This window comes from Rhodococcus sp. H29-C3 (assembly GCF_030063405.1).
In the GTDB taxonomy this organism is placed as follows: Bacteria; Actinomycetota; Actinomycetes; order Mycobacteriales; family Mycobacteriaceae; genus Rhodococcoides.
Map to the genome: position 1 here is coordinate 1 of NZ_JASITC010000001.1, position 57,671 is coordinate 57,671.

General features: G+C 62.1%; 46 protein-coding genes (1 of these 46 running past the window's edge). 24 read left to right on the plus strand and 22 right to left on the minus strand.

Going from position 1 to position 57,671, the window contains the following annotated elements; translation table 11 throughout:
• Positions 1–390: 390 nt before the first annotated feature.
• The 6 genes from QMK32_RS00005 to QMK32_RS00030 all read right to left on the minus strand — a co-directional run bounded on the left by QMK32_RS00005 (position 391) and on the right by QMK32_RS00030 (position 9,962).
• Positions 391–1,809, minus strand: a complete 1,419-nt coding sequence (locus QMK32_RS00005) for a plasmid pRiA4b ORF-3 family protein (RefSeq protein ID WP_283472252.1) — start codon at positions 1,807–1,809, stop codon at positions 391–393.
• Between the two features lie 36 nt (positions 1,810–1,845).
• Positions 1,846–2,382, minus strand: a complete 537-nt coding sequence (locus tag QMK32_RS00010; protein WP_283472253.1) for an LpqN/LpqT family lipoprotein — start codon at positions 2,380–2,382, stop codon at positions 1,846–1,848.
• A gap of 123 nt (positions 2,383–2,505) precedes the next feature.
• Positions 2,506–3,327 (minus strand): Cof-type HAD-IIB family hydrolase, encoded by an 822-nt coding sequence (locus QMK32_RS00015; RefSeq protein ID WP_283472254.1) that lies wholly within the window; start codon positions 3,325–3,327, stop codon positions 2,506–2,508.
• Positions 3,324–4,523, minus strand: coding sequence for a metallophosphoesterase (locus QMK32_RS00020; protein ID WP_283472255.1), 1,200 nt, complete (start codon positions 4,521–4,523; stop codon positions 3,324–3,326). Before QMK32_RS00020 ends, QMK32_RS00015 begins: the two co-directional genes overlap by 4 nt.
• A 57-nt stretch (positions 4,524–4,580) precedes the next feature.
• Positions 4,581–5,228: an NAD(P)H-binding protein gene (locus tag QMK32_RS00025; protein WP_283472256.1), complete on the minus strand. Its 648-nt coding sequence runs from the start codon at positions 5,226–5,228 to the stop codon at positions 4,581–4,583.
• A 57-nt stretch (positions 5,229–5,285) separates the two neighbouring features.
• Positions 5,286–9,962 carry a PDDEXK-like endonuclease domain-containing protein gene (locus QMK32_RS00030; RefSeq protein ID WP_283473118.1) on the minus strand — a complete coding sequence of 1,559 codons (4,677 nt, stop codon included), beginning with the start codon at positions 9,960–9,962 and terminating at the stop codon, positions 5,286–5,288.
• 887 nt (positions 9,963–10,849) lie between these two features.
• On the opposite strand from QMK32_RS00030, the gene QMK32_RS00035 reads away from it, so the two are divergent.
• The gene (locus QMK32_RS00035; RefSeq protein ID WP_283473119.1) at positions 10,850–16,315 is read left to right on the plus strand and encodes an ATP-binding protein; all 5,466 of its coding nucleotides are present in this window, start codon (positions 10,850–10,852) and stop codon (positions 16,313–16,315) included.
• A gap of 89 nt (positions 16,316–16,404) precedes the next feature.
• Here the strand turns inward: QMK32_RS00035 and QMK32_RS00040 are convergent, their stop codons facing one another.
• Genes QMK32_RS00040 through QMK32_RS00050 form a run of 3 tightly spaced genes read right to left on the minus strand, consistent with a single transcriptional unit; the run spans position 16,405 to position 19,842 of the window.
• Positions 16,405–17,289 carry a pseudouridine synthase gene (locus tag QMK32_RS00040; RefSeq protein WP_502943491.1) on the minus strand — a complete coding sequence of 295 codons (885 nt, stop codon included), beginning with the start codon at positions 17,287–17,289 and terminating at the stop codon, positions 16,405–16,407.
• On the minus strand, positions 17,282–18,124 hold the full coding sequence (trhO, locus tag QMK32_RS00045; protein ID WP_283472257.1) for an oxygen-dependent tRNA uridine(34) hydroxylase TrhO: 843 nt from the start codon (positions 18,122–18,124) through the stop codon (positions 17,282–17,284). Before trhO ends, QMK32_RS00040 begins: the two co-directional genes overlap by 8 nt.
• A gap of 44 nt (positions 18,125–18,168) precedes the next feature.
• Complete coding sequence (locus tag QMK32_RS00050; protein WP_283472258.1) at positions 18,169–19,842, minus strand: alkaline phosphatase D family protein; 1,674 nt, start codon at positions 19,840–19,842, stop codon at positions 18,169–18,171.
• Between the two features lie 146 nt (positions 19,843–19,988).
• Here QMK32_RS00050 and QMK32_RS00055 point away from each other — a divergent pair, with 146 nt between their 5' ends.
• Genes QMK32_RS00055 through QMK32_RS00065 form a run of 3 tightly spaced genes read left to right on the plus strand, consistent with a single transcriptional unit; the run spans position 19,989 to position 22,840 of the window.
• Positions 19,989–21,473 (plus strand): cryptochrome/photolyase family protein, encoded by a 1,485-nt coding sequence (locus tag QMK32_RS00055; RefSeq protein ID WP_283472259.1) that lies wholly within the window; start codon positions 19,989–19,991, stop codon positions 21,471–21,473.
• A 51-nt stretch (positions 21,474–21,524) separates the two neighbouring features.
• Positions 21,525–22,349: an SDR family NAD(P)-dependent oxidoreductase gene (locus QMK32_RS00060; protein ID WP_283472260.1), complete on the plus strand. Its 825-nt coding sequence runs from the start codon at positions 21,525–21,527 to the stop codon at positions 22,347–22,349.
• Complete coding sequence (locus QMK32_RS00065) at positions 22,346–22,840, plus strand: SRPBCC family protein (protein ID WP_269305314.1); 495 nt, start codon at positions 22,346–22,348, stop codon at positions 22,838–22,840. Before QMK32_RS00060 ends, QMK32_RS00065 begins: the two co-directional genes overlap by 4 nt.
• A gap of 24 nt (positions 22,841–22,864) precedes the next feature.
• On the opposite strand, the gene QMK32_RS00070 is transcribed toward QMK32_RS00065, so the two are convergent.
• Entirely contained in the window at positions 22,865–23,371 is a 507-nt protein-coding gene (locus QMK32_RS00070; RefSeq protein ID WP_283472261.1) for a mycothiol transferase, read from the minus strand.
• Positions 23,372–23,510: 139 nt separating this feature from the next.
• Between QMK32_RS00070 and QMK32_RS00075 the strand changes: the two genes are divergently transcribed.
• From QMK32_RS00075 to QMK32_RS00090, 4 genes are all read left to right on the plus strand, one after another.
• Complete coding sequence (locus tag QMK32_RS00075; RefSeq protein ID WP_283472262.1) at positions 23,511–24,530, plus strand: NADPH:quinone reductase; 1,020 nt, start codon at positions 23,511–23,513, stop codon at positions 24,528–24,530.
• Between the two features lie 75 nt (positions 24,531–24,605).
• Entirely contained in the window at positions 24,606–25,229 is a 624-nt protein-coding gene (locus QMK32_RS00080; RefSeq protein ID WP_283472263.1) for a class I SAM-dependent methyltransferase, read from the plus strand.
• A 40-nt stretch (positions 25,230–25,269) separates the two neighbouring features.
• Positions 25,270–25,644 carry a VanZ family protein gene (locus QMK32_RS00085; RefSeq protein WP_283472264.1) on the plus strand — a complete coding sequence of 125 codons (375 nt, stop codon included), beginning with the start codon at positions 25,270–25,272 and terminating at the stop codon, positions 25,642–25,644.
• A gap of 228 nt (positions 25,645–25,872) precedes the next feature.
• Entirely contained in the window at positions 25,873–27,288 is a 1,416-nt protein-coding gene (locus QMK32_RS00090; protein ID WP_283473121.1) for a stealth family protein, read from the plus strand.
• Here QMK32_RS00090 and QMK32_RS00095 read toward each other — a convergent pair.
• The 3 genes from QMK32_RS00095 to QMK32_RS00105 all read right to left on the minus strand — a co-directional run bounded on the left by QMK32_RS00095 (position 27,285) and on the right by QMK32_RS00105 (position 30,662).
• On the minus strand, positions 27,285–28,193 hold the full coding sequence (locus QMK32_RS00095; protein ID WP_269305303.1) for a phosphodiesterase: 909 nt from the start codon (positions 28,191–28,193) through the stop codon (positions 27,285–27,287). The genes QMK32_RS00090 and QMK32_RS00095 overlap by 4 nt on opposite strands.
• Positions 28,194–28,378: 185 nt before the next feature.
• A complete protein-coding gene (locus tag QMK32_RS00100; RefSeq protein WP_283472265.1) occupies positions 28,379–29,476 on the minus strand; it encodes an acyl-CoA dehydrogenase family protein in 1,098 nt (365 codons plus the stop codon).
• Positions 29,477–29,486: 10 nt separating this feature from the next.
• Positions 29,487–30,662: an acyl-CoA dehydrogenase family protein gene (locus QMK32_RS00105; protein WP_283472266.1), complete on the minus strand. Its 1,176-nt coding sequence runs from the start codon at positions 30,660–30,662 to the stop codon at positions 29,487–29,489.
• A gap of 75 nt (positions 30,663–30,737) precedes the next feature.
• On the opposite strand from QMK32_RS00105, the gene QMK32_RS00110 reads away from it, so the two are divergent.
• The 4 genes from QMK32_RS00110 to QMK32_RS00125 are packed head-to-tail and all read left to right on the plus strand — an operon-like array spanning position 30,738 to position 34,060.
• Positions 30,738–31,304 (plus strand): histidine phosphatase family protein, encoded by a 567-nt coding sequence (locus QMK32_RS00110; RefSeq protein WP_283472267.1) that lies wholly within the window; start codon positions 30,738–30,740, stop codon positions 31,302–31,304.
• A gap of 1 nt (position 31,305) precedes the next feature.
• Positions 31,306–31,788: a RidA family protein gene (locus tag QMK32_RS00115; RefSeq protein WP_269305295.1), complete on the plus strand. Its 483-nt coding sequence runs from the start codon at positions 31,306–31,308 to the stop codon at positions 31,786–31,788.
• Between the two features lie 41 nt (positions 31,789–31,829).
• A complete protein-coding gene (locus tag QMK32_RS00120) occupies positions 31,830–33,317 on the plus strand; it encodes an ABC transporter substrate-binding protein/permease (RefSeq protein WP_283472268.1) in 1,488 nt (495 codons plus the stop codon).
• A complete protein-coding gene (locus QMK32_RS00125) occupies positions 33,314–34,060 on the plus strand; it encodes an amino acid ABC transporter ATP-binding protein (RefSeq protein ID WP_283472269.1) in 747 nt (248 codons plus the stop codon). The genes QMK32_RS00120 and QMK32_RS00125 overlap by 4 nt, the downstream gene beginning before the upstream one ends.
• Before the next feature lie 121 nt (positions 34,061–34,181).
• Here QMK32_RS00125 and QMK32_RS00130 read toward each other — a convergent pair whose 3' ends face one another.
• The gene (locus QMK32_RS00130; RefSeq protein WP_283472270.1) at positions 34,182–36,002 is read right to left on the minus strand and encodes a DEAD/DEAH box helicase; all 1,821 of its coding nucleotides are present in this window, start codon (positions 36,000–36,002) and stop codon (positions 34,182–34,184) included.
• Positions 36,003–36,303: 301 nt separating this feature from the next.
• On the opposite strand from QMK32_RS00130, the gene QMK32_RS00135 reads away from it, so the two are divergent.
• Positions 36,304–38,091 carry an AMP-dependent synthetase/ligase gene (locus QMK32_RS00135; protein ID WP_283472271.1) on the plus strand — a complete coding sequence of 596 codons (1,788 nt, stop codon included), beginning with the start codon at positions 36,304–36,306 and terminating at the stop codon, positions 38,089–38,091.
• A 56-nt stretch (positions 38,092–38,147) separates the two neighbouring features.
• On the opposite strand, the gene QMK32_RS00140 is transcribed toward QMK32_RS00135, so the two are convergent.
• Positions 38,148–38,795 carry an alpha/beta hydrolase gene (locus QMK32_RS00140; protein WP_283472272.1) on the minus strand — a complete coding sequence of 216 codons (648 nt, stop codon included), beginning with the start codon at positions 38,793–38,795 and terminating at the stop codon, positions 38,148–38,150.
• A 56-nt stretch (positions 38,796–38,851) separates the two neighbouring features.
• Between QMK32_RS00140 and QMK32_RS00145 the strand changes: the two genes are divergently transcribed.
• Positions 38,852–42,280 (plus strand): TM0106 family RecB-like putative nuclease, encoded by a 3,429-nt coding sequence (locus QMK32_RS00145; RefSeq protein ID WP_283472273.1) that lies wholly within the window; start codon positions 38,852–38,854, stop codon positions 42,278–42,280.
• 27 nt (positions 42,281–42,307) lie between these two features.
• Here QMK32_RS00145 and QMK32_RS00150 read toward each other — a convergent pair whose 3' ends face one another.
• Together QMK32_RS00150 and QMK32_RS00155 are read right to left on the minus strand one after the other, a co-directional pair.
• A complete protein-coding gene (locus QMK32_RS00150; protein WP_283473123.1) occupies positions 42,308–43,582 on the minus strand; it encodes a type III PLP-dependent enzyme domain-containing protein in 1,275 nt (424 codons plus the stop codon).
• 142 nt (positions 43,583–43,724) lie between these two features.
• Positions 43,725–44,366: a TetR/AcrR family transcriptional regulator gene (locus QMK32_RS00155; protein ID WP_283472274.1), complete on the minus strand. Its 642-nt coding sequence runs from the start codon at positions 44,364–44,366 to the stop codon at positions 43,725–43,727.
• Between the two features lie 77 nt (positions 44,367–44,443).
• Between QMK32_RS00155 and QMK32_RS00160 the strand changes: the two genes are divergently transcribed.
• Complete coding sequence (locus QMK32_RS00160; protein ID WP_283472275.1) at positions 44,444–45,760, plus strand: D-arabinono-1,4-lactone oxidase; 1,317 nt, start codon at positions 44,444–44,446, stop codon at positions 45,758–45,760.
• Positions 45,761–45,810: 50 nt separating this feature from the next.
• Positions 45,811–47,310 (plus strand): molybdopterin-dependent oxidoreductase, encoded by a 1,500-nt coding sequence (locus tag QMK32_RS00165; protein WP_283472277.1) that lies wholly within the window; start codon positions 45,811–45,813, stop codon positions 47,308–47,310.
• Here the strand turns inward: QMK32_RS00165 and QMK32_RS00170 are convergent.
• Positions 47,303–48,235, minus strand: a complete 933-nt coding sequence (locus QMK32_RS00170; RefSeq protein WP_283472278.1) for an adenosine deaminase — start codon at positions 48,233–48,235, stop codon at positions 47,303–47,305. The genes QMK32_RS00165 and QMK32_RS00170 overlap by 8 nt on opposite strands.
• Positions 48,236–48,245: 10 nt before the next feature.
• Complete coding sequence (locus tag QMK32_RS00175; protein ID WP_283472279.1) at positions 48,246–49,037, minus strand: enoyl-CoA hydratase/isomerase family protein; 792 nt, start codon at positions 49,035–49,037, stop codon at positions 48,246–48,248.
• A gap of 83 nt (positions 49,038–49,120) precedes the next feature.
• Here QMK32_RS00175 and QMK32_RS00180 point away from each other — a divergent pair, with 83 nt between their 5' ends.
• A complete protein-coding gene (locus QMK32_RS00180; protein WP_283472280.1) occupies positions 49,121–50,266 on the plus strand; it encodes an acyl-CoA dehydrogenase family protein in 1,146 nt (381 codons plus the stop codon).
• 174 nt (positions 50,267–50,440) lie between these two features.
• Here QMK32_RS00180 and QMK32_RS00185 read toward each other — a convergent pair whose 3' ends face one another.
• Complete coding sequence (locus tag QMK32_RS00185; protein ID WP_068369974.1) at positions 50,441–50,644, minus strand: cold-shock protein; 204 nt, start codon at positions 50,642–50,644, stop codon at positions 50,441–50,443.
• Between the two features lie 147 nt (positions 50,645–50,791).
• Here QMK32_RS00185 and QMK32_RS00190 point away from each other — a divergent pair, with 147 nt between their 5' ends.
• On the plus strand, positions 50,792–51,502 hold the full coding sequence (locus QMK32_RS00190; protein ID WP_283472286.1) for a GNAT family N-acetyltransferase: 711 nt from the start codon (positions 50,792–50,794) through the stop codon (positions 51,500–51,502).
• A gap of 10 nt (positions 51,503–51,512) precedes the next feature.
• On the plus strand, positions 51,513–52,520 hold the full coding sequence (locus QMK32_RS00195) for a glutathione S-transferase family protein (protein WP_283472287.1): 1,008 nt from the start codon (positions 51,513–51,515) through the stop codon (positions 52,518–52,520).
• On the opposite strand, the gene QMK32_RS00200 is transcribed toward QMK32_RS00195, so the two are convergent.
• Together QMK32_RS00200 and QMK32_RS00205 are read right to left on the minus strand one after the other, a co-directional pair.
• Positions 52,502–52,897 (minus strand): VOC family protein, encoded by a 396-nt coding sequence (locus QMK32_RS00200; RefSeq protein WP_283472288.1) that lies wholly within the window; start codon positions 52,895–52,897, stop codon positions 52,502–52,504. The genes QMK32_RS00195 and QMK32_RS00200 overlap by 19 nt on opposite strands.
• Positions 52,894–53,727 carry a helix-turn-helix domain-containing protein gene (locus QMK32_RS00205; RefSeq protein WP_502943517.1) on the minus strand — a complete coding sequence of 278 codons (834 nt, stop codon included), beginning with the start codon at positions 53,725–53,727 and terminating at the stop codon, positions 52,894–52,896. The genes QMK32_RS00200 and QMK32_RS00205 overlap by 4 nt, the downstream gene beginning before the upstream one ends.
• A 79-nt stretch (positions 53,728–53,806) precedes the next feature.
• Here QMK32_RS00205 and QMK32_RS00210 point away from each other — a divergent pair, with 79 nt between their 5' ends.
• From QMK32_RS00210 to QMK32_RS00230, 5 genes are all read left to right on the plus strand, one after another.
• Complete coding sequence (locus QMK32_RS00210; RefSeq protein WP_283472291.1) at positions 53,807–54,532, plus strand: hypothetical protein; 726 nt, start codon at positions 53,807–53,809, stop codon at positions 54,530–54,532.
• A 38-nt stretch (positions 54,533–54,570) separates the two neighbouring features.
• Entirely contained in the window at positions 54,571–55,419 is an 849-nt protein-coding gene (locus QMK32_RS00215; protein ID WP_502943492.1) for an LLM class F420-dependent oxidoreductase, read from the plus strand.
• A gap of 91 nt (positions 55,420–55,510) precedes the next feature.
• Positions 55,511–56,596 carry an ABC transporter ATP-binding protein gene (locus QMK32_RS00220; RefSeq protein WP_283472292.1) on the plus strand — a complete coding sequence of 362 codons (1,086 nt, stop codon included), beginning with the start codon at positions 55,511–55,513 and terminating at the stop codon, positions 56,594–56,596.
• Positions 56,593–57,354, plus strand: coding sequence for an ABC transporter permease (locus tag QMK32_RS00225; RefSeq protein ID WP_283472294.1), 762 nt, complete (start codon positions 56,593–56,595; stop codon positions 57,352–57,354). Before QMK32_RS00220 ends, QMK32_RS00225 begins: the two co-directional genes overlap by 4 nt.
• A gap of 36 nt (positions 57,355–57,390) precedes the next feature.
• Positions 57,391–57,671, plus strand: the 5' portion of a protein-coding gene (locus tag QMK32_RS00230) for an ABC transporter ATP-binding protein (protein ID WP_283472295.1). Its footprint extends 3,532 nt past the window's final position; the window shows 281 of its 3,813 coding nt (coding positions 1–281); its start codon is at positions 57,391–57,393; its stop codon lies beyond the right edge, outside the window.

Here is a 57,671-nt window from a genome sequence, read left to right on the forward strand (position 1 = left end):
AAACAACACCCAACCATAACCACCACAAGCGGATGATCATCGACATCGGATGCTTTCACCAAATACAAAATTCGGCACTGACATTCATCGACACACTGTTGAGTTCTCAAAGAACACGCACACACCACACACCCACGAAAACCATGTCCTCGCAGCGCCTGGGGCAACCGTTCCAGCCTAGCTAGCCCAAGCGACCGAGTCAATAACCCCGTCACATCGAACCACCCTCACACGGCAACATGATCTTGCCGAAACAGGATTTTCAGTGCAAACCCCGTACAACCTCGTGTCCCGTACCTCTCGGTCCGGGTCGGTGTCCGTGTCGCTCTGACTCGACAAAAGTTACGCGACTCTGACGCCATCTCCAAATCGCCTGGTCAACGGCCTACATCAACTTCGCAAGGCGTCGCGAGCGAATCGTCTCGACCAACTGGGCGCGTCGAACACCTCGCTTCGGAAGTACAGCGACGGCCCGTGTGCGCCGATCAGGTCCAAGAAGTCGACCGTCGGTTGTGCCGCGGTGTGGGCGTCGACCAATTTATTGGTCCCCCACCCCAACGCTTGCATCGTCTCCACGATCATCGCGTTCCGTTGGGTTGCGGATGCCGACGACGCTAGCGCGACGAGAAACAGCGTTCCGCCGTCGATCTCATGAGCTTCCTTGCCCAAAGGGATTCGCGACGCACAATGCCTCCAGAGACCGATGGGGTCGTCGGCATATCGAGTTCCCGCTTTCGTGCGTACCAAGGCGCCTTTGAGGACTCGCACCAGACCGAGACGTTTGGCGGCATTGCGCAGATCGGCGACCTGGTGATTGTCGACCTCACGGAGGCTGGATCCGATCCACCCCAGTCCCCATTCGAGATCGACGCGCATGGCTTCGACAGCTGCCGGCGGAAAATAGCCTCCGGGCGCCAACTGCAATCCGGTGTCACCTACGAGCTCGAGCAACCACGAAAGTTTTTTCATCGCCACAGTTGCAACCGGTAAATCGACAGAGCTTTCGATAGTGAGCTCACATCGCGGTAGCAGCGCCAACAGAGCGGGCATGTGTTCCGGCTGGACGGCCCCGAGGAGCCGTGCGATCAAATGCGACGCGACAGTGGCCTCGACCTCGGCCGATCGTACGGGAGCGCCGGCCCGGAACCCTTCGTTGACACGAGCCACCTCGAGACGCTCGGGGTCGAACGGTCCAACCGATTCCCGCAGACTTTCGTATTCCGCGTGGCCAGGGTCTCCGAGTACGTCGAGCATACGGCGATAGCCGCTGGGTCCTCCGCTGCTCTCGGGCGGACACGCACGTGCGCCGTCGAGGCACAGGGTACGAAGATCCTCGTGATACTCGATGAGGGATTCGAGTTCGACGGTGTGCTTCCACCCATCGCCGAAATCGTATTCGTATCCGATGACGTCGCCCTCTTTGCCAAGAACGCTATCCAGCCTGACGTGCTGTTCGTTGATAACCGACCCTGCTTCGACCAGCGAGGTCTCGAAATCGTATCGCTGAACGGCTACTGGCTTCCGTAGCCGATAGCGGTGCGGATGAGCAGCGTCCCACCCCATGACCCGCTGCAACACCTGATGAAATTCGGGGAGTAAGAGGTCTGACCGGACCTCGAACCTTCGCCATACTGCCGGCTCGACGCCGTCCAAGGAGACGCGAATCGTGTACCTCGCGACCGGAGCGCCGTAGTCACCGGACGCGTTGGTGAACGTATCGTCGGCGATCTCGAGCTCGGGACTGTCCGGGCCGTCCAACAGGTCCGGCACCAGAGTCAGGTGCCGCACACGTCCAGTGCGATTCCGCATCACTCGACCTTAGTAGCGACAGCGCTTCGGCAAGGCTCAGACTGCGTTCAGAAGGCCACTGTTGATCGCGTCGATGTCGAATGCAAGCTTGTCGGCGTGGTCAGCGAAGGTGGTCACCGTGAGTTGAACCAGATACTGTGTTTCGCTCTGCACGACGATGTACCGGGTCGTGACGGCCAGTTCCCACTGCTCGGCGACGAACGTTCCCCTGATGAACCGCGATGGATGGCCACCGAACGGGTCGGAGTTCGCCTCTGTTTCGGCCCAACCCTCCATCGCGCGGGCGTCGGTAAAGCTGCAGTCGAGGAGAGCATCGGCGTCGATTCGAGTGGACAGCGAGCCCACAAGTAATACGGCGTTGGGTGCGAAGCCACCTTCGACCAGACCTGGCTCGACAAGAACCTGGGTAGCACCGGGGAACTGTTCTTCGGGCGCCGCTTGCCATCCAGCGGGTACGGGGGCCTCGATGCCGAGTGTCGCGGCCTGGGCGCGATCGACGGATGTCACCGCTACGGCGTGCGCCGCAAGGTACTGGGCGACGGTCATGCGATTGGATCCACTGCTCTGTTCCACCCGTACATCTCCTGACGTTTCGAGACAATAGGATTTCGATCGTAAGTGCGCGCTGCTCACGGAGTGCCGGGCATCTTCACCCGGCACACTCTCGAAAAGCGGCGCCTGTCCGAGGTAGTTCCGTCATCGACGGTCGGCGACGAGCTCTTCCAAGTACCCCGCGACGCCGTCGTCATCGTTCGAATGCAGCACGCGATGTGCGACAGCCTTGATCTCGGCCATCGCGTTGGCGGTGGTCAAGGCAGTACCCGCCCAGCGCAGCATCGGTAGGTCGTTGAACGCGTCACCCACAGCCGCCACGGCAGCTCGCTCGATCCCGAGTTCCGCACACAGCACCGATAGCGCACTGGCTTTCGACACGCCTGCAGCGGACATCTCTATATATGGCGCGCCCGAATGGGTCAGCTCCACTCCCCCTACCCCTGCTGCCAGGACAGCGTGGAACAGGTCGACGCTTGCCAGCTCCGGATGTCGGGCGACGATCTTGACGGTCTGCTCCGACGCCGCGGCCAACACGTCGACCGAGACGTCCATCTCGTGGGGATGTCGATGATGGTCCGCGAAGACACACATCGCTGCATAGTCGTGCTCGGCGACGAACCGAGTCGGACCGACTGTGGCGAAGGCGACTCCGGGAACCAGCTCGCGAACCCTGGTCATAGCAGTGGTCACGACGTCGGATTCGATTCCGGTCGTTTCGGTGATGACCGGCGTGCCGTCGGCGAGGTCGAGCACGACTGCGCCGTTGGCGCCGATGGCCTTACCGGTGAATCCACAGGAGGCAGCCAACTCGTCGATCGAATGGCGTGCGCGGGCCGTGGCCCAGACGACCTCGATCCCCGACGCCTGTGCCGCCGCCATTGCTTCGGAGGTACGCGCTGAGATGGTTCTGTCCGAGCGAAGCAGGGTGCCATCGAGGTCGGTTGCGAGAAGTTGGACTGTCACGACGCCTCTGTCCGCAGCACGAGCACGGTGATCTCGCTGGGCGCAAAGACGCGAAACGGCGGTCCCCAGAAACCGGTGCCGCGGCTGGTGTAGAGCTGGGTGTGCTTACCGTGCCTGCTCAGGCCATGGACCGTCGGTTGATCGAGTCGGACCAGGTACTCGAATGGCCAGATCTGACCACCGTGGGTATGACCGGAAACCTGCACTTCGACGTCGCGTCGAACTGCCTCGTCGATCTGCTTGGGCTGATGGGCCAGGAGGAAGACCGGCAGATCCGCATCGACTCCCTCGAGCGCACGATCGAGGTCCGCTCCGTGCCCCTCGAGTGTGGAAGCCGCTGCCGTTCGATCGTCCACACCGGCGACGACCAACCTCGCACCGCCACGTTCGACCACGAGGTGCCTGTTGTGCAGGGCCGTCCAACCCAGCGTCTCCATGTGATCCAGCCAGTCCTGCGCTTCGCCGAAGTATTCGTGGTTGCCCGTCACGTAAACCTTTGCCAGGGCTGCGCGTGCTCCACGTAGCGGCTGGACCTGATGCTCCCGCCGTAGGACCGAACCGTCTGCCAGATCTCCGAGGTGACAGAGCACATCGGCGTCCAATGTGTTGACGACGTCGACGACCTTCGCTGACCAACCCCCTCGATCCAACGGCCCGTAATGCGTGTCGGTGATCATCACGACACGGAGTCCGTCGAGTCCGGCACCGAGACGCGGAACCACCACGCTGCGCTCGACGATGCGTGGCACGCGCATCGCCTCGTGATGGCCCCACACCAACAATCCGGTGACCACGACGAGAACCGCGGCAGCAACAATTCGCGATCGGAGGGGATCTTCCAGACCGGCAAGGGCGAGTAGCCCTGCAGCAATCGAACCGAGCGCACTCCACACGAACAGCACCCACACGGTTCCGAGCAACGTGTCACCGATCAGTGCGGCACGGTCATGGGCGCGCGCATGACCGCGGGCCATGGACACCGGCAAGGCGATCGCAGCAGCGGCGAACAAAACGCAGCCGAATATTCGCAACGACAACGGCCAGTCGGAACCGGAGAAGAAAAGCGTCCACAATGGGACACCGAACAGCACTGCGACAACGATCAGAACTATCGGTGCGATCAGCCATCGACGTCGGGAAGGGCCTGACTCGGGCGGGTGGACCTCGGTGTCACCGGTCAATTGTGAATCCGCCATGTGTGTTCCTCACTGCAGAGACGGCGAAATTCCAGGACAAGTGCTTGGAGATCCGATTCAGCGGAGCGCCTCTGCGATGGGTGTGTCGCCGTTGTCGAATTCGATGACACGTCCGATGGTCGCCGGAGTGTCCACCGCTTCGGCCACAACGGCAGCGACGTCGTCCCGGGTGACCGAAGCGCCGGTGGCACCGTTGTCTTTGGTGGTGATCGATCCGGTGCCAGGGTCGAGTGTCAAAGCGCTCGGTCCCAGGATCGTCCAGGACAACGACGTGGATTTCAGGTACGCGTCGGCGGCCGCCTTGGCCTCCGCGTACGCGAAGAAGGGATTGCTCGGATCTACCCCGTGCTGCGTGTCCGCCCCGAAATACGACACCATGACGTAGCGCGTGATGCCCACTCGCCCGGCAGCGTCCATCGAGCGAAGTGCTGCATCACGGTCGACGGCATACGTTCGGTCGGCACTGCCGCCGCCCGCGCCTGCAGACCACACGACTGTGTCGAAGCCGTCGAGTAGCGCCGCAATCTTCTCGACATCCAGGTTCTCGATATCGGCCACCAACGGTGTGGCGCCCACATTCGCGATGTCGGCGACGTGATCCGGGTTACGAACGATCGACCCCACCTCGTGTCCGCGCTCCACGAGCAACGGCGCTAGACGGAGCGCCACCTGCCCGTGTCCTCCGAAAATGGCGATTCGAGACATTGGCACTCCTTCGACAGACACAGTCGGACGCCATCCACGCTATAGCATTTGCCTCGGTCAGCTGTCGTGGCCACGTCCTCCGTCGTGATAGCCATTGATGGGCAACTCAACAGACGGAAACCGGTGCTCAGGGGCTTCGCTCGGAATGGTCCACATGTCGTACTTCTTGCCTTCGGGCGCTGACTGCCACGCATTCCACGGCGTTTCCGCGGTGGCACTCGTCGGGCTGGTGTCGGGACCTTCCACGAAATGATCAGCCGGCGTATCCACTGGTGTATCCACCGACACGTCCCCTGGCGCTTGCTCGAGGAGCAGATCATCCTGCGGTCGATCCAAGTCGACCGGAATCCACTCCTCGGTCACCGTTTCTGCGGGCGAAATCGAAATCGTATTCGGTTCGATTCCTAACGCGGACAGAGCATTCCACAGATCCTCCAACGCAGCCTCGACATCGAGGTAGTACTCCGACTCGCGCACACGCCAGAACGTCCAGCCACAACGTTTGAGTTCCTGCTCGCGCTGAAGGTCTGCCAGACGACGCTCCGGAGTGGACTGAATCGAGTCTCCATCGCATTCCACGGCGAGCCTGGACACCTGCCCGGTGACTACCAGGTCGATACGTCGATTGTTCACCTCGACACCGGGGTTGACGTGATATCCACGATCTCGCAGATCGACGAACAACCGCTGCTCGAACAGGCTCGCGAACTCGCTGCGTCGAATATCCGGCGTGACATCGCGCGGCATCGGATTCGCAGGTGCAGGTGAGGTCGACGTGACATACGCGAGCAACGAGTTCCGAAGGTCGGATCGCTTGAGCCGATCGACTGTGACCGAGTGGAACAGCCAGAGTTGATCCTGCGCACGCGAGGCCGCGACATTGAACCGCCGCTTATATTGGCTTGCGCTGAGAGCGGGAAAGTCCTGGTTCGGTGCGACCACCATCGACAGGAAGACGACGCTTCGTTCGTCTCCCTGAAAGTCCGGTGGTGTCCCGACGCGGAGCCTTCGATCCGCCCACTGGTCGATTCCGATGCGCTTGATCAATTCGTTTCGGATTTCATCGACCTGAGCCGTTCCCTGCAGCACGACGACGCCGAATGTCTTGCCGTCGTACAAGGGATCAGCAAGGCATTCGAGAATCTGACCGGCGATGGCTCGTCCCTCGGCATGATTGACGAGCGAAGCGCCCTTCCCTCTTACCGATGCATCGGGTACGAAAGTATGGCGAAGCGGCGGGAGCCTGTCCGCGCCGAATTGACGCACAGGAACCAGGGGCAAATCTCCATAGAATTGTTGCGATGACCAGTTGATAATTTCCGGCATCGATCGAAAGTGTTCGCGCAGACGGACGACTTGGCCGAAACGCGTACGCAGCATCGAGAACAGTGACGACCGTGGAGTCAACGTCGCGCGAACATGTTCGGGTAGATCCGGCAGATACACGTCGAGTCGGGTGAACACGTCTTCGAGCGTTCCCGCCTGCGGGACCTCTGCAGGTGCACATTGCCGATCGTCACCGACGACGATCACCCGCGGTGCCAAGTACAGGAGGAACAGGCTGCTGATGTCGGCCTGGCTGGCTTCGTCGACGATCACGACGTCGAAACTGTCCGCTATGGGAGGCACTGTCGCCAAGACCTGAGCAAGGGGCATGACCCAAGCCGGAACGGCACTTTGCGCATCTCGCATAGCCGAGCGCGCAGCGCTGCGGAACGTTTCCGCGTATCGACCTGCGCCTGCCCCGATCGACGACATGTGTTCCCGATACGTTTGCAACGCACGCACTTCCACAGCAGTCATCCGCTCGAGACAGTCTCGCCAGGCCATCGCGGCCGCCAGCTGAGACGTCAGGTATTTCAGATCTGCGTCGAGTGCGTTAAGTTCGATATCGAGCTGATGTTCGACACCGCCGCGATGTTGTTCGCTCACCCACTCACGCGCTCGACGCCACGCCCATGCCTTGGACATCTGCCAACTGATTTCATCCCAATCGGAGTCACCGGCCGTGTCGAGAACCAGTTGGTACAACGCGGGCGCGGCATCGGCGAGTTTCTTCGCCAACTCGTCCTGGACCAGCTGATCGTCCTGCTCCTGGCATGCCGCGATGTAATTCCCCGACGCCTCGGCAACGGCGTCCTCGTCGGCCGAGTTCAGCGCCGTCACGAGAGCCGTCCCCTCGGGCGAAGGTCCAGTATCTACCTGTGTCGCAACGGAATACAGAATTTTGCTCAGTTCAGCCTTGGCCGCGTCTGCATCGATACGGGTAGCAATAGCCCTTGCCGACCCAGCGAACTGCGCCGCGTCGTCGAGGCTTCGAATCCATGGTGCCGAAGGTGACACCGCGTACAGCTTCTCGACCAACGCGTCGCGCGCATGCAGGACACCTGCCACCAACGTCAGCTTGTCACTCACGAGCCGAAGATCGTTCACTCGCCGTGACCGAGGCCCGTCGGTGGACACCGAGATCCGTAGGTCCCCGAGCAGAGTCGCCGCGGTGCTGACGATATCGAGAGCACGAATATGCTCGGTCACGAGCCGGCCGGCGCTCGCCGACACAACTGGAACGCCATCGACAGTCGCCGTGATGCCGAGATCTTCCACGGTACGCTGCTGTTCGCTCTTTCGGAACCGCGGCTTCCACTCGATTCCCGATTCCAAAGCGACAGTGAGGGATTCCATTGCATCGAGCGCGGCGGTCGTCGAAGAGGAACACTGCACATCATGAGCACCGATGAAGCGATCGGCTCGAGCCGCGACCTCGGCCATGGATGAAATACCGCTCACTCGTGACCATAGGTGCGCGGCTTCGCCGGACAGCACGGAATCGGTCAATTGTCGGAAGAGTTGGTCGAGTTCGAGAACGTCACGCACTCGCGCGTCGAGTTCTTCGCACAGTTGCCGAATACCGAGAGCTGCAGCCGGATCGACTCCACCGAGGAACTCGACAAGCCTGGACGAATGCTCGGACTCCACATGCACCTTGGCACTCGCTCGCCGACACGACAACCGTAGTTCCGCTGAATTCGGCAGAATGGTGTCCAGCCGTGGGAGTGATTGCCCGGCTCGTGCCGCACGCCCATCCGGTGCGGTAGCGATCAACTTCCGCAGCCGATCCACCTCGGTTCCGATCAGCGTGGGGCGATCCGTCGACAACGGTCCCGGTAGCCACTCGTGAGCTTCCTCCGCTGCCTTGACCTTTCGGACGATCGCAGCCGCAGTACCCTCGTAACCATCGGAAACATACTGATGCACAACAGTTTCCGACACACGCAGCTCGGCGATGGTATCGAGTAACACGGCACGCCGCGCCGAAGCATCCGCCCGTCGCGCAGTCAAGGACGCGATCTTCTCGGCCGCGTCCACGTCGTTGTATGCCGCTTTGCGATCTGCGATACGAGCGACACTGCGATTGAGCTCCTCTGATCCACCGCGTCCGAGATCGGTGATCGAGACGCAAAGCTCCTGCAGTTCGGGTGGAAGTTTGTCCCGAAGCACGCGAAGCGCCTGTGACTTCTCACTGGTGACGAGCACACGCTGACCGCGGGCAAGCAATGCCGACACCAGATTCGCAATGGTGTGCGTCTTTCCGGTACCGGGGGGACCTTCGACGACTACTCCGCTGTCCCGGCCGAGCCTGCGCAGGATCTGTGACTGTTCGGCATTCGCCGGAAGTGGAAAGAGTGGATCCGTGGCCAGAGAGAGAGTCTCGGCGGCACCCATCCGCTCCAACCAGGCCAGACGTTCGGCGGGTTCGATGGGCTCCACCAGCTGCGCCAAACCGAGCGGAAGCCTCGAACCTGGCTTGGCGAGATCCGCGATCATCTGCTCGTAGTAGTCACGCAACGCAAACGCATTCCGCTTGCGCATGACCAGGGCGGGCGACAACGTTACCGTCGCCCCGTTCTCGGGAACGTCGGCGGTCGACGGCCGATTCTGGTCGGCTCGAACGTCGACCGGTATATCCAGCGCGGTATCGGCCCACTCCACGAACAGGGACACCACGTCGGCGTCGAGAGGTGAGGTGATGCGTCGCGGCAGGTCACTCTGCATCTTCACCGAACCGGACGGGTCGAAGCCGGCCCGGCCGGTCAGCAGCTGAGTGTCCTCGAATCGCGGTTGTGAATTGGCAGCAAGCTTGACTAACAAGTCTCCGGTGCGGACGTCCAACTCCACTGCCGCCGACTGGGTCAGCAGGTGCGTCACGACCGCGCCTGCAGTTCCCTGAGCCGAAAGACTCAACAGGCCTGAGGCGACCACCAGCTCGATGGACTCAGGTTGCGAAGACAGTTCTTGCATCATCAGCTGGAGAGCGTGGTAGAGCGAGGCTTCCGGTCGCTGCTTTCGATCCGACTCTGCCCATAGACGCCACTCGGTCGAATACGTTTCGAATGCACGTCGAACCTGGTAGGCGTGTCGGACATCGAAGTCGGCGTCGGCATCGACGTCCTCGCTCGAAGACGATGCCAAAGCCGATTCGATCAACTCGATGTCCAGATGACGACTGTCGGCCACCATCGTGTGGTCGACGAATCCTTCGAGGATCTCCGGAAGCTTCGGCGGTTCTTCGAACTCGACCCGCCGGGCCCTGAGCACCACCCCGCCCTGCTCGGCCGACGCATCCAGATGAGACGCGGGCGAGTCGGCCTGAAGCCACTCGACACGAAGGTGTTTTTCGTAATGCAACACGGGCTCGGTGCGAGCGGTGACGATCTCTCGCAGGAATTGCAGCATGCGCAGAACCCTGTCCGTGAGCTCTTCATGCCCTTCCGTCAATACTTCGCCCTCCACGAAAACGCCCCCTTCAGCCGAGATCCTGCTGGGATCCGGCTGCTGGCCACGATCGGGAACCGCTGCAGTCGACACTGTTGAACCTCTGAAATCCTCGAACGGCCGTCCGTTAACCGGGACGGTGCTTGCGCGCATGCTCCAGACTAGTCTCTGCGTCCGGGTTGATCACGGCGTACGGACCTTAGGTTCTTTTCGTCGTGGTAGATCACAAGAAATGTCAGAAAAGCCCACTCGCGTCCACATCCGATTTCCGCCACCACTGACCCTCGAGGGCTTATCGAGCTCGATCGACAGTACCGAGCCCAGATTCTGACATTGTGCGCATTATGTCCGATTCCGATCGATACCGAGCGCCACGTACCGACCGGTAACGTACCCGCCGGTAATCAAGGCCCATCGCCGACACCGAAATGTCCGTTGTCGCAACGCTACTCGTCGGTATTCCGTCAAGCTTTTGCTGACCTTTTTCAACGTCGTTCGAAAACTGCAGCGAAATGCATTGCCGTAGTACAGGTTTGAACGAAGCGAGATCAATCACATCGGCCCATATCGCCGTTGACATGGTAAGAATCATGTGATCCGTTAGAATAGGACGACATTCAGACCTGTTCCACGTCTTCGACGAGGGATCAGCGGGGTAACGAACGAGATCGAGGTCGATGGGTGGGAGCTGTTACATCGACTCCCGCTCTTGTCCACACAGAAGTCCCTCGAGACCGAGTGTGTCGTTTCGTCCCCAGCAAGCCCGATATGTGACAAGAACCCGCGGGCGTCACGACGTGCCCGACGTTCGAGAAAGCATTTTCATCCACCTGACGGAGAGAGAGACGTTGTTCAAACGGATTGCAGTAGTGAACCGAGGCGAGGCGGCAGTACGCCTGATCAGGGCCGTCAAGGAACTCAACGCCGAGTTCGACTACGGCATTCGGACGGTCGCCCTCCACACCGAGGCAGAACGCCGCGCAATGTTCGTCAGGCGGGCCGACGAGACCGTCGTTCTGCGTAAACCCGAGGTCGGATCCGCGTACCTCGATCACGCCGAACTCGAGCGGGCACTCGTCGAATCCGGTGCTGACGCCGTGTGGGTCGGATGGGGCTTCGTCGCCGAAGATCCAGCCTTCGCCGACCTCTGTGCACGACTGAACATCACTTTCATCGGACCTTCCGGCGACGCGATGCGTCTCCTCGGGGACAAAGTCGAGGCGAAATTACTCGCCGAACGGGTCGGTGTTCCCGTCGCACCGTGGAGCGGTGGACCCGTCGAAACGCGGGCCGACGCTCGTAGGCACGCACAGGCCATCGGCTACCCACTGATCATCAAGGCTCGCAGCGGTGGCGGCGGTCGCGGCATCCGCAAGGTCTACGAGGAGAGCGAACTCGAACTCGCGCTCGAACGTACGCAGGGTGAGGCCGAACGCTCGTTCGGCGACCCGGTGGTATTCATCGAGCGGCTCGTCACCGACGCCCGCCACGTCGAGGTCCAGGTCATCGCCGACAACCACGGCAACGTCTGGGCGCCAGGGGTACGCGACTGCTCCATCCAGCGTCGCAATCAGAAGGTCATCGAAGAATCCAGCTCGCCGGTCCTGACGCAAGAGCAAGCCGATCACCTGCGCGCCGTCTCCAGCGAACTCGTGCGCGCCGCCTCCTATGTAGGCGCTGGGACCGTGGAGTACCTCTACCAGCCCGAGCAGAAGATCTTTACCTTCCTCGAAGTCAACACCCGACTCCAGGTCGAACACCCGATCACCGAATTCACCACCGGTATCGACCTGGTGAAACTGCAGATCCTCGTCGCCAACGGCGATCACCTCGAAGGTGATTGCCCGCCCGAGTTCGGCCACGCCGTCGAAGCGCGCCTGAACGCCGAGGATGCCGACAACGGTTTCGCGCCCGCACCGGGAACCGTCGAACTTCTCAAGTTTCCCCTCGGCAGCGGCATCCGCGTCGACACCGGCATCGCACAGGGCGACGTCATTCCCCCCGACTACGACTCCATGGTCGCCAAGGTCATCGCCTGGGGGCGTGACCGGGGTGAAGCACTCGCCCGGCTGCGCAACGCACTACGCGAGACGACTGTGGTCATCGACGGCGGAACGACCACCAAGTCGTTTCTGATCGATCTGCTCGACCGTGAAGAGGTCATTTCCGCCTCCGCCGACACCGGCTGGCTCGATAGATCCGAAGCAGGAACGGCCACCGGCCCGACGGCCGTGGCAGACATCGCGCTCATCGCAGCGGCGATCGATGCCTACGACGTCGAGGAAGGACGCGAGCGTGCCGCATTCCTGTCCTCGGCCCGTGGTGGTCGTCCTCGTGCAAGCCACACCATCGGCCGGACCGTAGAACTGAACTACCAGGGCCAGGCATACAAGCTCGGCGTCGGTCAGATCGGACCGCACCTCTACCGCGTCGATGGTGACAGTGGCGACGTGCAGGTCGACATCGAGCGCCTCGGTCAGTACGAGAGCCGCCTCGTCCTCGGCAACCGCCGCTTTTCGATCGTCACCGTCGCCGGTGCCGCGCACTTCCTCGTCGAAGTGGATGGCATCAGTCATCAGATAAGCCAGGACGAAGCCGGACTGGTCCGTGCTCCAGCGCCCGCCGTCGTCGTCGCCGTGCCGGTTGCGGTCGGTGACGAGGTCGAAGCAGGCCAGACCTTGGTCGTGCTCGAGAGCATGAAGATGGAAACTGCCGTCCGGTCGCCGTACGCCGGCCGCGTGCGCGAGGTCTTGGCCTCGGTCAACGGCCAGGTCGACTCCGGTGCCGCGCTGCTGCGTGTCGATCAAGCCGGCGAGCAGAAGGCATCCACACAGACCGCTCGCGTGGAGTTTCGGGCCGTGGACCGACCCGAGGGCGAGACACCGCGATGCAAAGCGCTGTCGTATCTCGACGAGTTGTCGGCCCTGATCACCGGTTTCGACGTCAATGCCTCCCGCGTTCAGGCTCTGCTCTCCGACTACGAGACGGTGCGCAACGAGGTTGCATGCGACGATTCTCAGGTCGTCGACGCAGAGTTGGCACTGCTCAACACATTCGCCGATATGTGCGAACTCTCCCGCAACCGTCCCACCATGGACGAGGAGAACACGGACGAACGAGTACACAGCCCGCGTGAACACTTCCACTCCTTCCTGCACTCTCTCGATGCAGACATCCAAGGACTTCCGGAATCGTTCCGCGGCAAGCTTTCTCGCGCACTACGTCACTACGGCGCCGAGGATCTCGAGCGCAGTCCAGAACTCGAAGAAGCCGTATATCGAGTATTCCTCGCACTTCAACGTATCGAGAATCAAGTTCCGGTCGTCTCGGCACTCCTCGATCGTTGGCTGACGGACTCGGCAGCGCAGCCCGCTGCAGGTTCGGCCATCGGTGAGGTACTCGAGCGCCTGATCGTCGCGACTCAGGCTCGGTATCCCGTCATCGGCGACGTCGCTCGCAACCTGCGCTTTCGTCTTTTCGACGCCCCGTCGATCCGGCGTTCACGTGACCAGGTCCACGACGGGGTCCGTGGCAGCTTGCAGTATCTTGCCGAGAACCCCGACGCGCCGGACTACGCGGCTCGCATCGATGCGCTCGTCTCCACCCCCGAGCCGTTGATCGATCTGTTGGGTTCACGGATCGACGAGCCTGGCGCACTGCTCGAGGTCATCACTCGCCAGTACTACGAGATTCGCGATCTCGAAGACGTCAAGGCCTTCGACCGAGACAGAGTTCGTTTCGTCACCGGCAATTTCGAGCTCGCCGGCGAGCGACTCCAGTTGGTCTCGGCCGCAACGACGTTCGCTTCACTGTCCGCAACGATCGATGCGATCGACGATATCGCCGGGCCTGCTCCCGAACACCTTGCCGTCGACCTGTATCTAGCGTGGCCTGATGCCCCTGCCAGCAGCGACGACATCGCGAGTACCGTCCAGTCCGTTCTCACCGAACATCCCCGGACCAAGAACTGGCGTCGGATCACGATCACCGTATGCGGCACCGATGTTCGCCATGTAACGTTCCGGCGCCCGAGCGTCGAGGGTTCGGAACCTCTGGCCGAGGATCTGGTCATTCGCGACATGCATCCGTTGACAGGGCAGCGCCTGGACCTATGGCGCCTCAAGAACTTCGACGGCACCAGGCTTCCTGCGACGCCCGGAACCTACCTTTTCCACCTGACGGCGAAAGAAAATCCGTCCGACGAGCGATTGATGGCTCTTGCCGAAATCCGTGGATTGACAACGCAACTCGATGACAACGGCATCGTCGTCGCTGTTCCCGAGATCGAGAGGACCGTCGCCTCCTGCCTCGACGGGATTCGGCGCGCCCAGAGCCAGCGGGGTAAGAACCGGCTCGACGCGAACCGCGTCACCCTCTACGTGTGGCCAGTGCTCGATGTGCCTGCGGATCGCCTCGCCGCAATCGCACGACACATTGCACCGTCCACCATCGGTGCCGGGCTCGAAGAAATCACAATGATCGCCAGGCTCAGGAACGGACCGAGTGCGCCTGTTCGCGAGGTCGCAATCCGATTCTCGTATCGCTCAGGCGCAGGGGTCGTCGCCAAGGTCACCGACAGGCCGACCGAGCCACTGCGGCCGCTGGACGAATACACCCAGAAGGTTCAGCGCTCGCAGGCACGCGGAACCGTGTACCCGTACGAACTGATTCCTCTGCTCACGGGCTCGGGTGGGACGTTCACCGAGTACGACTTCGACGAAACCGCCACCCTGGCGCCTGTCGATCGACCGTACGGTCGCAATACGGCAGGCATCATCGTCGGACTCGTGTCGACTCCGTCGGAACGCTATCCCGAAGGCGTCACCCGAGTTGCCTTGTTCGGTGACCCGACCAAGTCGCTGGGAACCGTTGCTGAGGCCGAGTGCTCGCGGATCGTCGCAGCAATCGACCTTGCCGAGCGCCTCGGCGCTCCGGTCGAGTGGTTCGCACTGTCCTCCGGTGCCACCATCTCGATGAGTACCGGTACCGAGAACATGGACTGGGTATCACGTGGGCTTCGTCGCATCATCACGTTCACCCAGGCGGGCGGCGAGATCAACATCGTCGTCGCAGGCATCAACGTCGGCGCACAGCCGTATTGGAATGCCGAGGCCACAATGTTGGCGCACACCAAGGGCATCCTCGTGATGACCCCGGACAGTGCCATGGTCCTGACCGGAAAACAGTCACTCGACTACTCCGGCGGCGTCTCAGCAGAGGACAACTTCGGCATCGGCGGTTACGACCGAGTCATGGGACCGAACGGCCAGGCACAGTACTGGGCGCCGAACCTGCGCGCGGCGTGCGAGGTGTTGTTCGCGCACTACGAACATGCTTATACGGCACCGGGTGAGAAGTTCCCCCGACGCGCAGTCACCACCGATCCGACCGAACGCGACGTGCGGACCTACCCCCACGTGCACCCGTCGAGCGACTTCACCACCGTCGGTGACATCTTCTCCTCGGCCACCAACCCGGATCGCAAGAAGCCGTTCGACATTCGCACGGTCATGCGTGCCGTCGTCGACCAGGATCACTCTGTCCTCGAACGGTGGGCAGACATGGCCGACGCGGACACTTCGGTCGTCTTCGACGCCCACCTGGCGGGTATTCCGGTCAGCGTCATCGGCATCGAGTCGCGAGCAATTCCGCGTAAGGGATGGTTCCCGTCCGACGGGCCCGACCAGTGGACTTCGGGCACGTTGTTCCCGAATTCCTCGAAGAAGACCGCACGAGCCATCAACGCCGCCAGCGGAAGTCGGCCGATCGTGGTGCTCGCCAACCTGTCCGGGTTCGACGGTTCACCGGAGTCTCTACGCAACATCCAGCTCGAGTACGGCGCCGAGATCGGCCGCGCGATAGTCAACTTCGACGGTCCAATCGTGTTCTGCGTAGTATCGCGCTACCACGGAGGCGCATTCGTGGTGTTCTCCGGAGCGCTCAACGACAACATGGAGGTGTTGGCGGTCGAGGGATCGTTCGCTTCGGTTCTCGGTGGCGCACCGGCAGCGGCAGTGGTGTTCACGCGGGACGTCAACGCCAGGACCGCAGCCGACCCGCGAGTCCTCGACATCGAGGCGAAGCTGACAGCCGCCGAGACGGACGCCGAACGAACTCGCATCCGCGTGGAGTTGGCAACCGAACGCGGCAACGTCCGCAACTCGAAGCTCGGTGAAGTAGCCGCCGAGTTCGAGGCGATCCATAACATTCAACGCGCACAGAAGGTCGGCTCGGTGGACCATATAGTCCCCGCTGCCGAGCTACGTCCGCAGATCATCGCTGCCATCGAGCGCGGAATGGCTCGCTCGCAGTAGCGATTTCACCTCGAACGCACCCCCATCCGCTCTTCGGTCGGGGGTGCGTTCGTGTGTGATGTCTCGATCGGCGCGTAACCGAGAACGGTTCAGTCGGACAGACTTCGAGGACTGCGGAAGCGACGCGAAGCGCCGGTGATCGGGTCTTCGAATTCTACCGCCCGCGCCAGCAGCTTCAGGGGTTCGGTGAAGTCGTCGCCCGGTACCGATCGAAACTCTGGATAGAACGGATCACCTTGGATGGGTATACCCATCGAAGACAGGTGAATTCGTAGCTGGTGCGTCTTGCCCGTCTTCGGGAACAGTCGATAGCGCGCGCGTTCACCCAAGATCTCGATCATCTCGGCCCGTGTTTCGCTGTTCGGCTCGCCCGGTTCCTCATGGGCAACCATCACCCCGTGTTCCTTGATTATTCGACTCCGAATCACCCGCGGGAATTCCAGCGTCGGATCGTAAGGCGCGATCGCCTCGTACTCTTTGAGCACCGACCTCGACGAGAAGAGCTCCTGGTACGGCCGCCGTAGTTCCTTGGTGCGGGTGAAGATGAGCACTCCCGCCGTCGCCCGATCGAGCCGATGTGCAGGCGTGAGGTCTGGGCAGTCGAACATTTCTCGCGCCCGTACCGTCGCGGTTTCGGTGACGTGTCTTCCCCGAGGGATGGTTGCCAGAAAATGCGGCTTGTCGACCACGACGATGCCGTCACCGTCGTAAAGGACGTCCATCTCGAACGGCACCGGAGTCTCCGGCGCCGGGTCTCGGTAGAAGTACACGAATCTTCCAGGAGCATAAACACTTTCGCTGCCCCACGGCCGCCCCTTCTCGTCGACGACCTCGCCGGAGATCATCGACTGCTCCCACGGATCGGCGGGGTACTCGCGACTGAGGTACTCGAACACGGTCTTCGAGGACTCCTCGTGCGGAAGCCGAATACGCAACGGTGCCAAACCATGCCGATACGGAAGTGGCTCAGGCACAATCGACACAGACCAGGCGGAGCCCGCGGCCCTCGTCGTCGTCGAAATCCTGGTATCGAGAAGTCGGGTTCGCGCACACCGTGCAGCGGCCGATCACCGACGTGTGATCGGAGAAGTCGATATTCATGCGCTTGTCGAAGACGTACAACGATCCCTCCCACAGCGCATCGTCTCCATAGGCTTCGGCGTAGCGCACTATCCCGCCGTCGAGCTGATAGACCTCTTCGAAACCTCGTGAGCGCATCAGCGAAGAAAGCACCTCGCATCGCACTCCACCGGTGCAGTAAGTGACGACGGGACTCTTCTTCAGATGATCGAACTGCCCAGAGTCGAGTTGCGCAACGAAGTCGCGGGTGGTCTCCACTTCGGGCACCACAGCGTTCTTGAATTTGCCGATCTGCGCCTCGAAAGCATTGCGGCCGTCGAAGAAGACGACGTCATCGCCACGACGATCGACAAGTTCGTTCACTTGCGCGGGACTCAGGTGCACTCCCCCGCCGACCACTCCGTCTGCGTCGACCTTCAGTTCCTCGGCTGCCCCGAAGGTCACGATCTCCGACCGGACCTTGACCGAAAGCCGTGGGAAGTCCTCACCCAACCCCTCCGACCACTTGATGTCGGCGTCTTTGAAGGCTGGGTAGCTCCGTGTTCCCCGCACATAGCGCTTGACGTCGGCGAGTTCGCCGCCGACGGTCGCATTGATCCCATGCTCGGAGATGATGATCCTGCCACCGAGGCTGTTGGACGCGGCCAGCGTGTGCTGCCACAGCCGGATTGCCTCCGGGTCCGGTAGCGGGGTAAAGACGTAGAACAGCACGATTTTCGGTACAGCCATAGGTGTCAGTATGCCGGTGCGTACCCAGCCGGTGTCAGAAGCGACTACGCACGAACAGGCAGAGCTACCGGATCCACCCGCGCCAATCCGTCGGGAACAGCGAATCCTGCACCCCAATAGATGCCGCTGAGCGGGTCTTCCTTGGCATCGAGGTACCAGTGATCCATCTGGACGCCCGAGGGTGTCACATCGAAGACGCCGAACCCGTGACTGTCGAGGTCGACGTATTTGATATGGCGGTTGAGCGTGGTCAATGCGGCCTCGGCGACTCTGCTGAGCGTATGCGGGTCCGTCTTCGTCAGATCATCGATGTTTGCCGAGGACACCGATGTGACGACGAGCTCGGTAGCGACGGCACCGGTTTGGAAGTAGCGGGCTGCGTCGGCTGGAACGTCACATGCCCACGAGGAGTGAATATCGCCGGTGATGAAGACGGTGTTGCGCACGTTCTTCTCCGCGATCGCACCGAGCAGCCGCTTTCGATCCGCCGTGTACCCATCCCATGGATCGGCGTTGTACGGCAATCCGCCGGCGGGAATCCCGAGCAAGCCGGTCAGCGCGGCCGCCGCCTCGCTCTCGAGCGGAGGGAGCAGAACCGGGGTGATCATGACCGGATTTCCGACGATCTTCCACTGCGTCGGCGAACTCACCAGTCCTTCGGTGAGCCACTCCATCTGGTCCGCTCCGGTGATCGTGCGATTCGGAGAATCGACGTCGCCGCCCTGGAACGGCAACACCTGCTGGGACCGATAGGTTCGCAAATCCAGCATCGACAGCTCGAGCAACGTTCCGAAGCGCAACCGTCGGTAGATGTGGCGATTCTGCGGGGTACCGGCTGCGCGTACGGGCATCCATTCGAAATAGGCCTGTACCGAGTTCGACTTACGGACCGACCACGGTCCGTCGGTCTCGGGCTGATGAGTCTGAGCGCCACCGTCGTACGCATCGTTGGCCGATTCGTGGTCGTCCCACGTGCAGATCCATGGCACCCCGAGATGAGCGGCTTTGAGATCCGGATCGGACTTGTACTGACCGTGCCGGATCCGGTAGTCCTGCAAACTGACGATCTCGTGCACCGGATCGTGCTGCCGAACGACGCCGTTCTTGCCGGCGAAACCACCGGTCTCGTACTCGTAGATGTAGTCGCCGAGATGGATGATCGCGTCGAGATCGGTCCGTGCAGCCAGATGGCGGTAGGCGCCGAAGAATCCGGACTCCCAGTTGGAGCACGAGACGACACCGAACCTGATGCCGTCGAGTTCGGTGTCTTCGGCCGGGGCCGTGCGGGTCGTACCGACAACGGACTGGGTGCCTGCTGCGTCGCCACCCTGGACTTCGAAACTGTAGTAGTACGTCGTAGCCGGCGAAAGGCCGTCGACGTCGACTTTGACCGTGTGATCGGAGTCCGGGCTCGTCGACACGGTGCCGCTGCGGACGATCGCCGTCAGCTCCGGATCGGTAGCCACTCTCCATCGAACCTCCGTCGCAGGCCCGATACCGGAACCGGGGAGGGCATCAGGAGTCGGAGTTACTCGAGTCCACAGAATGACGGCCTCGGGCGTCGGATCACCCGAGGCGACACCGTGCTGGAACGGGACGAACGAGCCCTGTTGCGCGTGAGCGAGAACCGGTACCGCCGAGGCCGCTCCGACCGCTGCCACTGCGATGGAAGAGGATCGAAGAAATCCACGCCTGGACACACCTTTTTTCACGGTCACGACACAAGTTGATGTGATCGAGAGGCCGCGGTCAAGTCCAGCAGGCCATCGGGGGTAAAGATTCACTTTCAGCTCGTACGGTGTTCGAATACAGGCACCGACCGACGGAGAGTTTGTTCTTGCCTCGACTCGAGCACTCTGCGAATATGGCCTCCTCCGCTCCGCTCTGGTTGTTCGGTGATCAACTCGGCCCGCACTTTCACTCGACGAGTGAGCACATCCATCGCGATGTCCTGCTGATCGAGAGTGCGCGAGTGTGCCGGACACGTCCGTTCCATCGACAGAAATTGCATCTGGTCCTCTCGGGGATGCGACATCTCGCCGCGGAACTGGGTGAGCGCTCGACCTATCTGAAGACCGAAACGTATCGAGACGGTCTCGAACAGTACGGACGGCCGGTGCTGGTGTTCGAGCCCACCTCGCACGCTGCGGAGCGCTTCGTACAGAAACTTCTCGACGAGGGTGTCGTGCTGGATGTGTTGCCGACACCGATGTTCGCGCTGAGCCGAACGGATTTCGCCGAGTGGGCCGGCAATCGCAATCAGTTCCGACTCGAGGCGTTCTACCGCGACCAGCGCAGACGCTTCGAGGTGCTCATGGCAGGTGCGGAGCCGGTCGACGGCGTGTGGAACCTCGATGCCGACAATCGTGAACCACCTCCGAAGAAGCGCTCGACGCTCGGCGTGGATCCGCCGTGGTGGCCGACCGAGGACGATATCGACGATTCCGTCCGGGCAGACCTGGATGCTCTGAACCTCCCGACCGTCGGACAGGACGGCCCGCGCCTGTTCGCGGTGACAGCCGACGAGGCCCGGGAAGCCCTGCAACACTTCGTCTCCTATCGCCTTGCCGACTTCGGCAAATACGAGGACGCCGTGATGAGTCAGGACTGGGCGATGGCACATTCGCTACTGTCGGTGCCGCTGAACATGGGGCTCCTCGAACCTCTCGAGGTAGTCGAGGCCGCCGAACAGGCTTGGCGCGACGGCGATGCCCCGCTCGCGTCGGTGGAAGGATTCATCCGCCAGGTGCTCGGCTGGCGGGAGTACGTGTGGCACCTGTACTGGCATTTCGGCCCGGACTACCTCGACCGCAACGAGCTCGCTGCCCATGAGCCACTACCGAAGTGGTTCACCGAACTCGACGGTGAACACCCGATCGCGGCGTGCCTGTCACACACTCTGACGGAACTGAATGCGCGCGGCTGGGTGCATCACATCCCCAGGTTGATGATTCTCGGCAACTTCGCACTCCAGCGCGGATACGACCCGAAGGCACTGACCGAATGGTTTGCCACCGCATTCGTCGACGGGTTCGCCTGGGTCATGCCCGTCAACGTGATCGGCATGAGCCAGCATGCCGACGGCGGGTTGATCGCTACGAAGCCGTACGCATCGGGTGGCGCGTACCTCGATCGCATGACCGATCATTGCGGTGGGTGCGAATACAACCCGAAGAAGCGCCTCGGCCCGGACGCGTGCCCGTTCACGGCCGGGTACTGGTCGTTCGTACACCGCCACCGGGATCGACTGGCGAAAAACTATCGAACAGCGCGGCAGGTGTCGCAGATGCACCGTCTCGCCGATCTCGACCAGGTGCTCGAACAAGAAAATCAGCGAGAGGTGTACTGATCGCGCCCGTGCGCAGGGGTGCCAGAACTCGTGCTTCGCTACGGTGGACCCATGAGCCTTCCTCGCCCTACGCCCGACAGCACTGCCGTCGTCACGGGGGCCTCCTCCGGAATCGGGGTAGCGATTGCACGCGAACTCGCCAACCGTGGGCACGGGGTGACCCTCGTGGCGCGAAGCGCCGACAAGCTGAGCGCCCTGGCCGAGGAGCTGAACAAGTGCGGAATCCGAGCCGAGGTCCTCGCTGCCGACCTGTCCGAACGATCCGCGCGGAGCGAATTACTGGGCCGCATCGAGGCACTGGGACTGATACCGGACATTCTGGTGAACAACGCTGGACTGTCCACGCTCGGCCCCGTCGCATCCTCGGACCCAGAAGCCGAGTTGAACATGATCGAGGTCGACGTGGCGGCGGTCGCCGACCTCTGCAGCCGATTCTTGCCAGGGATGACGGCGAGAGAACGCGGTGCCGTACTGAACGTTGCATCGACCGCGGCGTTTCAGCCGCTTCCCGGTCAAGCTGGGTACGGCGCGTGCAAGGCCTTCGTCCTCTCCTACACGCAAAGTCTCAGCGGTGAGCTGCACGGAACCGGTGTCTCCGCGACGGCGCTGTGCCCAGGACCGGTGGATACCGGATTCGGTGAGACCGCAGGCTTTTCGAAAGAGGATGCCGAGGCTGCCCTTCCGTCCGTGATGTGGGTATCGCCCGAAGAGGTCGCAAAGACCGCCGTAGACGGCATGGCGAAAGGTCAGATGGTCGCGATACCCGGCGCTGTCAACCGTATCGCGTCGATATTCGCCCAGGTGACGCCACGAAAGTTGTTGGTACCCCTCCTCGCTCGTAATCATCCCGGCCTACGCAAAGGATCCACTTCATGACCCGCGAATTCACGGTGTCCGACAGCACCGTCGTCAGCGCTGACACCGACACTCTCTACGCCGCTATCAGCGATCCGACACAGATGGGCAGCTGGAGCCCGGAAAACCTCGGCGCCGTGGTGCACGATCCACGCGAAAGTGCTTACGTCGGAATGGTGTTCGACGGAAAGAACAAACGCGGGCGTGCACGCTGGATCACCCGATGCACCGTCACTGTCGCAGATCCCGGGTCGGCGTTCGAGTTCCGCGTCCACGCGATCGGCGTGAAGACTCCCCGCTTCAAGGGTGCCAACGCGACGTGGCGGTACGACTTCGAACCGGTCCCCGGTGGCACCAGGGTTACCGAGACATGGACCGACGACCGCACGAAGTGGCCCGATGCCGTAGCGCTCGTATTCGACAAGATCGCCACAAGCGGAAAGACGTTCCCCCAGTTCCAACGTCGGAACATCTCGAAAACTCTCGGCAACTTGCAGAAGCGCTTCGGCTGAGCGAAGCGGACGTACGGTGAGCAGCTACTTGCGCTCGAACAAGCCCCGTACATAGGCCGCTTGTCCACAGTGTTGGAGATCATCGGACACCACCGATACCAGCCGCACGCCGAGTGTCACCGGGGGATCCCACTGCTCGTCGACGACGCGATCGAGATCCTCGGCCGTCAGCGAACCGAGGTACGCAACGGTCCTGGCGTGCACCGCGTCGTGGTAGCTGCGGAGCAGTTCGGCGTCGGCGCGCACCCGAGCGACATCGTCAGCGCTGTGGCCGTAGCCGATCGAAGAGCTCTCGAACGGCAGACCGAATCTGACCTCCCAGCCGTCCGAGGTCCACACTTGCTCCCCTCCTTCGACGCCTGCCACGTGATCATCCTGAACGCGCGTCAAGTGCCATATCAGCCACGCAATCGTGTTGGCCTCGGCGTCCGTTCTGAAGGTGAGTGCCTCGGGAGAAATGTCGTCGAGGGTCTCGTGTACGACCCCTTTGATGCGGTCGAAAGCGTCGATGAGTACTCCGGCGTGATTCACCTGGGTTGTCCTTTCGAAATGCGGGTGGAGGTGGCGTGGTGACGTACCTACTTCTATCCGCATACCCGACTGTGCAATTTCCATCACCGAAATTTCCGGCCTGGAATTTCCACTACTGCCGAACCCGTTGCACCCTGATATGAAGGCAATCACATACACCAGGACCGGCGACACCTCTGTACTCGATCTCGTGGACCGAGAGATACCCGAACCGGGACCGGGCGAGGTTCGAGTGAAGATAGCCGTATCCGGGGTCAACCCCACCGATTGGAAGAACCGGGAGGGCGCGCGCCCCGGGGACGCACTCGACTTCGACGAGGTCGTGCCGAACCAAGACGGTGCAGGGACCGTTGATGCGGCAGGCACCGGCGTCGAAGGTCTGGCCGTGGGCGACCGGGTGTGGCTGTACCTCTCACAGCACCGGAGGCCGACCGGAACAGCACAGGAGTACACCGTAGTCCCGGCCGAACGCGTCGTACGACTCCCTGACCACGTCGGTTTCGACGTCGGGGCCAGCCTCGGTGTGCCCGCCATGACAGCCCACCGCGCATTGACAGTCTCCGAAGACGGCCCCTCGCGGTTGCATCCCGGCGCGCTCGTCGGCAGGACAGTACTGGTTGCAGGTGGTGCGGGAGCAGTCGGGCATGCGGCGATCCAACTCGGGCGCTGGGCGGGAGCAACGGTCGTCACCACCGTCAGTGGGCCGGAAAAAGCAGCCCTCGCTACTGCCGCGGGTGCACATCACGTCGTCAACTACACGACCGGTGATGCCGCTGCCTCGATCCGAGCCATCGCCCCCGATGGAGTCGATCTGGTGGTCGAGGTCGCCCCGGCGCAGAACGCCGAACTGAACGCCGCCGTCACCTCCACACGTGCCTCGATTGCGGTGTACGCCAACAACGGCGGCAACACGATCACCCTCGATGTACGACCGAACATGGTGCTCAACACTCGCTACCAGTTCATTCTGCTCTACACCGTCGGCGAGGCAGCCCTGAAGGCCGCTCAGGACGACGTCAATGCTGCGGCAGGTGCAGGTGTACTCGAGGTCGGCGAAAGCGCCGGTCTACCGTTGCGCCGGTTCCCTTTGTCCGGTACGGCCGCTGCACACGACGCAGTTCAGAACGGCGTGACCGGAAAAGTTCTCATCGATATCTGACGCACCACCTGGTCGAATTTGCCGAACTAGCAAACCAACTTGCGCATTCGCGAATGCGTCGGCACTGTCATAGCCATGCACACACACGACGATGCTCCGGCAGTATTCGACCAGCCGTTCTGGGACAACCTGTACTCGGAGCGACCCACCATCTGGAGCGGCCACGCCAACCAGGTATTGATCACAGAAGCGTCGAAGCTCACGCCAGGCAGCGCTCTGGACATCGGCAGCGGCGAAGGAGCCGACGCCTTCTGGCTCGCAGACAACGGCTGGAAGACCACCGGCGCCGACATCTCGCCCATCGCCCTCGAACGTGCTCGGCATGGACAAGTCGATCGAACCGTGGCGTGGCTCCACCGCGATCTCACCGAGTGGGCTCCGCCCGCCACGTCGTTCGACCTGGTCAGTGCCCACTTCTTCCACCTGCCACACGCTCAGTTCGAGCCGGCAATCCTTCGCTTCGGCAACGCAGTCACCTCGGGGGGACACCTCCTGATCGTCGGACACAGCCCCTCCGACGCCCTGGCCTCGCAGCATGGGCACGCCGAACTCCTCTTCACAGCCGACCAGGTCACCGCACTATTCCCCACCGTAGAATGGTCCGTCGTCGTCGCCGAGGATCGTGCGCGAACCGGGACCACCACCGACGGGAAGCAGACCGAGCGCCTCGACACCGTCGCGTTGCTTCGCAAGCTCTGACTTCGAGAGAAGGAATACAGGGGCAACTAGAGTGATGGCAATGTCCATGCCGCTCCGCCACTGTGCGCCTCTGCCGCTGCGCTACTACGTGCCACTGGCTCTCGCGCTGATCGCCGCGATAATCATTCTGTTCACCCCCGCGTCGGGAGTGCCCAGCGGATTCACCCACAGCGACAAGATCATTCACTTCACACTCTTCTTCGCACTCGCGTACACCTCACGAGTCGCAGCGGTGTCAGCGTCGCGGACCGTCCTGTGGACTACAACTTTCGCAATAGCGTCCGAGATCCTTCAGGCCGTCCTGCCGTTGGGCCGTAGCGGTTCCCTCCTCGATGCAGCATTCGATGTGGCAGGTGCGGCCGTGGGGGTGCTCGTTGCCACGCGCATAGTTCCGGTTCACTCCGCTATAGACTGACAGCACGCTCCGGGGGTTCTCGGCTCGCACGCCACTTCCGGAAGGGTCACCATTACCTCGACGTCCACGCCCCATGAGATATATCTGGTCGCACCCGAGCAAGACGCGCTCGACCCGGTGATCGGTGAATCGCCCGAGTCCGTCGCGCGTCTGACGGACCGAACAGATGTGGTTGCGTACGACGGAAGATTCGCTTTGTCGATCACGTCAACGACGCCCCACCAGGCGATGGTCTTCGATTTGCTGTTCATCCGCGCTGCCCTCGACAGTGCCCGCATCCGATACCTGCTGGTTCGCGGCAACGACAAGCGACCGGTCATCGCCATAGATGCTGCCGAGCGCGAACCACTGCGCGCGGCACTGGTCGAGGCGTGCATGCAAGAGCCGTTCTACTCCAAAACCGTGGACGTCAAGCGAGCCAAGACGGTGCTGGTGGCCGACGGATCACTTTCACCTGCCTCCGACGCCCGCATCTTTCGGCTTTATCGCCCCCGAATCGAACCGAACAGTGGCCTGCACTACGGCGCCTCGACGGCTGTTCAGATCGAACTGTGGGCGTTTTCGCCCCAGGAGATCGTGCTTCCCGTCGAGAACTCGCTGACTCGCCGCACCATTCGACGCGATGAAGCGGTGCGCGGAACCGTCGAGCGCTTCGGAAAGTCCTGGCCGACAATCGAAAACATGTTCGCCGACCACGCGTCGGACATCAATTTCGATATCGACATCGTGTTCTCCTGGGTCGACGGCTCCTCCGCCGAATTCCAAGCTCAACGCGCACGCCGCATGCAGAACTACATTGTCGGAGAGGGTGACTCGTCACCTGCACGATTTCGGCAGATCGACGAACTAAAGTATGCGCTTCGCTCGATCCACATGTACGCACCGTGGATTCGTCGCATCTTCGTCGCAACCGATTCCGATCGACCGGCCTGGCTCGCCGACGACCCGCGCGTGACGTTCGTGCCGAGCGAAACGTTCTTCGTCGACACTTCCGTTCTGCCGACCCACAATTCGCAAGCAGTCGAATCCCAGCTGCATCACATCCCGGGCCTGTCCGAGCATTTCCTCTACTCCAACGACGACATGTTCTTCGGACGCCCGGTCGGCCCGCAGATGTTCTTCTCACCCGGCGGCATCAGCATGTTCATCGAAGCCGGCACCCGAATCGGGTTGGGCTACAACGACGAAGATCGCAGCGGGTTCGAGAACGCCGCCCGGGTCAACCGTCGACTACTGCAGGACCGCTTCGGTCTGATGACCACCAGGCACCTGGAACACGCAGCTACGCCACTGCGCAAAAGCGTCATGCAAGAGATGGAGAACGAGTTCCCCGACGAGTTCGCTGCTACTGCTGCAAGCGTGTTCCGGGCCAGCACCAATATCTCGGTCACCAACTCGCTCTACCACTACTACGCGTTGATGAGCGGCCGGGCAGTGGTGCAGGCGAGCGCCAAGGTCACCTACATCGACACCACGTCGCATTCGGGGCTCCATTCCATGGAGAACCTTCTACCCAAACGCTCGATCGACTTCTTCTGCCTCAACGACGGCAGCTTTCCCGAGGTCGACCTGGAGGTGCGGACCCGCCGGGTCACCGAGTTCCTCGAACGGTACTTCCCCATCGTCGCGCCCTGGGAAAGCTAGATACTGCTGAACCTCGGCCGTCGCGCACTTTCGGCAATGGTCACCCCGGCCTCGTCCAGACGCCGTACGACCTCTTCTGCGGAGACGTATTCACCGACGGTCTCGTAGGTTCCGATGGGGACCACCGAGTGCACGACGTTGTCGTCGTAGAGGTGGACGAGGTTGTAGGCCTGCGCACCATCGCGGCCCCGGGTAGCGCCGGGTGGGACGTTGAGGTCCTGGGTGTAGCAGGTAGCGGACGCGACCGACACCGGAATCCCTGCGAACGTCGCTGAGGTCGAGTAGTGCAGGTGACCAGCCAGGATGGATCTGACGTCGCTCCCACGGAGGACATCTGCGAGTCGGCGCTGATCGAGCAACTCCACCAGCACCGCAAGATCCAACACCGCAGGCACCGGCGGGTGATGCATCGCCAGAATGGTGCCGAATTCGGCTTTCGTTTCGAGAATTCCTGCAAGCCAATCCAATTGGGCTTGCGTCACTTCACCGTAGTGGTGACCGGGAACCGTCGAATCCAACGTGATGATGCGAAGTCCGGCCACCTCGTGGACACGGTCGACCGTGCCGGTCGTCGGCGCCTGATCGAGTAACCGCGATCGGAAGGTCGCACGGTCGTCGTGATTTCCCATCGCCCAGATGATCCGGGCTCCGAGCGCCTCGGCAACCGGCTCGACCAGCGCCCGCAGGGTGTCGTAAGCACCCGGTTCACCTCGGTCGGTGAGATCGCCGGTAAAGACCAGTGCATCGGGCCGCACCCCGGACGTCTCGACATCAGCGAGGATGCGACGCAACGTGGCCGTGCTGTCCACTCCACCGTACAAATCACCGCCCTCGACAAGGTGCGTATCGCTCAGGTGCAGGAGGCAGTGATTCGGGCGTGGGTACTCCGCCGTCCGAGCCTTCATCGGTGTCTCGCTTCCGATCGGCCTTCTCGGTGGGCACACTGTTCGCATGCCCTCTGGTTCACAGTAGCCAAACCCTCCGAAGGGAACACTCGGGGTACGGAGAATTTACGGACAGCGAACAACCAGAGGCTCACCGCATAGGTGAGTGGGAATCCTTCCGACTCCCACTCACCTGTCGGACTCTGCTACTTCGACAGCACGCGCAGGTGCTCGTCGGCACCACCGAGCGTGTGCTCGATCGCGACGAGCCTGCTGACGTAATGTCCTACCGGATATTCGGCCGTGACACCGATGCCACCGTGCAGCTGAATCGCTTCTTGCCCCAGCTTGCGCGAGGACCGAGATATCTGCAGCTTCGAACGCGAAGCCACGAGCGGATCGACGACGTCGTCCGCGAGATTCATCGTCGCGTACAGCGCCATACTGCGCGCCAGTTCGAGCAAGACGTACATATCCGCTGCCCGGAACGTCAACGCCTGGAATTTGGCGAGCGGAACACCGAATTGCTTGCGCTGCTTCAGATAATCCGTCGTCAACCTCAGTGCCTCTTCCATGGCACCGATGGCTTCGGCGCACAGTGCAGCCTGCGCCTTCACCTCCGAAGCCACGATGGCCGTGCTCGCATCTCCGCCATCACCCAACGGCTCGGCCGCGACGTCGGTCAGCGTGATCTGTGCCGCCCGACCTCCGTCGTGAGTCTGGTAGGACTTGCGATCGAGCCCCGTCGCATCGCCGTCGACGAGAAAGAGGCCTATCCCGCCGCCTGGAAGCGTGGCACTGACCACCAGTACATCGGCGCTGCCGCCTGATGGGACCGGATTCTTCGTACCGGTGATGGACCACGAACCGCCGTCCTCGGTCGCTGAAGTGCTCACCGTGATGTTCGGCCAACGACTGCCGGTTTCGTTGTGTGCGAAGGCAAGCAAGGTGCTGCCTTCGGCTACGCCGGGCAAGACGCGTCGACGCTGATCGACACTTCCGACCTCGGAGATCAACCCGCCCGGCACGAGCACCGCATCGAGTATCGGCTCCGGGGCGAGGCGACGTCCGACCTCGGTCATGACGGCCATGATCTCCACCGGGCCGGCATCCATGCCGCCGTCGTCCTCGGAGAAGCTCAGTCCGAGTAGCCCGACTTCGGCGAGCTGCTTCCAAACATCGGCCGACCAACCAGGGTCGGCGGCAACGATCTTGTTTCGCTTTTCGGTGTCATACGCCCTCGACAGCACCTCACGAGTGGTGTCACGCAGGAGTTTCTGTTCTTCGTTCAGTTCGAAATCCATGTCCTGCCCCTCACAATCCGAGAATCGTCGATGCGATGATCTGCCGCTGCACTTCGTTGGATCCGCCGTAGATCGATACCTTGCGGTAGTTGAGGTACGTCGGAACCGAACGTTGCGCCCAACCGGGACTGTCGATGTCGTCGCCAGCCTCGTAAGGAAGCGAATCGGGTCCTGCGATATCCATCAACATCTCGGTCGCCGACTGCTGCAGCTCCGATCCGCGAAGCTTCAGAATCGACGACGCCGGATTCGGCTTACCGTCAGAAGATCCCGACACCATTCTCAGCTGTGTGAGTTCCAGTGCGAGAACTTCGTTTTCGAGCTCGGCGAACCGCGCCGCGAAGATCGGATCTTCGAGCAGGGTGCCGTCGGCAACGGCAGTGGCGGCCGCATGCTTCTTTGCCTGTTCCAGACGAACCTTCGTGTGTCCGACCCGGGTGACACCGGTGCGTTCGTTACCGAGCAGGAACTTCGCGTAGCTCCACCCCTGGTTCTCCTCACCCACAAGGTTCTCCGCCGGAACACGGACGTTTTCGAAGAACACCTCGTTGACCTCGACGCTGCCGTCGATCAACTTGATCGGGCGCACCGTGATGCCGGGCGTGTTCAAATCGATCAGCAGGAACGAGATCCCCGCCTGCTTCTTCGGCGCATCCGGGTTGGTCCGGACGAGAGCGAAGATCCAGTCGGCATACTGCCCGAGCGTCGTCCACGTCTTCTGGCCGTTGACGATGTAGTCGTCACCGTCACGCAAGGCAGTCGTTCGCAGCGATGCAAGGTCCGATCCAGCCTCGGGCTCGGAGAATCCCTGACACCACCAAATATCCAGATTCGCCGTCTTCGGAAGGAACTTCTCCTTCATCTCTTGCGAGCCGAAAGTAGCGATCACCGGTCCGACCATCGAGGCGTTGAATGCCAGTGGCTCGGGCACCGAGGCCAGCTGCATCTCGTCGAGCCAGATATGACGCTGAACCGGCGTCCAATCCCGACCGCCGAACTCTGCAGGCCAATGCGGAACAGCCAGACCGTTCGCATTGAGAATTTGCATCGTCGTCACCATGTCTTCACGGCTCAGCTCGATGCCCACCTTGCTCTTCTCGCGTATTTCCGCGGGAATCTCAGTGGTGAAGAAAGTCCGCATTTCGTCACGAAAAGCAGCTTCCTTCTCTGTCAGGGCAAGATTCATTTTGGTCCCTCCGGACTCGACCACGTTGTCTCTTTCGACCGTACTCTCCAGTAGCTGAGATACTCTCCGGACACTATGACTTTGCTGGCACTGGTTCGACATGGCGAAACCGACTGGAATCTGCACGGTCGCCTCCAAGGTTCCTCGGATATCCCACTCAACTCCACCGGCCGCGCGCAGGCCCGCGAAGCCGTGTACGAACTCGAGGGGCACACCTGGGACCTGTTGGTGAGTTCGCCGTTGTCGAGGGCTTCGGAGACAGCGGACATCATCGGATCGCATCTCGGAATCGAGCGCAGCGCCACCTATCCCGATCTCGCCGAACGACACTTCGGCGAGGCCGAGGGATTCACCGACTACGACGCATACTCACACTGGCCGGACGGACTGTATCCAGGGCTGGAACCGCGCGCCACCCTGATCGAGCGAGGAGTGCGCGCCGTCGACGAGATCGCGGAAACGTATCCGGAGTCCTCCGTGATCGCGGTCGCCCACGGCGGCATCATCCGAGCGATTCTCGGCGCCATCCGCGGCGTACCGTCGCCGCGCATCCTCAACGCCGGGGTGTCCACCCTCGTCCGCGACGAGACTGGATGGACTGTGCGCACGATCAACGGAATTCCAGCACGGAGGTATCACTGAGATGCACATCGAACGCAAGTTGGAAGAACTGGGATTCGTCCTTCCCGCCGAGGCCCACGCGCCGCCGGGATTCCAATTCTCCTTCGAATGGGTTCGTGTACGAGGCAACCGGGTGTACGTCACGGGTCACTCACCGCAACGGGCGGACGGCTCGATGGCAGGCCCCTTCGGCGCAGTGCCGTCGCACATCTCCCTCGACGAGGCCACTGACGCGGCACGAGACACAGCCCTGGCGATACTCGCCAGCGTGCAACGCGCTATCGGGGACCTCGATCGAATCAGTGCCTGGCTCACCGTCTCGGGAATGGTCAACGCCGATCACGGGTTCACCCAGACGACGACAGTCATCAACGGCTTCTCCGATCTGATCCTGCAAGTGTTCGGCCCCGAAGTCGGAGCCCATGCGCGCAGTGCCATCGGAACGGCAGCACTACCGATGAACAACGCCGTGGTGATATCCGCGGAAATAGAGATCGACGGGTAGGTTTCCTCTACCGAACGAGATGACGGAAGGCCTTCCTCGAAGTGCATCGCAAAGTGCTCGCTCTGCTGGCCGTGCTGGTCGCACTGATGTCCGTTGCCGGTTGTGGATCCGCCACCGGACCACTGATCGATACGGTCAAGGACAACGGCGTTCTCGTCGTCGGTACCGAAGGTACCTACAGCCCGTTCAGCTTTCAGGGCGCGAACGGACAACTCACCGGATACGACATCGACGTGGTCGATGCAGTCGCGGGCGAACTCGGCGTCCGCGTCGAGTACGTACAGACCCCGTTCGACTCGATCTTCGCTGGACTCCAATCCGGGCGCTTCGACCTGATCGCCAATCAGGTCACGATCAACCCCGATCGACAGAACGCATACGACCTGTCCAAGCCGTACACGGTCTCCGAGGGCGAAATCCTCGACTCGGCGACCAGCACAGCGATCACCTCGGTCGCAGACCTCGCAGGCAAAACGACGGCACAATCGTCGACCAGCAACTGGGCTCAGGTCGCCGCAGACGCAGGCGCGAACGTAGAAGCCGTCGAAGGGTTCGTGCAGGCAGTCACTCTAGTCAAAGACGGGCGTGTCGACGCCACCGTCAACGACAGCCTCGCCATCGCCGAGTATTTGAAGCAGACCGGCGACACCGGCGTCAAAGTGGCGGCACAGACCGGAGACACCAGCTACCAGGCATTCGCAGCCCGCAAAGACAGCGGCCTGATGGACGAAATCGACAATGCGATCGACACGTTGCAGGCGGACGGAACGCTCGATCGGATCTCCACCACGTACTTCGGTTCTGCCGTCGCCGCACCGACCGCAGATACCCAGGTGCCGACGTCGGACGCCTCGGATGTCGAACCGCAATCCAAACTCGATCTGATCCTCGACAATCTGTGGCCGATGTTGAAGGCAACGCTGACGATGACCATCCCGCTGACGGCCATCAGCTTCGTCATCGGGCTCGTCATCGCCCTCGCAGTTGCATTGGCTCGCATCTCGTCGAGAAAGGCATTGTCTGCGGCAGCTCGCTTCTACGTCTCGATCGTTCGAGGCACGCCGCTACTGCTGCAGTTGTTCATCGTCTTCTACGCGCTGCCGCAGTTCGGAGTGGTGATCGACCCGTTCCCCGCTGCGGTGGTCGCGTTCAGCTTGAACGTCGGCGGCTATGCAGCAGAGGTCATCAGAGCAGCCATCCTCAGCGTGCCGAAGGGACAATGGGAAGCCTCGCAGACCATCGGCATGGGCTACCGCACGACGCTGCAGCGCATCATTCTTCCCCAGGCATTACGTACCGCCGTGCCGCCGCTGTCGAACACGTTGATTTCACTCGTCAAGGACACCTCGCTGGCATCGACCATCCTGGTGACCGAATTGCTCCGCGTCGCGCAATTGGCGGCCGCACCGACGTTCGACTTCTTCGCTCTCTACAGCGTCGCCGCTCTGTACTACTGGGTGATCTGCATGATTCTTTCGTTCTTCCAAGGAAAACTCGAAGTCCGACTCGACAGGTATGTGGCGAAATGACCGACCTTCTCGACGTCAAGGCACTCAAGAAGTCGTTCGGCAAGATCGACGTGTTGTGCGACGTCTCCTTCTCCGTGCCGGCGGGGAGCGTCACCGTGATCATCGGGCCGTCCGGATCCGGTAAGACGACGGTGCTCAGATCGTTGAATGCACTCGACCCCGCCGACTCCGGGTCGATCCGGATCGGTGACGTTTCGGTGGATTTCGCAACCCCAGTGTCCGCAGCAGACCTTCGACTCCTCCGAGCGCAGAGCGGAATGGTCTTCCAGAGCCACAATCTGTTCCCCCACAAAACCGTCCTGCAGAACATCATCGAAGGTCCGGTGATCGTCCAGAAACGTCCGAAAGACGAAGCGATCGCCGATGCCCACACTCTGCTCGAGCAAGTCGGCCTCGAGGCCAAAGCCGATCAATACCCGTTCCAGCTGTCCGGCGGCCAGCAACAACGCGTCGGAATAGCCCGGGCCTTGGCGCTTCGACCGAAGCTCATGCTGTTCGACGAGCCGACCTCCGCCCTCGATCCCGAACTTGTCGGCGAAGTACTCGCTGTCATCAGGAGTCTTGCAGCTCAGGGGTGGACGATGGTGATCGTCACCCACGAAATCCGCTTCGCCCAGCAGGTCGCCGATCAAGTTCTCTTCATCGAGGACGGCATCGTTCTCGAGCGCGGAACACCAGAGGAAGTACTGGTCAATCCGACCGAGCCGCGAACCAGGCAGTTCCTACAGCGGATCATGGGCTGACGAAGGCGGGTCCGCCCAATAGAAACACCGCCCAAGAGAAACACCGCCCACCTCCGCTGGGCACCGTCTGAAACAGGGTGCGACGCGGAGGCAGACGGTGTCTGTCTACTTACCTGCTTCTTCAGCGCCTGGGCTTGCCCTTGAACTTGCCGCCTCCGCCACTGCGACCGGGAGGCCCGGAGTCGGGTGTCAGCTGAATCAGCACCCCACTGATCCGAGTACGACGCAACGCTTCGACCGTCTCGTCGGCCAGGTCCGCAGGCAGCTCCACCAGCGAGTGGTCCGGTCTGATGCTGATGTGCCCGAAATCGCTGCGGCGTAGTCCGCCCTCGTTCGCGATAGCTCCGACGATGGCACCCGGCGCGACGTGGTGACGCTTGCCGACGCTGATCCGATACGTCGCCATCTCCTGACCGGTCTTGCGGTGATGCGAATCGGCCGCGTCTGCGTCGAACGAACGCGGAGGCCTCGGCTCGCGTGGCTCCCGGGGTGCGCGCGGCGGGGCGGGTGGCTCAGGCTTCAGCAGGAACGCCTCACCGTCGCGGGACTGCACGGCGAGTGCTGCCGCGATATCCGCGAGCGGGACGTCGTGCGCCTGCACGTAATCTTCGACGAGTCGGCGGAACAGCGCGAGATTCTCGCTCTCGAGGCTCTCGGTGATCGAGTCCCCGAACTTGGTGACGCGTTGCGCGTTGACGTCGTCGACACTCGGTAACTGCATCTCGGTGATCGGCTGACGCGTCGCACGCTCGATCGCTTTGAGCAGGTGACGCTCCCGTGGCGCTACGAACAGCAATGCCTGACCGGCTCGGCCCGCTCGTCCGGTACGACCGATGCGGTGCACGTACGACTCGGTGTCATGCGGAATGTCGTAGTTGATGACGTGCGAAATGCGATCGACGTCGAGACCACGAGCCGCGACGTCGGTGGCAACGAGAATGTCGATTTGGCCGTTCTTGAGCTGACCGATGGTCCGCTCACGCTGAGCCTGCACGATGTCACCGTTGATCGCGGCCGCGGAGAATCCCCGTGCGCGAAGCTTCTCGGCGAGCTCCTCGGTGGCCTGTTTGGTTCGGACGAACATGATCATCGCTTCGAATTCTTCGACTTCGAAGATCCGTGTCAGTGCTTCCAGCTTGCGCTGATGTGCGACCTGTACGTAGCGCTGCGTGATGTTCGGTGCCGTCGACGTCTTCGTCTTGACGGTGATCTCGACAGGATCGTGCAAGTACTGCTTGGAAATCTTGCGGATGGCAGCAGGCATCGTTGCCGAGAAGAGAGCCACCTGCTTGTATTCGGGAGTATCCGAGAGAATTCGCTCGACATCCTCCTGGAAACCCATCTTGAGCATCTCGTCGGCCTCGTCGAGGACAAGATACTCGAGGCCGGAGAGGTCGAGAGTGCCCTTCTCCAGGTGATCGATGACGCGACCGGGGGTACCCACGATGATCTGCGCACCCTTGCGCAGACCCGACAGCTGAATGCCGTATGCCTGACCGCCGTAGATAGGCAGGATGTGCAGGCCGGGGATGTGCGAGGCGTACTTGCCGAACGCCTCGGCCACCTGCAGCGCGAGCTCACGCGTCGGTGCCAACACCAACGCCTGCGGAACACGCCGTGATACGTCGAGCCGCGAGAGGATCGGCACCGCGAACGCCGCGGTCTTGCCGGTGCCGGTCTGAGCCAATCCGACGACATCGTTGCCCGCCATCAGGGGCGGAATAGTGGCCGCCTGAATGGGCGAGGGGGTCTCGTATCCCACGTCCCGAAGGGCCTGCAGGACGCGCTCCTCGATTCCGAGGTCGGCGAAAGTAAGCTGCGGAGCTTCTTCGGACGCAGCGTCCGGGGCGGGGGTCGAGTCGGTGGGCGCCGGTGCCGACCTATTCGAAATTGCTTCGTCACTCGTCACGGCGGCATCCTGATTCGGCTCTGTTGTGCTCATATGTCACCCAGTTTAGTCCCTGCGACCGACCCAATGGACCGAGTGCCGAGAATTCGTGGTTGCGCACCCACCGGCCGGAGGGGTTGTCGTCCCCCGATCCGACCGCTGCGATATCGGGGGCCGATAAAGAGAAGAGCCTCGAACCTCCGTGCGACAACGGTTAAGGTCCACCCAGAGTTACACCGAAACTCGGAAGATCTGACCGAAAGTTCGCAATCCGGACATCCCATCGGTAGTGCAAGTCGGCCAAGAGTGTGATGAAATGCACATCTATCACGTCATTTTCCCGGAGGGGTCCCCAGTGCGAGAATATTCTGTACCCGCGTCATTCACCATTCCCGACGACGCGTCCATGGCCGATTCGGTGTTCCGGTACGAAAAGGAGTCCCCGAACCTCGTACCGTTCGTGAGGATGCAGAACGGTTCTTGGACCGACGTCACCGCAGCTCAGTTCGCCAAGGAAGTGTCTGCAGTCGCCAAGGGGCTCATTGCCTCCGGAGTCGAACTGGGCGATCGCATCGCCATCCTGTCCGCAACTCGTTACGAGTGGGTTCTCCTCGACTACGCAATCTGGACCGCAGGCGGGTGCACGGTCGCAATCTACGAGACATCCTCACCCGATCAGGCTCAGTGGATCCTCGAAGATTCCGCTACCAAGATCCTGTTCATCGAATCCCAGGCACATGCCGAGGCGTTGAAAGAGGTCACCGAGGGTGCCGCCGACCTGCGCGAGGTACTGCAGATCGACGGCGGCGCCGTCGAAGAACTGACCAAGCGCGGCGCAGCGGTCACCGATGAAGAACTGCACACCCGTCGCAAGCAGGTAGTGGCATCCTCGCCGGCGACGTTGATCTACACCTCCGGCACCACCGGCCGTCCCAAGGGCGTTCAGCTGACGCACTCCAACTTCTACGCCGAGGTGGAGGCCGTGAAGCTGGCGCTGGGCGATTCGATGAAGGAGGGCAACCGAACACTCATGTTTTTGCCGATGGCGCACGTGTTCGCGCGGGCGATCTCCTTCGGCTCGTTCGAGTCCAAGGTGACCGTCGGTCATACAGCCGACGTAACAACCCTCGTCGACCAGTTCGCCGTATTCCAGCCGGATTTCATCCTGTCGGTACCACGCGTATTCGAGAAGGTCTACAACTCCGCCAAGCAGAAGGCGCACGACGGCGGTAAGGGCGGAATCTTCGACAAGGCCGCCGCGACCGCGATCGAGTGGAGCGAGGCCAAGGAAAAGGGCGGTGCCGGTCTCGTCCTCAATCTCAAGCACGCACTGTTCGACAAGCTCGTCTACTCCAAGTTGCGTGCGGCCCTCGGCGGCAAATGTGTGCGAGCTGTCTCGGGCGGCGGACCCCTCGGCGCACGTCTCGGTCACTTCTTCCGCGGCATCGGCGTCCCCGTGTACGAGGGCTACGGCCTCACCGAGACCAGCGCGGCGGTCACCGTCAACACAACGCCGGAGCAGCGCGTGGGCACGGTCGGCAAGCCGATCAACGGTCACGCGGTCAAGGTCGCCGAGGACGGCGAACTACTCCTCAAAGGACCAGTCGTCTTCAGCGGCTACTGGCACAACGACAAAGCCACCGCCGAGTCCATCGTCGACGGGTGGTTCCACACCGGGGACCTCGCCTCCATCGATCAGGACGGTTATGTCTCCATCACCGGCCGCAAGAAGGAAATCATCGTCACTGCGGGCGGCAAGAACGTTGCACCCGCGGTACTCGAGGACGCACTGCGCGCGCATGCACTCATCAGTCAAACCCTCGTCGTCGGTGACGCCAAGCCCTTCATCGGCGCGCTGATCACCCTCGATCCCGAGGCACTGCCCGGCTGGAAGCAACGCCACGGACTGTCCGAGACCGTTGTCTTCGCGGAACTGTCGACCCACGTCGATCTCGTTGCCGAGATCGACAAGGCCGTCGCCGAAGCAAACAAGAAGGTCTCCAAGCCCGAGCAGATCAAGAAGTACAAGATCCTCGAGCACGACTTCACGGTGGAAACCGGAGAGTTGACACCGACGCTCAAGCTCAAGCGGAACATCATCCACCAGGAGCGCAGCTCGGTCATCGAGTCGATCTACAGCTGACTTACCCGTGTGACGTGCATGTCTGCTGTTCGGGCATGCACGTCACACCTTTGTGTCTATACACCTTTATGTCTATACACCTTTATGTCGATACACCCGAGCATGAACTCGGCAGCATCGAGCGAGACGGTCCGGTGGATCTTCTCGTGCAACAGATCATGACCGGCGTTCTCGTACTCCTTCAGCTGAGCACCCGGTACCGATGGAATCCACGTGCGGACAGCGTCTATCGACGCCATCCGGTCGTCCATGCCGTGCAGCGCCAGCAGTGGCACAGTCGAACTGCGTAGATCAGCGACGGCTGCACCGACAACCGACTTCGGGGTCGCACACAACACCGCCGAGGTGAATCGGCTCGAATCCTTGTCGAGAGCAGCAATCGCGGTTGCCGCGCCCAACGAATGCCCCATCAGGGCCAGCGGGATGCCGTCCCGCTCGGACTGCGCGATCGCTGCGAGCTGAAGGGCGTTGTCGGCAAGACCTTCGATCTGCGACGCATCGGACAGCTCGCCCTCGGTGAGCCCGTGGCCGACGTGGTCGATGGCCCATACATCGATGTCGCGACCGTTCATTACCCGCGCGAACCGATGGTAGTGGCCGCTGTTCTGTCCCAACCCGTGGAGGAACACCACGATGAGACGGGGGTGTGCCGTCGTCCATGATCGGTAATGAACGGCACCGGTGGCTCCCTCGAAAAACGGCATTGGACCATCTTGCCTGTTTCGCTTCCGTGTCGGTGCATTCCCCTACAGTTATGCGCGTGTTCCTCTTGGACGATCAGGTAATTTACAGCGCCAGCGATCTCGCGGCGGCCGCGTCCTGCGAGTTCGGTCTGCTACGAAAACTCGACGGCTTGAACGGGCTCGTGCCGCGTATTGCCGCCGAACCCGACCCGATGCTGGAGCGAACATCAGCACTCGGCCTGGCACACGAGCGCACGCAGTTGGCAAGGTTCGAAGAACAGTTCCCGGGCGGAGTGCTGACGATGGAAAGGCCCGGCCGCACCCGGCAAGAACTCGCCGACGCCGACTGGTCGACGTTCACAGCGTTGACCTCCCGCACCCCAGTGCTCTATCAGGCAACCTTCTTCGACGGCCGATTCCTCGGATTCTGCGACTTCCTGGTTGCCGACGGGGACCGCTACGGCGTCTACGACACCAAATTGTCTCGTCATGCAAAGGTTCCTGCACTACTTCAGTTGGCGGCGTACGCAGACTCACTGCAGCGCGGTGGAATTTTGCCGTCCGATCACGTGCATCTGATGCTCGGCGACGGCAGCACTTCGAGCCACACCCTCACCGAAATACTCGCCGTCTATCGGCAGGCCCGCGAGAACCTCCAACGCATACTCGACGAACATCAGGCGGAGGGGACCGCCGTCGGGTGGGCAGATCCGAAATATTCCGCGTGCGGCCGGTGCGATACCTGCTCGGTGCAGGTCGAGGAACACCGAGACCTGATTCTTGTTGCGGGTATGCGCAGTTCGGCGCGTGAGCGACTGATCGACGCAGGCATCTCGACGATCGAAGAGCTTGCGGCCTCGGCCGATCCAGTGGACGGCATGTCGGACAGAACATCGACAAGTCTGCGGGCACAGGCCGCACTGCAGGTGCGTCAGGAGCGCACCGGCGCCGCCGAATTCGACATCTTCGACGCTCAGGGTCTCGGTTCGATCCCAGAACCGGACCCCGGTGACATCTTCTTCGACTTCGAAGGCGACCCGCTCTGGGCCGATCCAGCACATCCGAATGACTGGGGTCTGGAGTACCTCTTCGGTGTTCTGAACACGGATTTGTCGTTCGAGCCGTTCTGGGCACACGATCGCAACCAGGAACGTCAGGCTCTGATCGATTTTCTCGCCTACGTCACGGCCCGACGCGTCGAGTACCCGAACATGCACGTCTACCACTACGCCCCGTACGAGAAGACAGCGCTACTTCGGCTGGCCGGCCGGTACGGCGTCGGCGAGGATGTCGTCGACGACCTGCTGCGGCACGAGGTCCTCGTGGATCTGTATCCGATCGTCCGCAAGTCGGTCCGCATCGGTGCCAGGTCCTACAGCATCAAGAAGCTCGAACCGCTGTACATGCCCGAGGACAGATCGGGAGACGTCACGAATGCGGCGGCATCGATCGTCGAGTACGCACACTGGTGCGAGTTCCGCGATGCAGGCGAGGATACAGCGGCGGCGGAACTGCTGAACGAGATCGCCGAGTACAACCGGACGGACTGTGTCTCGACGATCGAGCTCCGAAATTGGCTTCTCGCCAGGGCATTCGACGCCGGGGTAACCCCCCGCAAGCCGAGCGAACCGGTCGTCGAAAGGGAAGACACTGCAACCCCACTCGAAATCTCACTCGGCCAGTACGCAGGCCTGCCCTGGAATCGAACGCCTGCTCAGCAGGCTGTTGCCATGTACGCGGGCGCCGTCGGCTTCCACCGACGCGAACGCAAGCCTTTCTGGTGGGCACACTTCGACCGACTGACCGACCCTGTCGACGAGTGGGCCGACGCCGCCGACGTCATGAAGATCGATCACGTGGAGGTTCTCCACGATTGGATGAAAACCGCGCCACGCCAACGAGTTCTACGTAGAAAACTGAAACTCGTCGGTGAACTGTCCAATGGCCTCATCGGCGGAGTGGGCCATACGGTCAGATTGCTGTACGACAATCCGTCACCCGAGGGGTTGGACAAGCTGCACCCGATCCATCGTGGTTCGTCCATGGCGAAGATCGTCGACGTCGGGTTCGACGGCACCCGAGATGCCGTCATCGTCGAGGAATCGCTGCGAGCGGGCACCGAGCCGTATTTCGACCCTCCGATCGCGACAGCTCCGGACCGACCCGTACCCACCGCAAGCCTCGAGACCGCGATCGAGACCGCCGCCACCGAGGTCGACGACACGCTTCCCAATCTGCCACTGACCGCCGTAGCAGACCTGATGACTCTGTCGCCACCTCGAACCACATCGGGCAATTCGCTTCCACCCGTAGACGGCAACGACTATGCCTCGGCCATCACTGCAGCGCTTCTCGACCTCGACCACTCGTACCTTGCAGTTCAAGGCCCGCCCGGAACCGGAAAAACCTACACCGCGTCCAGGGTGATAGCCCACCTTGTGCGCGAGCATCATTGGCGCATCGGAGTTGTCGGACAATCACACATGGTGGTCGACAATCTCCTCGCCACCGTCGTTCAGGCAGGAGTCGATGCCCGGTCCGTCGGCAAGAAAGCACCGACCGACCAGACCGTGCTGAAGGAAACCGAGTACCCCGGCTTCGTCGCCGACGCAGATCGCGGCTGCGTCATCGGCGGGACGGCGTGGGACTTCTCGCATTCCACCCGTGTAGTGCCTGGGTCGCTCGATCTCCTCGTGATCGACGAGGCCGGCCAATTCTCACTTGCCAATACCATCGCCGTCGCCGGTGCAGCTCGAAATCTGTTGCTGCTGGGCGATCCGCAACAACTACCCCAGGTAAGCCAGGGGACCCACCCCGAACCCGTCGACCGATCGGCGCTCGGCTGGCTCGCTGCCGGACACGGCGCCCTTCCTGCCGATCGCGGTTACTTCCTGGCCACCACGTGGCGTATGCACCCCGCGCTGTGCGCGCCGGTGTCGGCACTAGCGTACGAGGGGCGCCTCGAGTCGAACCGCGAGGTGACCGAGGCAAGAAACCTCGACGGACTCGCCCCCGGCCTGCACACCGTCCTCGTCGATCATGACGGGAACTCGACGGGCTCGCCGGAAGAAGCTGCTGAGATCATCACTCGCATTCAGGGACTGATCGGCAGCGAGTGGACGGACCCTGGCTCGTTCGAGGGGACCCGAGCGCTCGCTGCATCCGACTTTCTCGTTGTCGCCGCATACAACGCGCAGGTCGCTGTCATCCTCGCCCATCTCGCAGAGGTCGGCCTCGACGAGGTTCTGGTGGGAACCGTCGACAAAATTCAGGGCCGTCAGGCTCCGGTGGTCCTCGTCTCGATGGCGGCCTCCTCCGTCGACGACGTCCCCCGCGGAATGGGATTTCTGCTCTCACGCAACAGACTGAACGTGGCAATCTCGCGTGGCCAGTGGGCCGCATTTCTCATCCGGTCCCGCAGCCTCACTCAGCACCTCCCCACAACCCCCGACGGGCTCGTCACATTGGGAACCTTCATGGCACTGAGCAACCGCGGGCAGGCGTAACAGCGGGCAGGGCAATAGCGGGCGTGACTAGCCGAAGTTCTTCGACTCTCCTCGGTAGGTCGGAACCGCCGTCCGTCCACCGTCTGCGTCGATGACGTACAGCGTGTCGAACCGCTCGCACACTTCACCTGCCTTGGCGTGACGGAACCAAATTCGGTCACCGATCGCGACCGATTCGGCACCACGCAGCGGCGTCTGAACCTCTCCTGCACCTTCGTTTCGGATCAGCTTCAATCCGCCGCGTGTCACACCGCGCACCGCGTTCGAGAACCCAACGGGCAACGGCACTCTCGTAGCCGACACCGGACCCGAGGCGATGTACCCGCCGCCGAAAGCCGTCGCGATCGACGCGGTGGGCTTGCGGAGAACCGGCAACGCGAAATACAAGGCCGGATTCGACGGAAAAGCCTTGTAGCGGTCGAACAGAGCGGGCAGGAAAAGCCCCGATCCGGCGGAGACCTCGGTGACGACGGGGTCCGCAGAGGTCACCTCGAGTGAACCGGTGCCACCACCATTGACGATTTCCAATGGCCCGACAACGTCGGTCACTGCGCTGACCACTGCCTGGCGCCGCACCAGAAGCTCCGATGCCGATAGTCGCTTGATCAGCTCGACAGCCGGGTTCGAGTCCGGCAACCCCGCGATCTGGGCTTCGTAGAACATCACTCCGACGACGTGGAAGCCTCGTGCCTGCGCGATGCGTGCGAATTCGGCGACCTGCGCCGGCTCACGTAGCGGCGAACGCCTCACCCCGATATGGGCGGGACCGATCCGCAGCGAAGCATCGACATCGATACAGATGCGTGGGGCGAGTCGATCGGAACCTGCTGCGGCCCGAATGATGTCGAGATGTGCGACGTCGTCGACCATGAGGGTGATACGTGCAGACATCACCGGATCACGGGTGATCGCGGCGAGTGATTGGGTATCGACGCTCGGATATCCCATGAGGATGTCCTCGACGCCATCGGTTCCGTGCTGATCACCGGTGCCTGCGAGCCACAGCGCTTCCGCCGTCGAGTACGCCATGATTCCCTGAAACCCTTGCCCGGGAGCCGCATTCGACCCAGCCGTGGATTCGGCAACCCGATCCCTTCCGAGGACTCGGCCGAGTATCGCTCGCGATCGCACCGACTTGCTGGCGACCCGAACCGGTAGTGCATTGCTGCGCCGTATCAACTCGGACGCGTTGAAGTCCAATGCAACCGAGTCCACGGCAGCGAAAGGTGGTTCCAGGTCCTTGGTGGCCGAAGCGATACGGTCGAGGGCCGCGTCAGGTGTGGCCTTATCGCGTGTGGCCAAGTCATGGGTGATCCGACCGAGAAGTGACGTCACTGAGCCTGGCTTCCTTTCGTCTACTCGCTACTGCCTGATGGATACCGTCCGATCGATACTGCAGGGGCGTTCAGTCAAGCATCAGGAGCACTGTATGTCCCAGCGACCGTCACAGATCGGCGGCCTTGGCTGCTATCAGACCGGATAGGTCATCGAGCTGCGCGATGACTGCTATCTCGTCTCGGTCCACCAACCAACGCAGGACCATACCGTCGACGACGGCCATGCCGAACCGTGCCACCGCGTCGGGTGGCTCCAGCCATCGGATACCGGTATGAGCGGCGCAGCGCTCGAAGAAGTCCAGGGCTTCGGTGTCGCGGATGCGGTACTGACCGGTGGCGATCTGGGCTGCCTGTTGCGAACCGAGTGCGCGGTGGCGCAAGAGGTACGTCTTGATCTCGTAGGACAGCAGTTGCCGGTCCGCGGACTGCTCGATGAACGGCCACATACCGCTCAGGCCGCTGTGCACCAGTTCGCGAAGTCCGCGGACACCGGTGAGTTCGCGTGCATTCACCGCTCGTTCGAATGCACCGTGCAACGCCCCGGTCACATCGGTGAGCAACCGTTCCCCCATGGCAATGACGAGCGCTTCTTTCGATTCGAAGCAGTAATAGACAGCGGCCTGGGTGACGCCCGCTTCATCGGCGACACCGCGAACGGTCAAGCCCTCGATGCCGACGTGCTCGGCTCGTTGCACCGCAGATACCACCAAGTGCGCACGGCGCGAATCTGCCGACAACTGGGTCTGCATGCCCACGATAGTAGGCCCAGACAGAGCGATACGTCGGAAAAATTGACCGTGTCGGACGTGCGATCCATAGTTATGCCATGACGGGGCATACATGGAAGAATTGGGCAGGGAATCAGACCGCACATCCGGCGGACTACCTCACGCCGCGAACGATCGACGAGCTCAGGTCGGTGGTCCTGCGGGCGGCCGAGAGTGGCCTTCGCGTCAAATGCGTCGGTGCCGGCCATTCTTTCAGCTCGATTGCCGTGACCGATGGAGTGCAGGTCAGTCTCGACATGCTGTACGGAATCGAATCTGTTGTCCCCGAAGCCGATGGCTCCACCTCGGTGACCGTGCTCGCCGGCACACGATTGAGGGAGCTGACGGCTCGTCTGTGGGACCTCGGATTGGCGATGACCAATCTCGGCGACATCGACTCTCAATCCGTGGCGGGAGCAATCTCGACGGGTACCCACGGTACCGGCGCACGGTTCGGTGGCATCGCCACACAGGTTCGCGCGCTCGAGATTCTCACCGCCGACGGGCAGCTGATCAACTGTTCGGCGACCTTCGATACAGACCTCTTCGACGCTGCCCGTGTCGGGCTCGGTGCGCTCGGCATCATCACGAAGGTGACGTTGACCTGCGAGCCCGCCTTTGCGCTGCACGCCGTCGAGGCACCCGCGACGCTCGACGGAACGCTTGCGCACCTGGACGAGACCGTCTCCGGCGTCGACCACTTCGAGTTCTATTGGTTTCCGCACACCGATCGGGTGCTGACCAAGCGAAACACGCGGCTACCGGCAGACACGCCACTGTCCCCACTCGGATCGGTGAGGGCATACATCGACGACGAGTTGTTGTCCAACACGGTCTTCGAGGTCGTCAATCGAGCAGTGACCAGGTTCCCCCGTGCGACTCCGCGCGTCAACAAGTTCTCTGCGCGGGCACTGTCTTCTCGCGAGTTCACCGACCGTAGCTATCGCGTATTCGCGTCCTCTCGCACCGTCAGGTTCCGCGAAATGGAGTATGCGATACCGGCAGAATCGACGACCTATGTGTTGCGCGAAATCAATCGATGGCTGGAGTCTTCTACCGTCACGGTCGCGTTTCCCGTAGAGGTCCGGTTCGCAGCGGGGGACGACATCTGGCTCTCGACAGCCTACGGCCGAGACACCGCCTACATCGCCGTCCATCAGTATCACCGCATGGACCACCGCGAATACTTCGACGCGGTCGAAGCGATTGCGCGCAGCGTCGGCGGCAGGCCGCACTGGGGAAAGCTGAACTCGCTTCGGACCGAAGAGTTCGCCGGAACGTACGAGCACTTCGACGACTTCTGCGACATCCGTGACAAGTTCGATCCGGACAGGTTGTTCGACAACGAGTACCTTCAGCAGCGGTTACGCAAGTAGACCCAGACCGGAATCCAAGGCCCGGCGAGAGCACCGCTTATCGTGGAGTGATGTTGAAGCGTGCACTATCTGGTCTCCTCGCGGCAGGAGTGATTCTCGGCGTCGGCGAACTCGTCTCGGTTCCCTTCGGGCCGAACTCCTCTCCGTTCTATGCCGTGGGCTCGGCGGTGGTCGACAACACCCCCGAAGCAGTCCGCGAATGGGCGATCGATACCTTCGGCACCTCGGACAAAACGGCGCTCTTCGTCGGCATGTCGCTGATCATCGCCGCGCTCGCAGCCGTCGCGGGCATGATGCGCGCTCCACGCGGCGCCGTGCTGTTCGCTGGACTCGGCGCCGTCGGGGTGATTGCAGCGCTGACTCGCAGCGGAAGCACCCTGCTCGACGCTATCCCGACCGTCGCGGGAGTCGCCGTCGGGATCGTGGTGCTGAACGCGCTGATCCGTGCCGCCGAAGCACCCGAACCGGCACAAGGCATGAGCAGGCGGAGTTTCCTCGGCCTTGCCGTTGCTGCGGGGGCTGTCGCAGTAGTTGCCGGAACCGCCGGACGGATGATCGGTCAAGCCCGTAGCGTCACGGCCAACCGCCTCGCATTTCTGCTTCCGACCCCGAAACCACAGGCCCCGATCCCGCCCGGCGCCGATCTGAACACGACGATGAACATCGACGGCCTGGCCTCATACATCACCCCGAACGAGGACTTCTACCGAATCGACACCGCACTGGTGCTACCGCAAGTGCCATCGGACACCTGGAAACTCCGTATCCACGGCATGGTTGAACGAGAACTCGAGATCACCTTCGAGGATCTGATGCAACGCGAAGCCGTCGAAAAGACCGTGACCCTGACCTGCGTCTCCAACGTCGTCGGCGGCGAACTGGTCGGTAATGCCACCTGGATCGGTTACCCGCTGAAAGATCTTCTCGAAGAAGCCGGGATCCAAGACGGCGCTGACATGGTTCTCTCGTCGAGCCACGACGCGTTCACCGCAGGAACCCCACTGGAGGTGCTGCTCGACGGACGCGATGCCCTGCTCGCAGTCGGTATGAACGGCCAACCACTACCCGTCCGCCATGGCTATCCAGCCAGACTGGTGGTGCCCGGACTCTACGGCTACGTCTCCGCCACCAAATGGGTCACCGACCTCGAGGTGACCCGATTCGACAAGGTCACCGCATACTGGACCGATCGAGGATGGGGCGAACTCGGACCGATCAAAACCGCCTCACGCATCGACACGCCTCGCTCCGGCGGAACCGTCCCGGCAGGAAAGACCATGATCGCCGGCGTCGCCTGGCATCAGCACCTCGGAATTTCCGGGGTCGACGTCCAGATCGACGAAGGCAACTGGATGCCCGCGACACTGTCCGAGGAATATTCGAAAGACACCTGGCGGCAATGGGTCCTCGAATGGGACGCGCCACCGGGCAATCACATCATTCGTGCACGAGCCAGCGACGCGAACGGTGACATCCAAACCTCCATGACCGCCGACACCGTGCCCGACGGCGCAACCGGATACCCGCAGATTTCGGTGTCCGTCAGCTGAACGACGCGCGAATCGAGTTGTCGTACAAAATCTCTCGCTCGCGTTCGGTCAGACCGACCTGGTCGGTCAGGGCAGCGAAGTTGTCGTCTACATAGCCGCCGAAGTAAGCCGGATCATCCGAATTCACGGTGACCACGAGTCCCCGCTCGATCATCTGACGAATCGGATGATCGGCAAGCGTATCGACGACCTTGAGCCGAACATTCGAAAACGGACAGACAGTCAATGGAATTTCTTCTTCGACAAGACGATTCACCAACGCCTCGTCTTCCAGGCAGCGGACCCCATGATCGATACGTTCGGCACCCAGCAAATCCAGCGCTTGCCAGATGTACTCGGCCGGGCCTTCCTCCCCCGCATGAGCAACCACATGCAAGCCTTCCGCCCGCGCACGCGCGAACACATCCACGAACAACGAAGGCGGAAAACCCACCTCCGCCGAATCGAGACCGAGGCCGATGATCGGCGCCTTCATCGCCAGCAAATCCTCGAGCAACTTGTTGGCATGCAGAACCGGCTTGTCCCGCAGAATCGACGCAATCAAACCGCTCGTGACACCGAACTCCCGCTCGCTCGACGCCGCAGCATCGGCCAAACCCTCCACCACCGCCTCCAACGCAACACCCCTACCGGTGTGTGCCTGAGGATCGAAAAAGACCTCCGCATGCGTGATGCCCGCAACCTTGGCACGCGCAAAATACGCCCGCGCCAGATCGGCAAAATCCTCCGCAGTACGCAACACCGAAGTATTCGCATAATAAAGATCGAGAAACGACTGCAGATCCGTGAACTCGTACAACCCACGCAACTCGTCGATATCCGCATACGGCAACCGAATACCGTTACGCTCCGCGAACTGGAAAATCTGACCAGGCTCCAACGAACCCTCGATGTGCATGTGCAATTCAGCGAGAGGCAAACTCATCCGCCCCACACTACTTGCCCGAATAAATCGCCTTACCAGGACCGTTCTCCAGAAAACTCTTCACCGCACCGCGTAGATCATCCGACTCGAACAACGCCCCCGACGCCTCGGACGTGATCTCGTCAGCATGCGCGACACCACCCGAACGCCACGCTGCCACAATCTTTTTCGTGGCAGCGTGAGCCACCGTCGGCCCGGCGGCCAACCGCTCGACCAGGGAACGAGCAGCCGCGTCGACATCGGGGTGGACGGCGTTGACGACGCCCCACTCGCGCATCGTCTCGGCATCGTACAGATCTCCGGTCATGACGAGCTCGCGAGCGCGACCCGAACCCGCCCGTTCGGCCAAGCGCTGCGGGCCGCCCATCGACGGAGTCAGCCCGACGACGGTTTCGACGAGGCCGAATCTTGCCTTCGGTCCGGCGAGAATGATGTCGCAGGCGAGGGAAATCTCGAATGCAGCGGTCAGGGTCAGACCGTGAGCGGCGTAGACGACCGGACACGGGAGTGCCTCGAGCGGGTGGGCGATGTCAGCGAAAAGCTGACGCCACATCTCTGCACCCTGCTGCGCGGTGAGGCCCTCGAAGACCTTCACATCCACCCCTGCGGAATTGACCTTGCCCGCCGCGCGCAGCAGCACCGCGCGCGGCGGGCGTGCTGTCAGATCAGCTACATCAGCGGCGACGGCGTCGAACATCGCCTGATCGAACAGATTGAGCGGTCCGTGATCGAAAGTCAGGACGGCAACCTCGGCGCCGGCGTCGGTGGAGTATCGAACTAGCGAAGTGGGGTGGTCAGCCATGTGGTTCAGCGTGCCACATCGCGACACGAGCGGAAGTTACCAACGGGTACATTTTCCAAGAGAGCCCTTACTTGGAGGAATACATGAAGCGCAGTTTGTTCGACGCGGACCACGACGCGTTCCGCGAATCGGTCCGCGAGTTCGTCACCCGCACCATCACCCCGCGTGAAGAGAAGCTGATCGAACAGCGCTTCATCGACCGCGACATCTGGCTCGAAGCCGGCCGAAACGGGTTCCTGGGACTCGAGGTTCCAGAAGAATACGGTGGTAGCGGCGCCGAGGACTACCGCTTCAACGCCGTCCTCGGTGAGGAGCTCTCCCGCTCGAGCGCGGCAGTGGCGTCGTGCTTCGGAATTCACGTCGACATCGTTGCACCGTATTTGGTCAAACTGACGACCGAGGAGCAGAAGCAGCGGTGGCTTCCGAAGTTCTGCACCGGCGAGTTGCTCACCGCGATCGCGATGACCGAACCTTCCGGAGGCTCCGACCTCGCCGCGTTGAAGACCACCGCAGTCAGGGACGGCGACGACTTCATCATCAACGGATCCAAGACGTTCATCACCAACGGGAACAGCGCCGATCTTGTCATCGTCGCCACCCGCACCACGCCTGAAAAAAAGGCGAAGGGCATCACCTTGTTCGCCGTCGAGAAGGACGCGGTGGGATTTTCCCGGGGACGCAAGCTCGACAAGGTGGGCCAGCCAGAGTCCGACACCGCCGAACTTTTCTTCGAAAATGTTCGCGTGCCCGTGAGCAACATGATCGGCGAATTCGACGGAGGGTTCATCCATATGATGCAGCTGCTCCCCCAGGAGCGCATCAGCTGCTCGGTTGCCAATCTTGGGCACACACGGCCGATCCTCGAAGAGACACTGCAGTACGCCAAGGACCGCAAGGCCTTCGGCCAGCAGATCGGTTCGCTTCAGTGGAACAAGTTTCTCCTCGCCGAGCTGACCACGAAACTCGATGTGGCGCAGGCATTTATCGACAACTGCATCGTCGCTCACGGTGCCGGTGAGCTCACCGCCATCGATGCTGCGAAAGCAAAGTGGTGGAGTTCGCAGGTGCAGAACGAGATCCTCGATCACTGCGTGCAGTTGCACGGCGGCTACGGGTTCATGAACGAATACCGAGCGGCTCGCGCATGGAAGGACGCACGTGTCACCAAGATCTGGGCCGGATCGAACGAGATCATGAAGGAACTGATCGGGCGCGATCTCGGGTTGTAGCGCACGCGAGTGGGAGTACGTCCTGATGGGACGCACTCCCACTCACCTGAAGTAAAGCCGCACAGCACAAAGGCCGGATACTCGAAGATTTCTCTTCGGATATCCGGCCTTTGAAAACTCGGAGTCGGACAGCTTAAGCCGTCAGCATTTCCGGGTGGCGATCCTTTAGGGGGATCAGATAGCGCGAACGCCGGTGGCCTGGGGGCCCTTCTGGCCCTGTCCAACCTCGAACTCCACGCGCTGACCCTCGTCGAGAGACTTGAAGCCAGTTCCCTGGATCTCGGAGTAATGAACGAACACGTCAGGTCCGCCACCATCCTGCTCGATGAAGCCGAAGCCCTTTTCGCCGTTGAACCACTTAACACTGCCCTGCGTCATACCGTAAACCTTCTGTAGCGAGCTGGACCCTCACGTCGAAGCTCCAATCTCAAGCCCGATCATGCCATTCATTTGGCATTTGCGATACGCCGGGGTGAAAAAAGTCTGAAAACTTATTTTTTGGCGGGCCCGGATACCCTTGGCCCGGTGGATTCCCATCATCACGACATTGTCCGACTTGCCTGGTCCCGACGCCTCCGGCTGCCCGACGCGGCACTGAAGCCCGGCATCCGATATCTGCAGGTAGATCCCGATGCGACCGAGGTCACGTTCCTGCGCCTAGGGGACGCGAGTGCCCTGGTGGGGCCGGAGCAGGTGTTGGAGGCCGCCGAACACCGATCCGACGACGAGCTGGCCGAGCGTGGAACTCTCTCGCTACTGGATTCCTCGGTGTCCGGCCGCAGTCGCGGACCCATCGTCTTGTCCTATGCCGCCGACATCGGCACGACCATCGATCTTCACGACCCACTCATTTCCCACGACCTCGGGCACGTTCTCGCACTGGACGCCCTGTGCGCGCCGGATGACGTGCTCAGTGCAGATCTGACACTCAAGCGGTCGTGGTTCACTCTCCTCTCCGACGATCGCCCGGCAGAGTCGGCCGCGCCCCTGTCCTGCGCGGCGTACCTCGAATGGGAAGGCATTCTCGCCGACGTAGGCGTTCTGACCGCACCGCTCGCGCGCCGACGCGGCAACGCTCAGGTCGTGGCACGGCTCGCGACGAACGACGCGATAGACGAGGGACTGATCCCGCAGTGGCAGACAAGCGCCGAGAACGGGACAGCCCGAAGGCTCGGTTCGCGCCTCGGTTACGAGGAATGGGGCGTGTTCACCTCCGTCGAGCTGGGATCTACGTAACGTTGAATCCATGAGCTACGTCGAACCCGGCAAGGAATTCAACAGGGACACCGACTACATCGAAACGCGGATAACCGCCGACGAGCGTGACGGCTACCCTGTCGAGCCCGGTCGCTACCGACTCGTCGCCGCCAGGGCTTGCCCGTGGGCGCACCGATCGATCATCGTTCGTCGTCTGCTCGGACTCGAGGATGTGCTGTCGCTGTCGATTCCCGGCCCGACGCACGACCCTCGCAGTTGGAACTTCGACGAGGAGCCCGGGGGCGTCGATCCAATGCTGAAGATCGAGCGCTTGCAGGAGGCGTACTTCGCGCGCTTCCCCGACTATCCGCGCGGCATCACCGTTCCCGCGATGGTGGAGATCGCCACCGGCGAAGTCGTCACCAACGACTACCCGCAGATCACACTCGACTTGTCCACCGAATGGAAGCAGTACCACCGCCCGGGCGCACCGGATTTGTATCCCGAGGCACTGCGCGCCGAAATCGACGAGGTAGCCCAGCGCGTGTTCACCGAGGTCAACAACGGTGTGTACCGCTGCGGTTTCGCCGGATCGCAAGAGGCCTACGACAAGGCATACGACCGACTGTTCACCGCCCTCGACTGGCTCGCCGGACGTCTGAGCGGCCAGCGCTATCTCGTCGGCGACACCATCACCGAAGCCGACGTCCGGCTGTTCACGACGCTCGTGCGGTTCGATCCGGTCTACCACGGCCACTTCAAATGCAACCGCAGCAAACTCAGCGAGATCCCGGTGCTGTGGAATTACGCGCGCGATCTGTTCCAAACACCAGGCTTCGGCGACACCGTCGACTTCGACCACATCAAGCGGCACTACTACCTCGTGCACACCGACATCAACCCGACGGGCATCGTGCCCAAGGGCCCGAATCTGCACGGCTGGCTGGAGCCGCACGGACGCGAATCACTCGGTGGTCGCCCGTTCGGCGAGGGCACCGCCCCCTCGCCGCCCAAGTCCGACGAAGTGGTGCCGACCGATCATTGGGTTCCGGCGTAGGTCCCGAAACTCCAGTAGACGCCCTCGGGGTCGCGGCAAGTGAACCCTCGACTGCCGTAGTCCTCGTCTCGTAGTCCCTGGGTGACGTTGCCACCTGCGGACACGACCCGGTCGTGAATCGCGTCGGGTTCGTCGGTGACGATGTAGACGGACCCGACTCCCGGGGGGAGGCCGCCGAGAGCACTACCCTCGCGGACGCTCCCGAGCATCACGCCGCCTCCTGTCGGCCACAGCAGTTCTGCATGGTCGACACGGTCGCCTTCGCCGTAGACGGCCTTCTCCACGAAGCCGAGAACGTCGACGAGGTATCTGATGGCGGCACGCGCTTCGTCGTAGCGAAGGGTGGGCCAGATTGTTGTTTCGGTCATAGACCTCATCCTGCGCTCGGACTGCCGTCGTGGTCTTGGACGAATGCGAACTCCTCCACCCGACGCCATTGCGACGGAGACATGCCCGCGAACTCGCGCCATTCGCGGGCCATATGCGCCTGGTCGTAATAGCCGCAGGCCGCAGCGACTTCGGACAACAGAGGTATCGACGGCCGGCGCAGAGCCTGGTGCGAGCGGTAGAACCGCGAAATACGGGCCGAGTCCTTCGGCGCGACTCCGAACTCTGCGGTGAACTTGTTGGTCAGATGTCTTCGGCTCCATCCGACGTTCCGGGCCACTTCACCGACCCGTGCCGATCCACCCGACCCGACCAACTGCCGCCATGCCTCGGCGAGTGTCGGATCAATAGGCCGCTCTTCCAGATTGCGAGACAAGATCTCGTCGACGACGTCGAACCGTCTATCCCAGTCTTCGGTCGCGGCGACTCGATCGAGGAGTTCGCCCGCGCCGGACATGACGTCGCTGAGATCGACCATCCAGTCGCCGAGCGCAGCAGTGGGGATCCCGAACAGCGCGCGGGCACCGGCAGGGGTGAACGACAGCTGAATCCCGTGTTGGTTGCCGTCGTGCGCGATGGTGACAGGTTCGGCGGAGATGCCACTTGCGAGTGTCTCGAAAGCGCAGGAACCCTGTCGCGGCGAATCCGCGATCTCGAGCTTGGGTCCGATGGCGATGATCACAGTCAGATACGGACTCGGCATCCCGATATGCTCACCGGGCTCGTAACCCGACAGTCGATATCCACTGTAGGACGCAACGAACGGACGCAACCGAGCACTCGGGCTTCCGCGCGCGCCCTCGGATACACCGGTCACCATTGCAGGGTAGAACCGAATGCGAACGGGTACCAGCGCTCCACGACCGAATAACAAATAAGTCACATCGATCGGAGTGCGGATGGCGAGCAAGAACAAGAACAAGGATCAGGTCGAGACGATCAAGGAGGGCGGTCGCCTCGAACAGGCGCTCGTGAAAATCCTCGACCACGGCAGCAGGATCCAGGGGCCCGCCGTCGAGAAGTATGTCGGGTACATGCGTCGAGCTCATCCGAACGACACTCCCGCGCAGCTGATCGAGCGCCTGGAGAATCGCTTTCTGCTCGCAGTGACCGGAAGCGGAAGCGCAGTAGGGGGCGCCGCAGCGGTACCGGCGATCGGGACCGTCGCTTCTCTTGCTGCCGTCGGTGCAGAGACGGCATTCTTCATCGAATCTTCCGCACTATTGACGCTGTCGGTGGCCTCGGTGCACGGTATAGCGGTCCACGACCACCAGCAGCGACGTGCGCTCGTCCTGTCGGTCGCACTGGGCGAATCGGGAATGCAGATCGTGCAGAAGACCGTCGGGACCAGCGCACGCAATTGGGGCTCGCTCGTCACCACTCGAATTCCGGGTGGAGCGATGACCAACATGAACAAGTCGCTAGCCAAGAAGTTCGTCTCGAAGTATTTCGCCAAACGAAGCGCTCTGCTGTTCGGCAAACTTCTGCCTGCCGGAATCGGCGCGGTGATCGGCGGAACAGGCAACCGCATGATCGGCAAGGGCGTCATCAAGAATTCACGCGAAGCTTTCGGACCGGCACCGCGCGCGTGGCCGGAAACCCGGATCATCGAACCGGACGAGTAAGTCCGCAGGAATTACAGCCGTGCGCAGCGGTGTTGGTCATGAACATGACCAACACCGTCACACCTGAACTCGGCACGATCGGCATCTGGCGTCACTATTCGGGGATCCCACCCGAGTTGGCCCACACGATCGAAGGAGCCGGCTACGGCGCCATCTGGCTCGGCGGCTCCCCACCTGCGGATCTGGCCTCGGCCGAGGAGGTCCTCGATGCAACCGAGTCGATCGTCGTGGCGACCGGAATCGTCAACATCTGGTCCGCAGCCGCACCGGAGGTCGCAGAATCGTTCCACCGCATCGAGAAGAAACACCCGGGACGATTCCTGCTCGGTGTCGGCGCGGGGCACCCGGAGGCAACGCAGGAATATCAGAAGCCTTACGAGGCGCTGGTCGACTATCTCGATGCCCTCGACGAGGGCGGGGTCCCCATCGAGCGTCGGGTACTCGCGGCATTGGGCCCGAAGGTGTTGAAGCTGTCCGCAGACCGCACCGCAGGAGCCCACCCCTATCTGACGACTCCCGAACATACAGCCGAGGCTCGGGCGATTCTGGGACCGGACAAGGTCCTCGCCCCCGAGCACAAGGTCGTCCTCGACACCGATCCCGAACGGGCCCGAGACATCGGGCGTCCACCGGTGAACAATCCGTACCTGCACCTGAGGAACTACACCAACAACCTCGAGCGCCTCGGATACTCCAAAGAGGAGATCGGCGACGGCGGCAGCGACCGGTTGATCGATGCCCTTGTCGCCCATGGAGATGCGGCCGCGATCGCTCAGCGACTCGGCCAACACATCGACGCCGGTGCCTCCCACGTCATCGTGCATGCGTTGCCGGACAAGGCAGATCCGTCGGAGGTATATCGCGAGGTTGCGGCCGCGTTTCTCTGAGCGCTCGCAAACGTCGTAACCTGAACCTGGGGTCGGGAAGTTCACTCGGTCTCGGGTAGCTCACGTACGACGATCCGGGGGAATCGAATCCATGACAGGCGGCTACGCAGGGACGAGCAGCTTCGCTGTCCACGCACTGCAAGCGCAAGGTCTCACCAAGGTCTTCGGCTCGATTCACGCAGTGTCCGACCTCAGCTTCGTGGTTCCACGCGGATCCATCACAGGATTTCTCGGCCCCAACGGATCCGGTAAGACCACGACGCTGCGGATGCTGCTCGGCCTGACGAAACCGAGCGCCGGAGTCGGCCTCGTGGCCGGTGCACCGTTCTCCGCCCTGAGCCACCCGGCTCGCGCCGTCGGTGCCGTACTCGATTCACGCAGTCTGCATCCCAAGCGCACCGCGGCCGGCCACCTCCGCATCTTCACCGCATCGATCGGTGTGCCCGACGGCCGCGCCGACGACGTTCTCCGACTCGTCGGCCTCGCGGACGCGACCAACCGTCAGGTCGGCGGATTCTCCCTCGGAATGCGTCAGCGACTCGCCTTGGCGACGGCGCTCCTGGGCGATCCCGAGATTCTGGTGCTCGACGAACCTGCCAACGGACTCGACCCCGAGGGAATCGCCTGGCTCCGCGACTTTCTGACGTCCTACGCGGCAGGGGGAAGGACCGTACTCATCTCCAGCCACCTACTCCGCGAGGTCGAGGCGACGGTCGACAATCTGGTGATCATCAGCGGCGGTGCATTGATGTATCAGGGTGGGATCGATCAGCTTCGTGCCTCGCGGCCGAGCCGAACGCTCGTTGCCGTATCGGATCCGGCCGCACTCGCCCTGGCACTTGCATCCATCGGAATCACGAACGCACAACTGCTTCCCGACGGACGGCTCGGCGTCGCCGGTAGCGACACGGACACCGTCACGCGCATAGCGTCGGAGTCCGGGTTGACCGTCTTCGGTGCTTCCTACGAGCACGTAGACCTCGAGCAAGTATTTCTTTCGATGACTGCCGGGCAGTACACCGCAACGCCAGCAGGCAGTATCGGTCGACCCGGGTACGGACCTACACCGGGTTATCCGCAGCCCACTGGTTACGTTCCTCCCGTCGATTACGGCCCGCAACAGCAACACCGGACTCCGCACCCCGGCCCGTCTTCCTGGGATGGAGGTCGACGATGACTACGTTGCTGGCCTCCGAGATACGCAAGGTGACAACCCTCAAATTCTGGTGGGCGCTGGCCATACCACCGGTATTCGTCGGCATCTGCGCCAGCGCGATCGCCGCGTCGATTGCCAACTCCACCTCCGACTACGAGTTCGAACTGTCGGGAGGCTTCGGCATCGTGGGGCTCTACGTCGCCCTCGGGTTCACGATGATGTTCGTCGCGGTGTTCGGAGCGGTGAACGGTGGCTCCGAATTCCGGTACGACACGATCACCACGTCATTTCTGACCTCGACGAGCCGCGACCGGGTCATCGCTGCCAAGTTGGGCGTCACCGCACTCTTCGCACTCGGCTACGGCCTCCTGGTCGAGATCGTCAGCCTGGTGTGCCTGCTGCTGTTCTCGAGCGAACCTTTCGAACTGTCCGGCGCGCTGATCGGCATGCTCGTCATGGGTTTGTTCGCCGTTGTCGTCTGGTCCTTGATCGGGGCGGGTCTCGGACTACTGATGGGTTCCCCCACCTGGCCCGCGATCATCATCGTCGCGTGGTATCCGATCGGCGAACTCGTTGCGACCTCGATAGTGTCGGGTATCGGCCTCGGCAACATCTCGGTGGTAACGCCGTCGGCGCTCACTCTCGCGACGGTCAGTGTGGGCGAGGTCGAGAGCGAATTCTTCATGCCCTGGCCCGTGGCACCGTTCGGCCTGCTCGTGTGGGGTCTCGCCATTGCCGGTGCCGGCTGGCTACGGACCAGGGAACGCGATATCAGCTGAAAACCGTGTCGGTAGCGCGGTCTACCTTTGACCGTGATGTCGACTATCGGTAGCGCCCAACGATCGGTGAGAAGATCCCCTGGCTGGATCCGCCGTCTCGGTGCTCAATGCTGGATTCACCGCCGCACTGCAGCGGGAGCGTTGGCGGTCACCATGATCGCCGCCGTCATCGATATCTCGTTCCCGTTGCTCACACGCGTCGCGATCGACGACGCCAGTGCAGGCGAGGGCGGCACCATCGGTGCCATCGCCGTCGCCATCGGCGCACTCGGCGTCGTTCGGTTCGGCTGCCAGTTCGGCCGACGATTCCTGGCCGG

Coding starts and splice junctions, on each gene's coding strand:
- QMK32_RS00005 (WP_283472252.1), bottom strand. CDS start 1,809: ATGCGGAATCGCACTGGACGTGTGCGGCACCTGACTCTGGTGCCGGAC.
- QMK32_RS00020 (WP_283472255.1), bottom strand. CDS start 4,523: ATGGCGGATTCACAATTGACCGGTGACACCGAGGTCCACCCGCCCGAG.
- QMK32_RS00025 (WP_283472256.1), bottom strand. CDS start 5,228: ATGTCTCGAATCGCCATTTTCGGAGGACACGGGCAGGTGGCGCTCCGT.
- QMK32_RS00030 (WP_283473118.1), bottom strand. CDS start 9,962: ATGCTGCAATTCCTGCGAGAGATCGTCACCGCTCGCACCGAGCCCGTG.
- trhO (WP_283472257.1), bottom strand. CDS start 18,124: ATGGCTGTACCGAAAATCGTGCTGTTCTACGTCTTTACCCCGCTACCG.
- QMK32_RS00055 (WP_283472259.1), top strand. CDS start 19,989: ATGGCCTCCTCCGCTCCGCTCTGGTTGTTCGGTGATCAACTCGGCCCG.
- QMK32_RS00060 (WP_283472260.1), top strand. CDS start 21,525: ATGAGCCTTCCTCGCCCTACGCCCGACAGCACTGCCGTCGTCACGGGG.
- QMK32_RS00065 (WP_269305314.1), top strand. CDS start 22,346: ATGACCCGCGAATTCACGGTGTCCGACAGCACCGTCGTCAGCGCTGAC.
- QMK32_RS00075 (WP_283472262.1), top strand. CDS start 23,511: ATGAAGGCAATCACATACACCAGGACCGGCGACACCTCTGTACTCGAT.
- QMK32_RS00080 (WP_283472263.1), top strand. CDS start 24,606: ATGCACACACACGACGATGCTCCGGCAGTATTCGACCAGCCGTTCTGG.
- QMK32_RS00085 (WP_283472264.1), top strand. CDS start 25,270: ATGTCCATGCCGCTCCGCCACTGTGCGCCTCTGCCGCTGCGCTACTAC.
- QMK32_RS00090 (WP_283473121.1), top strand. CDS start 25,873: ATGGTCTTCGATTTGCTGTTCATCCGCGCTGCCCTCGACAGTGCCCGC.
- QMK32_RS00095 (WP_269305303.1), bottom strand. CDS start 28,193: ATGAAGGCTCGGACGGCGGAGTACCCACGCCCGAATCACTGCCTCCTG.
- QMK32_RS00100 (WP_283472265.1), bottom strand. CDS start 29,476: ATGGATTTCGAACTGAACGAAGAACAGAAACTCCTGCGTGACACCACT.
- QMK32_RS00105 (WP_283472266.1), bottom strand. CDS start 30,662: ATGAATCTTGCCCTGACAGAGAAGGAAGCTGCTTTTCGTGACGAAATG.
- QMK32_RS00110 (WP_283472267.1), top strand. CDS start 30,738: ATGACTTTGCTGGCACTGGTTCGACATGGCGAAACCGACTGGAATCTG.
- QMK32_RS00115 (WP_269305295.1), top strand. CDS start 31,306: ATGCACATCGAACGCAAGTTGGAAGAACTGGGATTCGTCCTTCCCGCC.
- QMK32_RS00125 (WP_283472269.1), top strand. CDS start 33,314: ATGACCGACCTTCTCGACGTCAAGGCACTCAAGAAGTCGTTCGGCAAG.
- QMK32_RS00130 (WP_283472270.1), bottom strand. CDS start 36,002: ATGAGCACAACAGAGCCGAATCAGGATGCCGCCGTGACGAGTGACGAA.
- QMK32_RS00140 (WP_283472272.1), bottom strand. CDS start 38,795: ATGCCGTTTTTCGAGGGAGCCACCGGTGCCGTTCATTACCGATCATGG.
- QMK32_RS00155 (WP_283472274.1), bottom strand. CDS start 44,366: ATGCAGACCCAGTTGTCGGCAGATTCGCGCCGTGCGCACTTGGTGGTA.
- QMK32_RS00160 (WP_283472275.1), top strand. CDS start 44,444: ATGACGGGGCATACATGGAAGAATTGGGCAGGGAATCAGACCGCACAT.
- QMK32_RS00165 (WP_283472277.1), top strand. CDS start 45,811: ATGTTGAAGCGTGCACTATCTGGTCTCCTCGCGGCAGGAGTGATTCTC.
- QMK32_RS00170 (WP_283472278.1), bottom strand. CDS start 48,235: ATGAGTTTGCCTCTCGCTGAATTGCACATGCACATCGAGGGTTCGTTG.
- QMK32_RS00175 (WP_283472279.1), bottom strand. CDS start 49,037: ATGGCTGACCACCCCACTTCGCTAGTTCGATACTCCACCGACGCCGGC.
- QMK32_RS00180 (WP_283472280.1), top strand. CDS start 49,121: ATGAAGCGCAGTTTGTTCGACGCGGACCACGACGCGTTCCGCGAATCG.
- QMK32_RS00185 (WP_068369974.1), bottom strand. CDS start 50,644: ATGACGCAGGGCAGTGTTAAGTGGTTCAACGGCGAAAAGGGCTTCGGC.
- QMK32_RS00195 (WP_283472287.1), top strand. CDS start 51,513: ATGAGCTACGTCGAACCCGGCAAGGAATTCAACAGGGACACCGACTAC.
- QMK32_RS00200 (WP_283472288.1), bottom strand. CDS start 52,897: ATGAGGTCTATGACCGAAACAACAATCTGGCCCACCCTTCGCTACGAC.
- QMK32_RS00205 (WP_502943517.1), bottom strand. CDS start 53,727: ATGGTGACCGGTGTATCCGAGGGCGCGCGCGGAAGCCCGAGTGCTCGG.
- QMK32_RS00210 (WP_283472291.1), top strand. CDS start 53,807: ATGGCGAGCAAGAACAAGAACAAGGATCAGGTCGAGACGATCAAGGAG.
- QMK32_RS00215 (WP_502943492.1), top strand. CDS start 54,571: ATGAACATGACCAACACCGTCACACCTGAACTCGGCACGATCGGCATC.
- QMK32_RS00220 (WP_283472292.1), top strand. CDS start 55,511: ATGACAGGCGGCTACGCAGGGACGAGCAGCTTCGCTGTCCACGCACTG.
- QMK32_RS00225 (WP_283472294.1), top strand. CDS start 56,593: ATGACTACGTTGCTGGCCTCCGAGATACGCAAGGTGACAACCCTCAAA.